Genomic DNA, 40764 nt, shown 5'->3' with positions numbered 1-40764 from the left:
CAAATCCGCTCATCCTAAGTGGCGCCGCTTGGCCCGGAACGGTGGCGCTGCTTGCCCGGAATATTCACCTGAAATTGATTTCTACTAAATCTTTATCATCTACTGTGTTATCAGAGGTATCAACGCTTTCATCTTTCTCTGCTTTTAAAACCTTTGACCATAGGTTATCTGGAATTATACATACAATGACGTTAGGCGTTTTATTTTCTGCCAAGAACTCGATGTGCTGTAAATAGATCTCGGCTACCTCTTTGATACCAGCCTGTCGATTTTTAGACTTGCCAACGTCCCTGATGATTTTATTTATATCTGTGTCGTTAATCTGTCTAAAGTATGATGGATTATAGACCATCTTTGCTTGAAAGCCACCATATTCGTTAAAACCACAAAACGAGGTGAAGAGATTAGGTTGTTTACTTGGTTTGGCATCGATGAAGTCGGAGCATAGGTGTAGCCACTCCTGGAACTTTTCGAAATTTTGGTGCGTGCCAATAATGCCTAAAACTATTTCTTTAGGCTTGGTGCTGAAAAGTAAAGGTTGACTATCGTAAGTCTCAAAATTGGATATGCCAAACCGAGGACATACATGGCTGTCATTAGCGAACTGTAGCAATGGCTCTTTTAAAAAATCAATCTTCATCTCTTATGTCAATAGGTGCTTCGATATCACGCAATAATTTACTCTCTTCTTCAGTCTCTGTATTTAACCACCCTTTCTCGTCCAGCATAATATCCGTTTTAAATGATGCTAACTGGTGAAACTGTAAGTATGGATAGTCACGGGTGAAAAAATCCCTGTATGTGAGCTTATAAGTAATGAATCTAAGGTGATTGTATACTGATGAGTTACGCTCTAACTTTTTGAGCTGAGACACTTTTTTGTAACCGACTTTGCTTTTACGCTGACCATTCACCGTTACTGCCCAAGTCGGGTTGATACATAAGTACCATCTATCACCGAAATCCTTTATATCTATGCTGAAGGCAAAATGTGTACAGTAGTGGAATTTTCCTTTATCCCAATATCTCGCTTTGAAGACAGTTCGTTTAGCTTGTTTAGTACCCACCCAACTCTCTTTCTTCTCAAAGTTACCCTCAATAGGATTGGGAGCGATATATCTGAATAGTTTATCTTCTACATCCCATTCAAACTTTTGCTTATATAGCACCTGTTGCATGCAATTGCGCAAAAGTGACTTGAATATGTTTTTATGGTCTTCGCTAATTGAACAAAAGTCTTCTGGTGTGAAACTTTCAACAAGTGAGGTATCTACGACTGATGAAATAGGTTTATTATGATCGCTAAGATCATGGAATGTTATGATTTGATTTTTAAAAACAACCCAATCAGTACCAAAATTTAACCCTTTCTGACGCATAGCGCTCCATACAACAGCACGTGGAGTAGCTGTGAATTTAAGCCGTTTATCTGTTTCCCACGATGCTTTTATGACCTCATCTCTTTCGAAGTTCATGGGCGCAATAAAAATGTTATCTGATGGGAATGATATCTTTAGCAGATTAGAAACCAGTTTTTCATTTCCCTCAGGTACAGGTTTAATAGTAGGGCTATGCGTATTGTATAAACGGGAAAACCGATGTAGGAAATCATGTTTTTCCGCTTCAAGTAGGTCTAATTCTTGGTGAAATTGTATCGGAACAGATTTCGTCCCAACGTTTTTTAAGTCGATATTTTCGACCTTCTTCGCATATAGCCTATTTTGATCATTTCGGTTGTCATAAATAATCAGTAGGATATCATTAGGGAGATTCTGCCAGTACTCTACATGAGACCTTTCAGCATAAAAGGTAAATGTCTTCGTATTCGGATTTTCATTTTTAATATACCCTTTGTCTTTTTCGGTAGACTTTAGCTGTACTTTTAGAATCTCAGCCATAGGCTCACCTTTATCGTTGTATAGCTCTAATTCTCCATCGATACCAATATCATCGTGGGTTATGGCTCTCCATGATATCTGTGGATTATGAAATGCGCAATACTCGGCAAGCTTAGCATTGCCCTTATTGTCGATTACCCTCGTGTCTGAATGTATCTTTGACATAAGACGTTTCCTTCTATTCTATTGTACAAGCTATTTATTGAGTATTGTAAGCTGTGTTAGTACCTCCATGAAGCTCGTCACAGCTCTTCCACAAGCTGTTGTACAGCTCTGATTTCTTAATCGCCATTAGTATTTTTTATTGGAAACTATAAGCTCTTTCACGTCAATGTCCAGCACCTCCGCTATTGACCACAGCACTTCCAGGCGAGGTTGCTGCCTGTTCTGCGCATAAGAGTTGACCATGTTGTAACTCTTGCCTATTTTCTCGGAAAGCCACGTCTGCGACACGCCCTTCTCGGCTAAAACTTCTTTGATGCGGTTCATGCTGTATTGACAGAGGTATAACCCGAAGATAATATATAAATATTTTGTATCTTATATTTTGAGATATTTTTAGATGTTTTATATCAAATACCTTCCATGATGGAATATGAATATTTTAAAAGGTTTGCACCTACCAGAAAAGAGAATGAGACAAACAAAGAAAAGTGTGCTGTGATCTATACACGTGTTTCTTCTAAAGAACAACTCACGAATGACAGCTTAGATACCCAATATAAAGAATGTACAAGCTTTGCGCTGAAAAATGGCTTCAAGGTCAAAAAGTATTTCGGAGGCGTGTTTGAGTCTGCCAAGTCAGACGAAGATCGGAAAGAGTTTCGGGCGATGTTAAATTACGTCACCAACGAAAAGAATAAGATTGGGGCTATCATATGCTTCAACTATGATCGTTTTTCACGAACAGGGTTGCAAGCAATTGAGATAATATCGCTCTTGCAACGCCACTCTATCAAAGTTTACTCAGCAATCAACACTTTCGACCCTGAATCTATAGAGGGGAAAGTTATGTTGACCATGACCTTGTTGCAAGCTAACATATCTAACGTGAATAAAAGTCTGGATACGAAGCGGAAGATGAGGGAGAAAATGAGTAATGGCATCTGGGTACACAATTGCCCTCGTGGGTATGCGAGAGATGAGAAAAAGAACATTTACATTACCAAAGAAGGCGAACATATCAGAGAAGGCTTTAAAATGCTTTTACAGGGTTTCTCGCCAACTGAAATACAGCGGTTTTTGCTTCTTAAGGGGTTGCGAATAAATACCAAAAGGTGGGCTGAGATTTTTCGAAATCCTTTTTATTGCGGTATAATGCTTTCTAACTCTTTAGATTATAAACCAGCGGAGGGGAAACACCCCAAGCTTGTCTCGGTGAAGGAATTTAAACGAGTGATGGAAATTTTAAATAGACATGAACATCCAAAAAACGCTGATTTCATAGTCAATCATGGAGTTCCACTCAAAGGGTACCTGAAGTGCGCAAACTGTGGTACCAAGTTTACTGGATATCTTAACAGAACGAAGAAAAAGCATTATTACATCTGTAACAACAAAGAGTGTCGTTCTAATGTCTCTGCTGTAAAGGCTAACCAAGAGTTTGTTGAACATCTCCAAAATATGGTTCCGAGGTCTATTGCGTCACCTTTGATAGCCAAAAGACTGGAAGAGTTATTTATCGAACTGGACAACATTAACTCGAAAGATATCCAAAGCAATGAGAACGAACTGGCTTCGGTAAAATCGAAAATAAATCTTCTGGCTGATAAATTGCTTGCTGGCGTTGTATCTAACGACTTGTTCAAAGAAAAACTCGGTGAACTTGAATTTGAAAAGGAGAGATTAGAGGCTCTGCTGGAAAAACAACGGATAAATTTATCGAACCCAAAAGAAATTGTGAGAAAATGTGTACGATACGTACGAGAATCGCCTTTTCTGTGGCAGAATGAGGGTTTTGCGGTTAAGCGAAGGGTGCAGCAAACAACTTTTAAAGGCGATATCTATTACGACAAGAAAAACAGCCGTTATCGAACCAAAGATGTTAACTATTTATTTCACATAATTAACTTGATAACAGCAAGTTACGGCAATAAAAAAGCGGACTTATCACTTAAAATAGTGAATAAGTCCGCTTCAGTACCTTGGGCCGGAGTCGAACCGGCACGAGTGTAACCTCACAGGTGTTTGAGACCAGCGCGTCTACCAATTCCGCCACCAAGGCAAAAGCGTCCCTCTTTCAGGAACGTGCTGCAAACTTAGATAATGTTTCTTTTATTCGCAACAGGTATTTTTTCTTCAGGTAATATGTTTTTACTTCCTCTAGTGCGGCATTTTTCGTAACTCCATGAAGATCAGGGAATCGCTGCAGGGTGGGCAGAATGTCAGCGTCTAAAGTTGCAGTTAAACCAGCCACATTTTCTCCTATTTCGTGCAGCTTGGCCGCATCAAAGTCAAATTCCAGCTCCATCAGCTCCTCGTTTATGTCCATCATCTCCATCAGGAAGTCGGGAGGGAGATCGTTTTTGCCACCTTCCTCTAATATGCCATGCTCCTTCAGGATGTACTGCATGCGCAGGTCCGGGTTGCTGAGGGTGCGGTAGGCGTTGGTGTTAACGGTAGAGAGTTGCAGGATCTCCTGCTGCTTCTCGGGCGTGTCGTTGGCAAAAAAATCGGGGTGGTAGGCGCGGCTAAGTTCATAGTATTTTGCCTTTACCGCTTTCTCGTCCGCCAAAAAGCTTTCTGGTAAATTATAAAACTCGAAGTAGTTTGTCATGTAGCTATTTTCGAAACATCAATTAAACAAGGTGCAGCCTAAACAGCCGCATCCGCTAATTTACTCGGTTTCTAAACAAGAAGTTCAGCATTTGCGAAAAGCCTTCATAAAAACAGTACCAGGAATAAAAATTGGAACGATGGTAACAGTAGCTTTCTAACATGAACCGAAGTTAAACTCAATTTTACAATAGCACAAAAAAGTCCCCCTTTGAAGGGGGCTAGGGGGATGACAAAGGTGCAGCACAAAATTACGCACAACAACTTTCCTGAAATGCCTTCTAAATAAATTTTTCACAGGTGTAAGTCATCCCCCAACCCACTTAAAAGGGGGACAAAAAAATAGCAGCGTAAGGTGAGTTAGATTTGCTGAATTATTCTAATGAAAAAGCCCTCCAGAAGGATTTTTGGCCTTTTTAGGTCAAGGGTACACCAAGGATTTAAAACAGCAAAGGCTGCCGGTAAGGGCAGCCTTTGCTAATATAGAAATATGTAGTTGCTTACGCGTTAATTTCAGCAAGTACTTGTTTTACTTTTTCAGCGGCTTCTTTCAGCACAACAGCAGAGTACACTTTCAGGCCAGATTCATCGATAATGCGGGCACCTTCAGCGGCGTTTGTTCCCTGCAAACGAACGATGATCGGCACACGAATGTCGCCAATGTTTTTGTAAGCCTCCACTACACCATTTGCCACACGGTCGCAACGTACGATACCACCGAAAATGTTGATCAGGATGGCTTTTACGTTCGGGTCTTTCAGGATAATTCTGAAACCAGCCTCTACCGTCTGGGCGTTGGCGCTACCACCTACGTCGAGGAAGTTAGCAGGTTCACCGCCAGAAAGCTTAATAATGTCCATAGTAGCCATGGCAAGACCAGCGCCGTTTACCATACAACCTACGTTGCCGTCCAGCTTCACGTAGTTCAGGTTGTGCTCGCCAGCCTCAACTTCCAACGGATCTTCTTCCGAAAGGTCGCGCAGGTCGGCCAGGTTCTTGTGGCGGTACAGGGCACTGTCATCAATATCAACTTTGGCATCTACGGCCAGAATTTTATCGTCAGATGTTTTTAAAACCGGGTTGATCTCGAACATAGAAGCGTCGATATCGATGTAGGCTTTGTACAGGTTGGTCACGAATTTCACCATCTCCTTAAAAGCATTGCCGGTAAGGCCAAAAGCGAAAGCCACTTTACGCGCCTGGAAACCCTGCAGACCAACAGCCGGGTCGATCCACTCTTTAATGATTTTCTCAGGAGTTTTCTCAGCAACTTCTTCAATGTCCATACCACCTTCAGTAGATGCCATGATCACGTTCTGGCCTTTTGCGCGGTCCAGCAGAATGCTCAGGTAAAACTCTTTTGTTTCTGATTCGCCAGGGTAATACACATCCTGCGCCACCAGCACCTTGTTCACGTGCTTGCCTTCCGGGCCTGTCTGGTGCGTCACCAGCGTCATGCCGATAATCTGGGAAGAGATGTCTTTTACCTGCTCCAGGTTTTTGGCCAGTTTCACACCGCCGCCTTTACCGCGACCACCCGCGTGGATCTGTGCTTTGATAACGTGCCAGCCAGTACCGGTTTCTTCAGTCAGTCTCTTGGCAGCTTCTACCGCCTGCTCTGGCGTTTCGGCCACGATACCTTCCTGAATCCGGACACCGTAGCTTTTCAGAATGTCTTTAGCCTGATATTCGTGTATGTTCATGCTTTCAGTTTTATTGGATGCACGAAAGTAAGCCATTATCCCTTGAAATTCAAGTAAAATGTTAGATCAAAAATATAGGGCGCGCAAGTTATAGGCTAAGCCTGCTTTTGGCTATCGTTTTCTAGGGCAGTAGTTACAGGCAACGATATGGGCCTAAATGGAGTAAATTTAAAACGTGTTGTAAAAGCTACAACCCTAATCGGACTAAATTTACAAGATGCTGGATTTCTACACCTACTCCAAGCGGGTGGCTATGGCTGTTTTTATTACACTGCTTATGGCTGGTTTCTTTTACCTGCTCCTGCATGCCACGCACTTCTTTTTACTTGTTTTTGGTGGTATTTTGCTTGCCGTTTTATACTCAGCGCTTGCCAACTGGCTTGTTTCTAAAACGAACATGAACCGTAGCCTGGCGCTGGCGCTAGTCATACTGGGGCTTTTCGGCTTTTTGGTGGGAGCTGGGTTTTTAGTGGCGCCTGCCATAAGTGAGCAGGTAGAGGAAATGAAGGAATCGGTTCCGGAGATGTGGCAAAGCCTGAAAGGATGGCTTGCACAGCAACCCTGGGGCCCACGCATGCTGGAGGAGCTGGAGAACAACAGAGAAGACCTGATGCCCGACCAGCAGGCAGCACTTTCGAGGTTAAGCGGTATTTTCTCGTCTACGCTTGGCTTTATAACCGATGTGGGTATTGTCCTGATCACGAGCTTTTTCCTGGCCCTGAACCCATCGCTCTACCTCAATGGCTTTATTAAATTAATTCCTGTTAAACACCGCGGCCGCTCTTACGAAATAATTGATAAACTGTACGTAACGCTGCAGCAATGGCTGTCTGGCATGCTCATCGCCATGACCATGATCGGTGTAAGCACCTGGATTGTGCTTGCCCTGATGGGGGTGAAGCTGGCCCTACTGCTCGGTTTTATGGCCTTTTTCCTGAACGCCATCCCCAATATCGGCCCTATTTTGTCTGGAATACCTGTAGTGTTGGTCGGCCTGCTCGATAGCCCTGAAACCGCCTTGAAATTGATAATTGTATACACGATTGTGCAGTGTATAGAAGGCTATATTATAACGCCGCTCATTTTTGAAAGAACTGTAGCCTTGCCACCTGCCATCCTGCTGTTTCTGCAAGTACTGCTGGGCATTTTAATAGGGCCGTTGGGAGTGCTCATGGCCGCACCGCTGCTGGCTGTAGCCATGGTGCTCACTCAGGAGATTTATGTGAAGGATATGCTGGAGAAAGATACCAGCCAGCTGAGCTTTAGTGAGCAGCGGGCGCAGAACCTGGGCCAGGCAAAAGCCGATGAATAGAAGTAATTTGCATTAATTTTGCGAATAGCTCTTAAATTTATGTTTGTTTTGTAGCTTTGGAAGCGGTCTTGCTTCTCATTTAATATCCATACCAATTATTTTTATATTGTGCTGCAGGTAATCAATATCCATAAAAAATACGGTGCGCTCGAGGTTCTCAAAGGCATCGATCTGTCCATCCGGAGCGGAGAAGTAGTGTCTATAGTAGGGGCATCTGGCGCTGGCAAAAGCACCCTGCTGCACATACTCGGCACCCTCGACACAGCAGACACAGGCGATGTAATGTTCGACGACCGCAATATTGCCAAACTCAACGCCACCGACCTGGCCCGTTTCCGGAACAAGCACATCGGGTTTATTTTCCAGTTCCACAACCTGCTGCCCGAGTTTACTGCCGTCGAGAACGTATGCCTGCCGGGTTACCTGGCTGGCCGGCCCGAGAAGGAGGTGGAGGAGCGTGCAAAGGAGTTGCTAACCATGCTGAACCTGTCGCACCGGTTGCACCACAAGCCTTCCGAAATGTCGGGGGGGGAGCAGCAGCGGACAGCGGTGGCACGGGCGCTCATCAATTCGCCCCGCATCATCTTCGCCGACGAACCGAGCGGTAACCTTGACTCGCAAAATGCACAGGAGCTGCACCAGATATTCTTTAAGCTGCGCGATGAGTTCAATCAAACTTTCGTAATCGTGACTCACAACCTCGAACTTGCCGAAATGGCCGACCGCACCCTCACCATGAAAGATGGCCTTATTGTGCAAGGTGACTCACTGGTATAAAAAGACATAAGACACAGCACATATAACGCAGGTCTATTCTTATGCCTTGCGTTCTGCCCACCCTTACATCCAGTTTCTCCTGCTTCAGCCAAACACGCCTTAGACCCTTGGCCCGATTTGGCTCATTTTCTTTTGGAAGGCCATTTTCATTAGAATAATCGAAGGCTGCGCCAAATTTAAAATAAGCAATCATAAACTATAGAAGGCTTTCCAGAAGATTGCTTTGTAAGGAAAGCCAAAGACTTAATTCTTCACTGATGCCTCTGGAAAGCCTTCCAGCGATGGGGGCGACAAAATCGGGATTCTTGCTATTTGCAGTGTTTTCAGCACCTGGATTGCTGCTCAGGCTCAACGTAAGCTTTGCTTACTGGTAATAACACCAGCAAGGGCAGGAAAGAAGGTCATCCTGAGTTTACCGAAGGAACTATTGCGTACAAAAAGGCTGATTATGGCATTTCTTGCTGCGCTCGCCATGCCATAATCTAAATTTAATAGTTCTTTCAATAATTGAGTGGCCCTGCCCCCAGCTCAGAATGACCTAAAAACTTGGCTTAGAAGATCTTATTACTATATTCCTATAAGCTCTCTCCCTTAGCTTGATCAAGGCAAAAAGAACAAGAACAAGAACTTAAGCTACTAAGCCAGTAGCCATTGCTCATGAATCTCGCGCACAAGATCCTTTGGATGACAGCGGGAATGGCTAAGGTATATTTCAAGGTTGAAGTAGACAATTATATATATTTGTTGACACAGATTGGAAAATATTAGTCTTCATTCTGTAAAACTCAGGCAATCTATCAAATCCTGAATTCAGAAGATCCTGAAAAACAATGAAGAAGTATTGTGGCGCAGCTGCACTACTGGTTCTATAAGTAGCTGACACTTAGAAAAAAGCAAACTCATCCTTTTCTCATTTAAATTCGTACTATATATCCCTCTTTTCCTTTTTTATTACCAATTTTCCGGTGCTGTGGGGAAGAGGCTTCAAGTAATGAAAAATAATTTTTAATTACTTGATAATCAGTTTAATAAATTGTGTGTTTTTTTACGATTCTGGCACTAATCGGGCACCTGCTGTGTTTATTAATTGTACTAAAAAGCTAAGAAGAAATGAGTCAAACACAAAAAGACACCTCTGTGCAGAGAAAGCCGAAAGTCGAGAGCTATGATATAGCGAAATCGGATGAAACGCTGCATCTGGCTGTTGATCTGGCTAAGTTCATAAAGGAAAACAAACTTTATCAAAATATACAAGGCAAAGAGTATGTTAACGTCGAAGGCTGGCAATATGCCGGTTCGCGGTTAGGTATTCTGCCGGTAGTAGAGCATGTAGTCAACATCAGCACCGACGATGAAATTAAATACCAGGCCAAAGTTAACCTGCTCGATCTGAGGAGCCAGCAGGTGGTAGGAGCTGGTTTTGCGATCTGCTCCAACCGTGAGCAAGGCAAGAAGTACTATCAGGAGTTTGCTATTGCGTCTATGGCGCAAACGCGTGCTATTGGTAAGGCTTACCGTAACATCCTGGCCTGGATTATCAGGGCAGCTGGTTATGAGCCTACACCTGTCGAGGAAATGGATTATGCTGGCAACGAATCGGCCAAAGTAGCTGTGCCAACCGAGAAAAAGGCCACTATGAAGGCAGCACCTGCCACAGCAGCTACTACCGAGCCAGCAGAAGCAGAAAAAACGCCGGGTGTACGTTATGCCTCTGCCAAGCAAAAAGAAGAAATCATCCGCCTGCTGAACAACCCGGTTATTACACGCCAGGAAAAAACGAAGATGTTACTCAACATTAATCGCTTGGACGAAGAACGTGCGGCGCAGGCTATCGAGAAACTTAAAAAAGTAATCGAAGACCGCGAAGATGGCCAGTCGGCTGCTGCCTAAGCGTTTTAGTTAACAATGTTTTTGCAGGCCCTGCTTCTGAAAAGAGGCAGGGCTTTTTTTGTCCAAACTTATGCGTTATGAGATGTGCCCTATTTCTGGAACACGCCCTTTCTCCGGCCTGCTTTCTCCTTAACAATTTTGTTAGGAAGAGACCAGGCCGGAAAAGCAATACCTATAGCTGGGAATAAGAAGCAGGAACCAGGAAATATTTAGTTATGTGCGACACCGTATGCGCATACTCCGGCATGGCGCTAAGCTTTTTCCATTCGGGGTCTGCACTAAACTTTTTCCAGCTTTGCTCCAGGTCTTCTTTGTTTTTGAAGGTAAGCATGTAAGTCAGGTTAGGCCGTTGTGGGCCGATCAGGGTTTCGCCGAAAAACACTGGAGTAAGGCCGGTGCGCCTGAAAATCGGAATTTCACCGCCTTCGTTAAACATGTGCACTTTCTTTTTGCCGCTGGCCTCGCTGTGGCTCTCGTAGGTGCGTAACTCAAACATGCGTTCCTGGTTCTGGCTTGCTGCCTTTGGCACTTCCAGCACAGGCATATCCTTAAAGGCCAGCAGCAGTGAGCTCTCTATGCGCAGGTAAGCAGGGTTTGTATGGGCAGCCTCCAGGTAAGGTTTGGCAGCCAGCTGGTAAGCGGCATCTTTCTCGAGCTGCTCTGTTACCTTGCTGTACTGCTGCAGCGAGGCAAACGGTATCAGGACAAACAGCACCGGCTGCTTGGCAACCTCCATCTCCTTAAATACTCCTACCGTTTTGCTTCCTAGCCGGTTTAGTGCCGGAATGGCGGCAGACTTTAAGTACTCTTCTGTTAGCTGCTGCTGCTGCTCCGACTGAAACGTGTATTTACGGAGTTCATAATACTCCTGCGCCCCTTTACGTTGCGCAGTGGCCGCAAAGGCAGCCACTAAGCAAAACAGGCATAGCGCTGTAGAAAAAAGAATCTGCCTGAAAGACTGAGTTCGTACGTGCATGAGAAATAAAATTAAAGTAGCGTTTGCTAACAAGTAGTAGTTTTCTCCTGAATGTAAGTTTTTTTCGCAAAAACTACCTTCTGTTTAGAAAATAATTTAAACCAAGCGTGTAAGAAGTTAACTTGAGCGAATAGACATTGTTATTAGATACAGAAGCAGGAGGCATATACGCCGCTAAAACTTCCAGTTTCCGGTTAATGGCTACACCACCCCGAACCGTAATAGAAACCCAGATAGGATGTATATCAAAATGATTTTTTTCTACTGTGGGTGCATAATCATAAGGTATGGTCGGGTTGTAGTACTGGCTGTTGTAGGTATTGTCAGAAAAGCTGGAGTAGTTCAGCTGCCCTCCAATGCTGAAAAAGCCTTTCAGGTTTTCTGTGTTGTATACATTGTAGATAACCTGTGGGTTCAGGCTGGCAGTTTTCTGGCTTAAAGAATAAGTGTGCTCCGTTACTCCGCTACCAGAGCGCTCTGTTTTTTCGAGGGTGTAAGTGGTAGCACTGGCAGCAAGTTCCAGCCTTAAAAGTAATCGTTGCACATGCTGGTTCACAAATAAGTCGGCTCCAACCAGGAGTTGTGGTGCCAGGTTAGCAGAAGCTTTATCGGCGTTCTGTAAACTATGCTTCCCCGTTACAGTAGCCTGGTTGCTGCTGAGCCCGATGCCTGCAAAAAATCTGAAATTACCAGATGTAAAGGGAGTAGCTGCAGGTGCATCTTTAGGTTTGTTAATTGCTTTTGCAATATCTATAAACGTGTAATCGCGGTAATTTGCCGCTTGGATAGCGCGCTCTAATTGGGGCGTTTTTACTTCGTAGGTGGCTGCCAGATGCAGCAACTGGCCGATATAACCTTTCTGAGTAACTACTTTTCGCTGGCTGTTTAAATATAGGTTATAATAAAGCTCCTGTGGCTGAGCGTTATGTTGCTCCTGCACAAAGAACCTCGTTTTCAGCATATCGGTGTAAGAGAGGAGTTTTACTATTTCTCCTTTCTCCAGCACTTTCAGAAAAACAGTGGCATTGGTAACCTCCAGCGACGTGTTATAGGTAAGGTTCTTCAGATCTGTAACGTTCGTAGTTATCGGGCCTTCGTAGCGTTGGTAAGCTTCAAGTCCGGTAATTTCGAAGTAGCTGGCAGCATGAACATCGAATTCGGTAACAGCCGGGTCGGTGGCAGATTTTTTAAAGGAGAAGGAGGTGGGCGAAAGTACCCACTCTTTGTAGTTGATAAAGCCTTGTACCGTATCGCCTGCAGTAGTAACCACATAGCCAGGTTTGAAATTAGATTGCGCATGCAAAAGAAAAGGGCACAGCAGGAGAAGGCACAGGAGGGAGATGAAATGCTTTTGAGCATTCATAAAGCTAAAACGTTGTAAGGGTGGTAGAGTTTATTTCGATAATAATCTGATAATTGTGCTTCAAGTTACTAAAATAGTTAAAACTTCACCTGAAAGTAAAATAAATTAAAGGTTTGGTAGCATCTAAAGGACTTATTCTCGCTCTTGTTTCTATTTTGTTCAGCCTGTTTGTAAGCAAATGCTTGAAACATTAAAGTGTGTGCACAGCATCAATAGAGAAGGTTCCCTGCAAAGCCTTGACCTTCCGGAGGTTATTTTTGCTCCGGAAGGCCATTTTCATTAGAATAATTTGACTTAGTATGGCTGGTGTTAACCAGCGCTAATGTACATGCTGCTGGCTTGTCGGTTTTTGCGGATTCTCTGCTGCAGGTAATTTAGTCGGCTGGTACGTTTTTTGGGTGTCGCCACAACCGAGCATCGACTTCCCGAAATAAGGGTTCCGGATTTCCTTTTGCTCACTTAACCAAAAGGCTCCGGCATCGTTGTCGGCCATGGGGCACGATTGTTTATAAGCTACATGCTCCTGCACCCCAAACAGCTCTACCGCCTCAATCAGGTAGTTCGATAGTGGCGAGAAAGCAATACGCTGTTTTTCCAGGTCCTGCAGTTTCTGTATGGCTTCCGCATTTTGGGTTAGTGCTGGCAGCAGTTTAATCCAGCGGGTATGTGTTTCCTCATCGAGCAAGGCCATGTCTACCTGCTCCAGCGCCAATAAAAAATTGCCTGCTGCCGTGCGTGCTGCTGGCATATTGGAGGCAACCAGGGCATTTTTCAATAAGAAATACCTTTCCACCAACTTGCTGAACTGGCTCTGAAATGCAGCCGGTACAGAGGCGGTTCTGGACGTTGGAGACGTCATCATGCTATAGTTGCCGCTAAGTTGTGCCGCGCCGTCTACGGCAAAAACACCATTGGTTACTACCTCTTCGCCTGCACTTAAACCTGCTTCTATGGCATAGCTTTCTCCACTCAGCGGCCCCAGCGTTACCTCACGCATCTCAAAGGAAGGGTGTTCCTGCTGACCGTTTTTTACATAAACCACTGAGCGTTTGCCAGTCCAGAGAACTGCAGTCCGGGGAATGTTAAGGCCAGTGCTTTCGGTGCTGGCGGCCGTCCGGATGGTGGCATTTACGAACATGCCGGGCCTGAACTGGTTGTTCGGGTTAAGAACCTCCGCCCGCACTTGTACGGCCCGGGTACCCGAGTTAAGGGTAGGCGTTATAAACTGTATTTTTCCCGAAAACTCTTTTCCCGGAATACCTGCCACTGTAAAAGTAAGCGGAGCGCCTTCCTGTACCTGTCCCAGGTTACTTTCATAAGCATCGAGTGTAACCCAAACTGTTCCAAGGTTGGAAACGGTAAACAAGGTAGAACCTGTGTTCACATAATCGCCGGTTGCCACCAGCCGCTCTGTTACAACCCCCGAGGCATTGGCATAAATATCAAAAGAAGTAATTAGCTCGTTTGTGCTTTCAATGCGCTGGATCTGGTTGTTGGTGAGCCCCAGTAAGCGGAGTTTCGTTTTAGAAGCTTCATAAAGCTCTGGCATCAGTTCTCTGGATCTGGCAGCCTCCTGTAGCTCGCGTTGCGCAGATATCAGCTCCGGCGAGTATAGCGAGGCGAGTCGCTCTCCTTTCCGCACCGGTTGCCCCAGCGAATTAACATACAGCCGCTCCACCCGCCCCGGGAACCTGGCCGTAATAGCCGACAGGTTCTGCTCGTTCTGCTGGATGGTGCCCGATAGCGCCAGTTCGTTCGCTGTGCTGCCCGTTCCTACCACAGTTGTCTGGATATTGGCCAATGCTACCGCTTCCGGCGTCATCTCCAGTACATAAGGGTTTGCCTGTGCCGCACTTCGGCCACCTGCCACAACCGGAATCAGGTCCATGCCGCAGATCGGGCATTTGCCTGGCCCTTCCTGCCTTATTTGTGGGTGCATAGAGCAGGTGTATTGGTGGTTGCCAGCTGCCTCAGCGGTATGGTCGTGCTTCGCCTCAGATCCTCCTCTGCCAAAGAGCAGCCAGCCCAGCCCCAGCCCAGCCAAGGCAATCAGTATGTAGGTGACATATGTTTTATTTCTTGCTGTCATGGTTTCTTATTTTTATTTCTGATGATGCTTCAGCATCAAACCAGATTTTTTACTCTTAATTTCTATATAAACTTATTTCATGGCGCGAGCGTCCTCGCTCGTGATGCTTATTCCGCGGCCTCTGGCCGCCTGGGAACAAAACATTAGTTCGGCCAGAGGCCTCAGAATAGTAGACACGAGCGAGGACGCTCGCGCTATAAATATTTTTCTTTCGTTCTATTATTTACTCTGGATAAGTAAAGTACGCGTTGCAAGCTCGCACCAGCAGAATACTTTCATATTTCCAAAGCTTCAAATTTTCAAATCAGCCATCTAACAATTAACAATCAAACCCCTCATTCATCGCTGCTCATTAACCTCCTGATCGCCGAAACTGCTATATGCTGGTCTACCACCGCCTGTAGTTGCTGCTGTTTGTAACTAAGCAGGTTCTGCCGCTGCCGCAACACTTCTTCCAGACCAGTGGCGGCTACGGTGTAGTTGGTGGTGAGTAAGCGGATAGCCTGCTCGTTTAGTGCCACCTGGTCCTGTAGCAGTTGCAGCGTGCTGTTGGTGCGCTGGTACTCATAAAGCAGGTTCTCCAGCTCTGTGAACAATTGCCTCTCCGTGTATTCCTTCTGATAGCTGGCTGCCTGCTGTGCGTATTCGGCTTCTTTTTGCTGCGCATTATATTTTTTACGATAAATCGGCAGCGAAATGCTTACCATCGGCATCAACATGTTGCCACCAGACATCTCACCCATCATCGCATCCTGCCGCGGCTGGAAAACCATGTAGTTTAGTCCTATCCCGATCATAGGCCGACCCATGAGTTGCGCCATCCGCAGCTGCGAAGCCCTTGCTTTTTCGTCCCAGGAGTACATCTGCAGCATCGGGTGGTGCTCCCGTATCGAGTCCTGCAGCAGGGCCAGCGAAGCGGGCAGTGCCGTAGCTCCTAAGGTATCGGTTACCGCTACTGGCAGGTCTGGCTGGCGGTGCAGCAGGTTGTTAAACTGTACCTCCAGCGGCCTCCTGGACTGCCTGAGCACGTGCAACCTGTTCTCCAGCTCCTTTACCTGCACCTTAATCAGAATAACATCTACCATAGTGCCGCCCGATGTGCCACCCATAGACGACATGGCCGAGCCACTGCTCATGCCGGGGCTGCTGCCTTGTGTGGCAGGAGCGGAGCTACTACTACCCATGCCTGCCATACCTGCTCCAGCCGAGCCTCCACCTGTAGTGCCCGTGGCAGCACCAGCACGTTGAGGCGTACCACCGGAGGCAGCACCAGCAGTGGGCGGAGATTTGTATTTGGCGAGCGAGATCCGTTCCAGCGCCTGCATTATCTCCAGTTCCTTTTCCACCAACTGCTCCTCCTTATCAATGCGGTAGAGGGTGTACCAGGTAGAGCGTACTTCGTGGTAAAGATTAATTTTGGCTTCAATAAAAGAGGAAAACTTCATCTGAGCCATAAACTTAGCCTCGTCTTTGGCGGCACCCAGCGAGCCGAACCAAGGGAACATCTGCATCACCGACACGTCGCCTAGCTGGTTGCCCATGTAACGCTCCATAGGCCGCAGGAAAAAACTGAAATTGGCTTCCGGGTCTGGCAAACTTCCCACCTGTGGCACCCGCTGTAGCGCTGCCTGGTACTCGGCGTAGTGCGCCTTCAGCAGTGGACTGTTCTCACCGGCCGTTGCCAGGTGCTCTTCCAACTGCTGTGCTTTCAGGGCTGGCAGCAGCGTCAGGAGCAGGAGGATAGAAATAAGTATTTTTTTCATACGGTATCCTTTTTAAGTTTAGATTCTTCGCGCCAGCTGTAAAGCACCGGCACAATGAAAAGTGTGATCAGGGCCACGGTCATGCCGCCAAAGGTTGGTATAGCCATCGGAATCATGATATCAGAACCTCGGCCAGAAGAGGTGAGCACAGGTAACAGCGCCAGCAAGGTAGTGGCTGTGGTCATGAGGCAGGGCCGCACGCGGCGCATACCGGCCTCCAGCACCGCCTGCCGCACCTCTTTCCGGGTGCCGGGCCTGTTGCTCTCAAAGCTTTGTTTCAGGTAAGTGCCGATTACCACGCCATCGTCGGTTGCTATACCGAACAGGGCTATAAAGCCGACCCACACGGCTACACTCAGGTTAAAGTCGCGCATCTGGAACAGCTGCCGCATGTTGGTGTCGCCCAGGGAGAAATTCAGGAACCAGTCTTGCCCGTAGAGCCACAGCATCAGGAAACCGCCTGCAAAAGCCATGGCAATAGCAGAAAATACAAACAGCGTAGTAGAAACGGACCGGAACTGGAAGTACAGGATCAGGAAAATAATAAGTAAACTGAGCGGAATAACCAGTGCCAGCCGCTGCTCTGCCCGCACCTGGTTCTCGTAGTTGCCCGAGAATTTGTAGCTCACACCGGCAGGCACCACCAGTTCGCCCAAGCTGATTTTCTGCTCAAGGTAACGCTGCGCATCCTCCACCACCGACACCTCTGCAAAACCATCCTGTTTATCGAGCAGCACATAACCTGTCAGAAAAGAGTTCTCTCCTCGGATCATCATCGGGCCAGGACGGTATACGACTTCTGCCACTTCGGCTAATGGTACCTGTGCGCCACTGGCGGTACTGATCAGTATATTGTTCACGGCAGTGGCATCGTTTCTGAATTCGCGGGCATAGCGGGCACGGATGGCGTAGCGTTCCCGGCCCTCCACTGTGGTGGTCATGGCCATGCCGCCCATGGCTACTTCTATGTACTCCTGCACATCCGTCACGTTCAGTCCGTAGCGGCCCATGGCCTGGCGGTTCAACTCTATTTCCATGTAAGGCTTGCCCAACGATCTATCAGCAAACACCGCCTCAGGTTTCACAGATGGTACTTCTTTCAGAAACCGCTCCAGCTGCAGGCTGAACTCCTCAATCGTTTTCAGGTCAGGGCCGTAAACTTTAATGCCCATGGGGGCACGCATGCCGGTTTGCAGCATAACAAGCCGCGTTTCGATAGGCTGCAGCTTGGGAGCAGACGTAACACCCGGTATGTTGGCGGTCGCTATAATTTCGTTCCAGATATCGTCGGGTGTCCGGATGTGGTCGCGCCACTGGCGGTAATACGCTCCTCGTTTGTCAGGAACCAGGTTGCCATCTGTATCACGTATAAAAGCACCTTCGTTGTTCGTTTTAAAGCGCAGCTTCTGGCCGTTTGCATCTGTCATGAACTCCGATTTGTACTGGATTACGTTTTCGTACATCGACATAGGCGCAGGGTCCAGGGCTGTTTCGGCGCGTCCGGCCTTGCCTACCACCATCTCCACCTCCGGGATGGCCGTAATGAGCATGTCGAGCTGCTGCACGATGCGGCGGTTCGCTTCTACGCCCGAGTGTGGCATGGAGGTGGGCATCAGGAGGAATGCGCCTTCATCCAGCGAAGGCATAAACTCCTTGCCCATTCCCGGAAAGGTATGTGTGAGGCTGCTCCAGGCGGAGCTGGTCCGGATGTTATAGCCTGTTTTATCTACGCTAGTTGCAAACCAGCCAAACACACTGCTAAACCCTAACCAGCTGAGCAGGCCCAGCATCATGATAAAAGACGGGATCAGCAGGAATGTAGCTTTGTTGTGCAGGCACCAGAGCAACAGGCGCGGGTAAAGTTTAATGAAAAGGGAGAAGAACCCCAGCAAAATTCCAATTACAAGCAGCACAAACAGGAAATTCCCCACCAGGCTAACCGATACCCCCAACGGCATCCACTGCGAGGCCAACAGCCACGAAACAGCCAAAGCGGCAATAGCTACAGTGGCAGTGCTATGGTATCTGCCAAACTGCTCCGGCCGATAATAGTTCAGCAGGTTGTTAGCAGCAAGTAATAGGAGCGTAATACCAGCCAGCGGAAGTATAAACAGGGCTATAAAACCAAGAGCCAGCAACACCCAGTTAAAAATCAAAGACCAGCGCACATTCTTCGCTCCCAGCCCCAGCACCAAATGCGAGAAGGCAGGCATGAACACTATAGTAAAAACAAGAGATGCCACCAGGGCAAAGGTCTTCGTAAAAGCGAGTGGCCCAAACAATTTCCCTTCTGCCGCCTCCAGCGTAAACACGGGCAAAAAGCTGACGATAGTTGTAGACACAGCCGTGATAATAGCGGTGGCGACTTCTGTAGTGGCATTATACACAGTAGTAAGCAGCGACTGCCCAGGCGGTGCCTCTTCCCGGTGCCGCAGAATATTCTCGTTGAGGATAATGCCCAGATCCACCATGGTACCGATAGCAATAGCGATACCCGACAAAGCCACAATGTTGGCATCCACACGGAAGTAGCGCATCATGATGAAGGTCATGAGCACCGCCAGCGGCAACAGCGCAGAAATAAGGAGCGAAGCCCGCAGGTTGTACACCATCACGATGATAACGATGATGGTGATGAGGATCTGCAGCACTATGGCCTCGTTGAGCGTGTTCAGTGTTTCGTTTATGAGCTGCGTTCTGTCGTAAAATGGCACCACGGTTACTTTAGAAGTCCGTCCGTCGGCCAGCTTTTTGGAAGGAAGTCCGGCTGCAATTTCGTCTAGCTTTGCTTTGGTGTTGTTGATAACGGCCAGCGGGTTGTCGCCATACCGGGCAATTACTACTCCACCCACGGCTTCGGCTCCGCTCTTATCCAGGATGCCAAGCATGGAGCGATCGGCCGGACCGATGTTGACCCGCGCAATATCTTTTATCCGGATTGGTACGTTGTCTGTTACGCTTACTACGGCTTCTTCTATGTCGGCCAGGTTCTGTACATAGCCCAGGCCGCGCACCAGGTACTCCACCTGGTTTATCTCTACGGTGTTGGCACCTACATCCTGGTTGCTGTTCTTGAGGGCGGTCATCACCTGCATCATCGACACTTTGTTAGCGCGCATGGCGTTCGGGTCGAGGTCTACCTGGTATTCTTTTATATACCCGCCAATAGAGGCCACTTCGGCTACGCCCTCGGCTCCGGCCAGGGCGTAGCGCACGTAGTAGTCCTGGATGGTGCGCAGCTCGTGCAGGTCCCAGCCACCGGCCGGTTTGCCCTGTTCGTCGCGGCCTTCGAGGGTGTACCAGTATACTTGTCCTAAAGCCGTGGCATCGGGGCCAAGTTTAGGGGTAACATCGGCAGGGAGCAGGCCGGAGGGCAGCGAATTTAACTTCTCAAGGATGCGGGAGCGGCTCCAGTAGTATTCCACATCTTCGCTGAAGATAACATAGATGCTGGAGAACCCGAACATGGAGGTGGAACGAATCGCCTTCACGCCCGGCATGCCCAGCAGTGAGGTGGTGAGCGGGTAAGTAATCTGATCTTCCACATCCTGTGGAGAGCGGCCCATCCACTCGGTGAATATGATCTGCTGGTTCTCGCCAATATCCGGAATGGCATCTACTGGTACTGGGTCGCTTGGCAGAAACGGCACGTTCCAGTTGAAAGGCGCCGTTACAATGCCCCAGCTTACGATGAGCAGCAGCAGCAAGGTGGTCACCAGCTTCTGCTCCAGAAAAAATTTTATGATACTGTTCAGCATGCTTTTTTAAGACACAAGTATCAAGACACAGGACACAAGACCTTTTAAAAGAGATGTGTTTTTGATGAACTTCCAGCGGTGAAGGCACGGCAGGAGATTCAGAAAAACTGGCTTGATGCTTTATTCGATTAATTTGAAATTGAGCTGCAGCCCGAAAGGCACAGCAAACCATACCAGCCGCAGCAGAGGCCGGTAGACATCGAAAAAGCAAATCTTATAGAAGGAAGGATTGCACCAGCACCGGCACATCGCGGACCAGTGGGGGAGAGGAATAGTGGGCAAAGGTAGGTTTAAGAGCCATCTGCTGCTCAAACAGCTGTAGCAGCACAACTCGTACAGTTGCAATAAATTTAATGTCGAGCTGCTTTTGGAGGAGCTGCGCTTTTGTATCGGCTACATCGCCAACTTGTTCAAAAACAAAGGTTTGGTCGTCGCAGCAATCATCGTTGTTTGTATCGGGGGCGTGGCAGGGAGGCAGCTTCTGCTTTTGCTGCTCCATGGGGCAAGCTGTTGCTCCGCCAAACAGGCTGATGTCGTGCAGTTCGCCTTCACACAAGTGCATACCCACCGAGATGCCCGTCGAGGAGACAAGCAGCAGCAGCGTAAGGGCCAGCACAAGGAGTTGACGAAACAGCTTCATTTTTTAATATACGAATTGAAAGACACAGGACATAGGCCTTTTTCTGAAGATTGATCCTGTAACTGCTACAAAGGTAACGTGCAACTCTCAAAAGTACTTATATAATTCTTTAAATCTTTTACAGATTTTCCGAAGCAACAGGAGCAGCACCCGCTGGAGGGCCATTTTTATTAGAATAATTTGTGTGTTGGTTGTTTAATGGTTAGAAAGTTGAATTGTTGTTTTTCTTTCGCACTTTCGGAGATTCAGAACATTCTTTTCATGCTGTAAATGCTGATTCAGACAAAAAATTACAGCAGCTTAATCTCCTGCTGCGTCAGGCGTTTGTAGATGCGTAGCAGTACTTCGCTTCTAGCTGCCTGGTCTTGCCTGATGTTGGTTACCCAGAAAAGGATTTTCAGCTCAAGAAAGGTAGAGGTAATGTTGTTGAGCAGAATGTCGGGTGCTATGCGTTTGAGCACATTGGGGCTTTTTTCAACTTCTTCTCTTATTAGTTTCTTAAGCTGTTCAAAATCTGTGTTAGGGTCAACTTTTATAAGGAGTTCTACCCGCACGTTCCGGTTGTTGAGTGTCCAGTTCGTTACCTGCCCCGACAGCAGGTCGCCGTTCGGTACTATTACCTCTGAGCCTTCAGTGGTGACCAGCCTGCTCGACCGGATGCCAATGTCTTTTACCCGGCCTTTTTTTGTCCCGATTTCGATGGAGTCGCCTAGTTCAAAAGGCCGTTCAAAAATAAGGATAATACCCGATACCAGGTTGTTAACAATATTCTGCAACCCCAGGCCAATACCAACTCCCAGCGCACCTAACACTACTGTTATGTTGGTGAGTGGCATTCCAGATGCAGAAATCGCGAGTAAAAAGCCTGCCACCATCAGTACCAGCCGCACGATTACCATGCGGGAGCCTTTTATGTTGCGACCCGTAATAAAGTCGTTATTTCTGACTCCGAAGAAATACCCGACATATTTCTGCAGGTTATTAGCCAAGTACAGAATGCCAAAAAAGAGCAGTACGTTGCCAATTGTGAAGGTGATGCTGCCAAGGGTTCTGGTTTTAGTCAGGAACTCTTCCAGAACAGAGTAGATCGGGGTGTAGATATTAAGGTTAGTGGTGAAAATGGCTAACCAGAAAACAACTACCAGAGAGGACAGAATTTTAGTAGCAGTGGCTTCCATTTTCTGATAATCGAAGTTAAAGCGAGACTCGGTATTGTCGGACAACTTGCTGGCCTCGATCTGCAGGAAAAATGCCTCCGTTATCAGCTCCACCAGAATTTGCAAACCTATAATTTGTGTAAGGCCGAATATGGCGGTGGTGCTGGTAATTTTAGCCAGTGTTAGCCGCCCAAAAATATTGAATAATATGGCTAGCACATTCAGGACGATGTAAATAACCGACACGTATTTTACAAAGCCGGCCAGCGAGAGCGCCTGCCGGATGTGCCAAGTAAAAAATAAACCGAAAACCACCGAAATGCAATTGAAAATCAGCAAACCTACACGCAAGGCCGGGCTTGGGTTGATAATGGAGCTGCTGACGGCGAAAATGATAAACAGAATAAAAATCGCGATCCAGTAGAAGAACAGGTGACGGGGCCAGTTTCGCCAGAATAGCACGGTTAGTGCCAGCATCAGGAAAAACTGCATGATCTCGACGTAGGCGGTCGGCGGGTGCAGGTCGAAGAACGGTGCTATGTTCAGTGCCAGCACCAATGCACTTAAAATGGGGACAGGCTTCAGGTATTTTATCTGTTTATAAGCTACCACCATGTTTCTATTGTTCTGCTTTATTTTGCGGTAGTTGGTGAATACCCACCAGATAAAAAGCAACGTGATGCCCAGCAGCCACAACCAGTTGTGCCAGTTCTCCAGGAAATAATAGGTAAGTAGCTGTTGCTGCCCTTCGTACGATTTGCGTAGCATATACGAAAGATGCTCTTCTTCTACAGCATGATCTGCGGCATTCCAGATGTAGGCATACTCTCTTGTGAAGTTGCGGGAGTTATAGGCGCGCAACAATTCATCTACACGGCTTTGCAGCTCGTTCGTCAGGAAATAAAGACCTGAGAGATCTGATTGTATTTTATTTATTTTTTCGAGGTTCTGCGAGGTTGCACCACTGGCGAGTTGCCATTGCTCCTTTAAAAGCCCTAACTCGTTGCGGTACAAGGTTGTAAACAGGCTGTCGGTAGAGAGTGCCAGTAACAAGGTATCGCTGGAGAAACTGTTGATCTCGGCGTTCATGCTGATCAGTTCCCGGTTAAAACCAGACAGGATAGTGCGCCGCTCGTTCAGCACCTGCTGCATGTTGTTGAGCAGCACCTTGTACATCTGCAGGTTCTTGATGTCGATTACCCTGCTGTAGAACAACAGGTTTTGCTGGATGGTGTGAAGGTTGGCTGCAATCTCCGGCAGGCTTTGCTCTACAGAGGAGGTGCTGAAGCCTCTTCTGTTAACAGCATTAATCCGGTCCAGTGATATACGCGCTTCTTCTACTCTTGCCAGCAGGCTATCTACCGCTTGTGCGGGCGTGCGTGCGTTTGTAGATGTATCCTGCCCCATTACCCATTGGGTGCAGGTTAAGAGGAATAACAGGAGCAGTAGTATCCGGGTTTTTTTCACCATAGTTGCTTTTGAGACACAAATTCATACGTTAAGTGTCAAAGACGTAAATCATCCTGTTTAAGATTCTTTTTTCTGTAGCTCTCTTGCCCCGGGCAATGCATCTTTCTAATTTAACAGGCTTTTGCTGCCGCTCTGCCCACTTCAAAGCCACTGTTAAGTTCTAATTTTAAGTTTTAATTTGGCAGGAGCCGTATCTTTGCTGCTACGTAAACTCAAACCGGAACAAAAACCCGTTGCACGACATCCACCAAATTCTTAAAACGTACTGGGGCTATGAGCAATTCAGGCCTTTGCAGGAAGATATTGTGCGGTCGGTGCTGGCGGGTACCGATACGCTGGCCTTGCTGCCAACAGGTGGTGGAAAGTCTATCTGCTTCCAGGTGCCGGCACTGGCACTGGAGGGGCTTTGCCTGGTTATAACACCGCTCATCGCCCTGATGAAAGACCAGGTGGAGCAACTGAACAAGCGCGGTGTGGCCGCAGTCGCCATTTATTCCGGCATGAACCGCCGCGAAATAGATATTGCCCTGGATAACTGTGTGTTCGGGAATACGAAGTTTCTGTACCTCTCGCCAGAGCGATTGCTCACGGAGCTGTTTCAGGAGCGGGTAAAGCGCATGAAAGTCAGCTTGCTGGCTGTAGACGAGGCGCACTGTATATCGCAGTGGGGCTACGATTTCCGGCCTCCCTACCTGCAGATTGCTGACTTACGCGAGCTATTGCCGGGTGTTCCTGTTATTGCGCTTACGGCCACTGCCACCGAGCAGGTAAAGCAGGATATTCAGGAGAAACTGCTTTTTAAACAACAGCAGGTGTTCCAGAAAAGCTTTGCCCGCGCCAACCTCTCTTACTCCTGCCTCTATACCGAAGACAAAGTTGGCCGCATGCTGGAGGTGCTGCAACGCATGCCGGGGCAGGCCATTGTGTATGTGCGCAGCCGCAAGCAAACTGTGGAGCTGGCGAAGTACCTGCAAAGTAAGCGCATTGCCGCGGCTGCCTATCATGCCGGGCTTAAGTTTGAGGAACGGAGTGCCGCCCAAAGTGCCTGGATTCAGAATAAAACACGCGTTATAGTGGCTACTAATGCTTTCGGCATGGGCATCGATAAGCCGGATGTGCGCCTGGTGGTGCACCTGGACCTGCCGGAGAGCCTGGAGGCCTATTACCAGGAGGCCGGACGTGCAGGGCGTGACGAAAAATATGCCTATGCAACGGTGCTGTACGGACCAAATGATGTGGCAGACCTGGAGCGTAAGGTTACGGAAGCGCATCCTCCGTTGGAATTTATAAGGCGGGTGTACCAGGCCCTGGCGAACTACTACCAGATGGCAGTAGGGAGCGGAGCCATGAGCAGCTTCGATTTCGACTTGCAGGACTTTGCCAAAAACTACAAACTGAAGCCGCTGGAGGTACATCATGCCATCAAACGCCTGGAAGGGGAAGGTTATATTCAGCTTAACGAAGCCTATTTTATGCCGTCACGGCTCATGCTGATCATGGACAGCATACAGTTGTATGAGTTTCAGGTGATTCACCCGGAGCATGAGGCGCTGGTGCGAATGATTTTGCGACTGAACGGAGGCGAGGCTTTCAGCAATTTTGTGCGGGTGTCGGAGCGGAAGCTGGCGCAACTGGTGCACCTGACCGAAGAAAATGTGCGGAAAAAACTGGAGTACCTGCACAAGCTACAGGTGCTGGTCTACGAACCGCAACACGATGCTTCGCAACTGTTGTTTACGCAGTCCCGCCAGGATGCCATGAACCTGCCGCTGGACCACGCTAAACTAAAACGTTTGCGGGAATTGGCGCTGCTAAAGGTAAGGGAAATGGGCCGCTACATCGAAACCAGCGACCGTTGCCGCACCCAACTGCTGCTGGAGTATTTCGGGGAGATCAGCGACAAAAGCTGCCGCATCTGCGACTACTGCTTAGCGCAGCGCAAAAAGGAGCGCACTTTGCAGGAGGAGGAAGCGCTGCGGAAGAAAGTGTTGGACCTGCTGCAGCAGAAGCCTTATTTGCCGAAAGAGCTGGTGCAGCAGTTTGAGGCCAAACACGCGGAGGTTGTAACAACCCTGCTGCGGGAGCTGGTGGACCTAGGCAGAATCAGGTATATAGAGAGCGGTAAGCTGGAAGTTAACTAGAGTGTTGTTTTCGAGTTTTAAATTCATGTAACTCACTTGAGTGGCATGCGCGAGCTGAAAGCTCGCGGTATTAGTAAGGGCAATTATTCTAATGAAATAAGCCTTCAGAAGGTTCTTTGCCAATTTTGATCTTAGGGTTAAGCGTTAGAGAAATTTACCTGCCTCCTTGCCGGGTAGTTATATTGTTGCCGCCAACATTAATTACCACACCAAGTGAGAAAACGGAGTAGGCTGCGGTCAGGTAATCGCGGTTTTTTAAGCCGATGGTGGTGCCGCTGGAGTATTGCAGCTGTACTGATGGGTTCAGGGTAAGGCGGGTGTAGAAAATCGGTTCTATAAAAATGTTGTCTTCTGTGAGAGCTGCCACGCCATTGCGTTTAAAATTGTGCATGTTGATGTAGCTGCCGCGCAAGGCAGTTCCGTAGTTTAAAGGAAACTCTCGGCTAAACATTTTAAGCGATTTTTTACGTTTAGAACTGAAGTTTACCTGCACAAAGTACTTGCTGAAGCTGGCTTCGAAACGATCTGTTATCAGGGCTCCGGCATCGTTCTCTTTTTTATCAACCCGATCGCTGCTGCCACCGCCAAAGCCGCCATATATTTCCAGCACCCGGTTATTGTCTTGCCCGAAGGTGGTAAAATACCCTCCGGCCGCCTCGATCAGGTTATGCCGGAAATCTCGCTTTCTGCGCTCTGTGTTGAGCATTGAGCCGTTAACCTGCACCGCAAAATGATCTGAAACGGCATAAGCCGTGTTAAAAGTTACATTTCCTTTCGGCGTAATATGACCTCCGGCACTTAGTTCTCCTTTTTCGGTAAACATGGGTACGTTCGGCACGTTGGGCATGTAAGTAGACACACAGCCGGAAACCGAAACAAGAAGCAAAGAGAATATAAAATACAGGTAACTAGGTCTTTTCATAAAGTAAAGCAGGCAAATTTATTTTTAAATGCAGCAGCGCCAGCTAAGCAGTGGCTTGTATACATTTTTCAGAACAAATGGTTCGGTTTAAATAAGCTTCAATATTACTATACAAAAACTTGCTTGTCCAGCTATTTCTAAATTATTCCGTTAAAGATCCTCCCGTACCAGTAAATTTCCATAAGGTGTTCCAGAGCTTTTTTTGTAACAACATCTGTACCCCTGTAGCTGCTTACTGCTGCTCTGCCTTGCATCAACAGAAAATCCCTGCTACTGCTGAGGCAGAAAAAGCAGGGATTTATAGAAATGCACCATTTTATCTGGCAGTTGTAAAATGTCCTTCTGGAGAAAGTGCTATTTTACGCTTACGTCTACTTTGGCATCGAGCTGTTGGGCCAGCTGCTTTACGTAGTTCCGGAAGTAGTCGAGGTTTTTAAAATGCTCATCGCTCAGCTCCCAGGTGCCAATGGCGTAATAGGTTACTTTTTCGGTTGGCTTTAGCTTAGCAAACCATGCCTGCGACACAGGACCTGTTTTTGGAGAGGCTGTGTAGCCCAGGTAGGCACTTTTTGGTACAAGCAGGGCCAGCGGCAGCAACCACTCTTTGTTGTAGGTTTCGCTGTCGTGGGTGAGGAGCGCTACCCAGTTATCGCCAACCTGCATTTCTTCCAGCGGAAACGTTTCGTCGAGGTTGTTCATGCCAATTAACAAAGTTTCGTCTCCTGTCAGGCCCGATGTAACTTCTACGGTGTTTTGGTAAGCATACATGCCAGGCGTAATGGCCGGATTTTCTGTTATGGTGTAGCTGCGGTCGGTGTTGGCAGGTTTCCAGTTGTTGTAGCTGATCTGCATTTTAGAATGCACAGGACCTCTGGCCAGAATCTGGAAGGAGGTGCTCTCCACATTACTCACTGTGTCGCCTGCTATTATGCCAATGCGCGGAAAGCTATCGCCAACCATCATGGCAACGCCGCCTATACCTACCGAGCTTCCAACGGCCATAATATCGCGGCCCCAGTCTCGCATTACATGGTAATTGTCTTCTACTGCACCGGTCTTGCTAATACCAACACTATCGGGCGACATAGCAGTTGTTTTTTTACCAAAAAGGTCTTTTGAATTGCGGCCGTCAAGGTAGTGCCTGAAGCCGACTTTATCGTTTTCCCAGCTTGGGCCATCAGTTTGGTAAGGTTGGTAACCAATCGATTTTTCCATCTGGTTGGCATAAATGGTGTCGCTGGTGGCAGGCCGCAAGGGTATGTCTTTGCCGCTGCGCTTGCCAAACCGGATATTTGTCCGGATGGTGTGGTTTAGCGGTGCATTTACCCAGGTAAGCTGCAGCACCTGTTCCCCGTTAGCCGGCAGGTTGGTTACCAGTAAAAGTTCGTCCCACTTGTTGTCGCCATCCAGGTCGTCGAGCTGGGCGGCTATGGTGTCGCCGTTCTGGGTGAGGAGGAGCGGGTACACTTCACCATCTGGGATGTTAGAGAATTCGCTTCGATTTACGGCAATCGCTTTGTCGGTGAGTGCTATGTCAGATCGGTTCTTCAGCGTAATTTCCTGTGCCTCGGAGGAGGTAGACGACTGGCAGGAGAAAAGCGTGCCCCAGAGGCAGGCAACAGAAAGAGCGGATATTCCTTTTTTAATCATGCAGCTAGCTGTTTTATAAGTTTATAACTGTTGGAACAAGTCACAATATAGCAAGAAACTGTTAAAGCACGGGAAATTGGTCCGTTACTATCTATCTGAATCAGCATTTTCAGGATTAGATGATTTAAAGGATGGCAATATGTATTTGATCTACTCACCCTTACTCTACATCGGCCATATAACCAGTAGCTATTAAACTCTCGAACAAGCAGCAAAGAACAACCAGCTACCAAATTATGCTAATGAAAATGGCCTTCAGAAGCAAAATACGGGTTTTGGTGCCAAGGGTAACAGTACTTGTGCAAGTGCTACAACTGTTCAACTATTTCTGCTCGGTTGGTGTTATAAAATTTAAACGGTATTGCGGTGTAAACTTTCTAAATTTGCACCGCAATACAATTTCAATGTTTTAATTATAAGGCAGCTGCAGCAGTGCAGACGCCGCTTTATATACTATGGAAGCTATCGAAAAAGAGGAAACGCCATCGTTCAGTACCATTGAAGAGGCGATAGAAGCTATCCGGCAAGGTGAAGTCGTGATTGCGGTTGATGATGATGACCGCGAGAATGAAGGCGATTTTATTTGTGCCGCAGAAAAAGTAACCCCCGAAATTATAAACTTTATGGCTACGCACGGGCGCGGCCTTATTTGCGCCCCCCTTACCGACGAACGTTGCGAGGAACTGGGGCTGGAACTGATGGTAGGCAAGAATACCGCCCTGCATGCTACGCCATTCACCGTGTCGGTAGACCTGATTGGGCATGGCTGTACCACCGGCATATCGGCCTCCGACCGCGCTAAAACCATACAGGCCCTTATCAACCCGGCCATCGACCCTAATTCGTTGGGCAAACCCGGCCATATTTTTCCGCTGAAGGCAAAAAAAGAAGGTGTGCTCCGGCGCCCCGGTCACACCGAAGCAGCTGTAGATCTTGCCCGTCTGGCAGGACTGGCTCCTGCCGGCGTACTGGTCGAGATCCTGAACGAAGACGGCTCTATGGCGCGCCTGCCCGACCTGGTAAAAGTGGCGAAAAAGTTTAACCTGAAACTCATCACGATAAAAGACCTGATCGTGTACCGCCTGAAGCAGGAGAGCCTGATTAACCGCGAAATTGCCATTCAGCTGCCAACCGATTTCGGCGATTTCGATTTGTATGCTTTTACACAGCGCAGCAACAATGCCCACCACCTCGCCCTGGTAAAAGGCACCTGGGAGGAGAATGAGCCGGTGCTGGTGCGGGTACATTCCTCCTGCGTAACAGGCGATATATTTGGCTCTTGCCGCTGCGACTGTGGCCCACAACTGCACGAAGCCATGCGCATGATCGAGCGCGAAGGCAAAGGTGTGGTAGTGTACATGAACCAGGAAGGCCGCGGCATCGGGTTGCTCAACAAGCTCAGGGCCTACAAACTGCAGGAGCAGGGCCGCGACACGGTAGAGGCCAATCTGGAACTAGGCTTCGGTATGGATGAACGCGATTACGGCGTTGGCGCCCAGATTCTCAGGGACTTAGGTGTTACCAAAATGAGGCTGATCTCTAATAATCCCAAAAAACGCATCGGCCTGATAGGCTATGGCCTGGAAGTAGTGGAGAATGTGCCTATAGAAGTGGTGCCTAACGTGCACAACCAGAAATATTTAACCACAAAGCGCGACAAGCTGGGCCATACTATTTTAAGTAATTTGTCGGTAAAATTCTAACAAGGTTTATTTATAATTGAAGCCTGGGTATTTGGATTGTAACTATTCTGATACTCAGGCTTTTTTATTTAATTATTAACAGTTACACAGCAACATTTTATTATTGTTAACAATATACTATACCAGATTGTTAGTTGAATACTCCGCCAGTGGATTGGCAGATACAGGTGGAGTTGAGTATTTAAGTGACTCTGGATTATGGAAAAAAGACTATTTATGCTACGCCTGCTCGTAGCCTTTACCCTGGCAGGTGTACTGCAACTTAAACTGATGGCGCAAAACAGGCTGGCACCCGATGTGCAGGAGTGGCCGGTAGGGGAAGTGGTGTTGCTCACCGGGGATACCTTACAGGGGCCTATTACCTATTACCGAACCGAGGATGTGGTGAACGTGCAGCAATCGGATGGCACACTACGGGCACTCTCGCCTGTAAACGTAGATTACTTTAAAGTGCAGGAATCGCCGGATGCCTATACCCGCTTTTTCGTAACCTATAACTGGAACCTGAACAAGTCTTACAGCGATTTCAGGAAACCTACTTTTTTTGAGCGCATGAACAAAGGGCCGGTTACTCTGATTACCCGCGAAACCTACGTGCACCGCGACATGTCGAACCGTGGGTTTTTAAGGCGCGGAGGCTACTACGACCCAACTTACGCCTCTAACCTGCCAAATTATGTACAGCAGGTGGTGCCGGTGTATTACATCCTGTTCCCTGATGGCGAAATAAAAATGCTGCGCAATACTAAAAAAGATCTGGAACGGATTTTCGGGAAAAAGGCATCAGAAGTAAACAAGTATGCCAAGAAGCACCGGCTATCCTACGAAAAATTACACGGGCTCATCGCCATTATAAATTACTATAATACACTGCTATAGAACTTCGGCAGCTTACCTTCTGATAGGTAAGAAGTATGCTCTCCCAACCTAAGATATACGCTATAGAAACAGAAATTTTACGAACCATGCCCTTGGCCTTCCGAATGCTGAAAAGCTTTGGAAGGCCATTTTCATTTGAATAATTAATGGTTGCTGATGCTTCTGCTGCTGTTAGGTCATTACTTTACCTTTCACCGCCGTGTGTGGTCCCCTTACAGCGCACATCATAAAAGATAAAGCAGCTTTATATAAAGTAAGAATTAAGATTCTGAATTAATTGGAGTGTATAACATATTTTGGGGTAGTTATATAGTAGTACTTCTATAAGGAAGGCTCCATCTAGCTTAACGTCCGCTCGACCCGGTGCCCTTCTGCTGTTTTGTTACATGGTGTTGGCTCCGAGCGCTCAAGGCCGCGAGGCCTCGTCCTTGGCCATCGGCGCTGCACATCTTTCCTGCCCTGCGGGCTGCCTGCGGCACCGGAAACCTGTGAGGCGCCTCAAGCCAAGGACTGGAATTGGTGAGATAGTTAGCGATGATGCCATGCCAAAACTCTGCATAACAAACAATTGCTATATAGATACCCCATAATATGTTATACACTCAATTAATTGCAACCAAAATCCTACATATCTCTTAGCTTCAGGAGCAGGTAAGAGCCTGCCAGAAAAAGGCCGATGTACAGGAGCGCTGGCAAAACAGCCCAGCCTGGCGTTAGCAGTTCTGTAGGGCTGGTGGCCTGGTCGAATAGCTGCTGCACCGGCATGGGGGTAAGGCTATGCAACACCTTCGTAGGAAAAAACTTATCTATTCTGTCAGGAATCTGCGACCTGATGATGGGCTCCAGCACCAGCACAAACGAGATAAAAGCAATAATAGCCAAACCACTTTTTTTAATGAAGAAGCCAATCAGCATGGCCAGCGACATAAACCCGACTGCCTGCAGGAAATAATAAAAAAGGGCATCGGCATGTTTTGCTATAGCGCCCATAGAGGTATCCAGGCTGTGCCGCAAGCCAAAGAATAGCCCCAGCAATAACAGAAACACCGTACAAATGGCAGCCAGGCCGAGTATGACATAAAACTTGGCCAGCACGAGTTCCAGGCGGCTAAGCCCATCAATCAGCTGTTGCCGGAAGGTACGGAATGTAAATTCATCTGAAACAAGCACTATTACCAAAATGCCAAGCAGGGTGTTAAAGAAACTCGACACATAGGTAAGTTTCAGCCATATTTCAGGAAACTGGTAATTAGCCGACCCAAGCTTAGTGTTGTTAATGGTGATGTCGTGCACCGAATAAAAGATGAGGAACACCAGCAGCATAAAAATGCCGAGTATAGCCCAGAACGTGCGGTAGGGTACTATTTTATATAATTCTAAACGAAGTAGGTGCATGGGGTGGTTAGTTTTTAATGATCTCCATAAATTGGGCTTCGAGGCTTTTGCGGCGCACGATCAGCTGCGACAACACAATGTCTTGCGCAAACATATCGCGGTTGATGTCCTGGCTGGTGTAGCCCTCGCTCAGTGTTAGCAGAACGCCTTCTTTTTCTGGCCTGAACTGGGCCACATAAGGTAGCCGCTCCAGCAGCGCAAGCACGGGCTCCAGTGCTGCAGCGCAAATAAACAACTGTTCCTGCGCCGCCAGCATATCGCCTACCGAACCGTTTGCCATCAGCTTTCCCGACCGCAGTACTGCCATGTGTGTGCATACTTTCTCCACCTCATCAAGCAGGTGGCTCGCCAGTATAATGGTTTTGCCCTGGGCGGCAATTCGCAGAATCAGGTCGCGAACTTCGGCAATGCCTTGCGGATCAAGGCCGTTGGTAGGTTCGTCGAGTACCAGCACCTCCGGGTCGTTGAGCATGGCGGCACCAATGGCGAGCCGTTGCTTCATACCCAGCGAAAAGCTTTTAAAGGGAGTGTTGCTCCGGGTGCCTAAACCCACCAGGTCGAGTACCCTGTTAATAGAGGCGCTGTCGGCTCCCTTTATGTGCGCCACCATTTGCAGGTTACGTTTTGCTGTTAGGTACGGATAAAAATTAGGCGTTTCGAGAAGGGCGCCTATGCGTTGCTTGGTGGTTTTGCTTACGCTGCTGCCAAACCAGCTAAAGCTGCCCCCGCCAGGCCTGATCACATCGAGTACCATGCCGAGGGTAGTGGTTTTGCCGCTGCCGTTTGGCCCGAGCAAACCGTAAATGCTGCCTTCCTCTACCTGCAGGGTCAGCGCATCGAGAGCCTGAATGTTGCCGTACCTTTTAGAAAGGCCGTTTATATCTAAAACTATTGCCACAGAGGTTTCTGGTTAAATGAAAAAGCCTGTTATAAGTGCTGCATGCCGGGTACCTGCTGTTTAAGCCTTCATCCAAAGCAGGTTGGCAGCTCACTTAATGCCAGCTTAGCAAATATAGAATTTTTAATTTTTTGAGGGGATCAAATGTCTTAAAAAACCACGTTGCTACCGGAATATCTCTTGCCGGTTTTGTTTTGATAAATTAAACTGGAGGCTGAAGTTCAGGACAAAAGGGTTATGGCGAATCTCCTGTTTTGTTAATCTGGCACTGTGCAGGAACTGCGTCTGTAGCTTTAGCCACTTAAAGCCAAAGCGTGCCGTAACGCAGGGCTCCAGGAACAGGTGCATGTGCTGATCCAGATTTGCCAGTTTATCGTATTGCAGTTGCTCCTGGGTATAAGTGGTTTGGATGTTCTGAAGCTGCAGGGCCACCAACCGGCTCGAGAACGACAGCTCTACCGTTTTATCGGCCAGGCCGATTGCTGGCTGTATAAACACTTTGCGGGTGTTAGCGGTATACTCCAGTTGTTCATCCGGGTAAGTATTTCCCCACCCAAAAATCAACGGGTGGTTGTGCAGGTGCACCTGTCCTAAACCGGCCCCTCCATATACCTCCCAGCTTACTTTGTCTACAATCGGCCTGAAGTATCCGACTGCACCTTCTACATTATACCTGTTCGATTTGTAGTCTTGCTCGCGTTGGCTGGGTGTGCTACCCATTGTCCAGCGGGCCTGGTGGTAACTGCCATTGGCCATAACCGCTACATGATCTGAAAGAGCGTAGGCAGTTTGCAGATTCTGAACATTTGCCACCAGTTGCAGGTCTCCCTTTTCGTGCAGCAAAGGCACGTTTTGCATGGTAGGCGTGTAAACCATACGGCAGCCAGCGCCACTAAACAGGCACAGGCACAAAAACGACAACAACTGTGTCAGGTGGGTGTAAGACCTGGTTTTCAATGCAAAAAGTAATTGGTGCTGATAAATATCTCTATTTTTTCTGAGAAGTTGCAAAGGATATTTTGTATTTTCTTTATGAATGTGCTGGTTATGAAAGTCAGGTAAGTATGTACCTCAATTATCCTAACTAAAATGCCCTCCAAAAAGGAAAAACAGATTTTTGAGTCAAGGGTAAAAAGCCAACGTGTAGGGTTATAAGTATAGTGCTATGGCACCTGGCGGAACATGTACCTGTTTGCTTCCATTGTTACTTTCTGGCAGTTGCACTTTACAGGTTGTTGCAACATTGCTGTTGGTGCGGCAGTAAAAGTGTAACTTGTGGCCGGATGCTTAACCTGTAGCCACCACTAATTTTTCATTCTTCCGGCCTGCCTTACTAGGGGCAGCAAAAGCCGGAGCTAAACCAGTTACTAACAAATGCTAAAAAATACCGACAGCATAATTTTTGATCTCGACGGCACCCTCTGGGATGCCACAGCCACCGTTGCCAAAGCCTGGCAGGCAGCCATTGACAAAGTAGATTATGTGCAGGATGAAATAACTGTACAGAAAGTACAGTCTATTACGGGCATGACCTACGATGCCATTTACGATAAGCTTTACGCTTACCTGAGCACCGAGCAACGCAACGAGCTTAAGGCTATTTGCGCCAAAGAGGAGCTGGAGCACATGAACAAACAAGGCGGAAACCTGTACGAAGGCCTTGAGAAAACGCTTCGGGCACTGAAGGAGCGGTATCGGTTATTTATTGTAAGTAATTGCCAGATGGGGTATATCGAGTCGTTTCTGGAGCATAGCAAACTGCACGATCTCATAGAAGGCCATCAGTGTTACGGCACTAAAAGCCTGCAAAAATCTGAGAACATAAAAGAAATTGTGGCGCGCCACCAACTTGCCAACCCTGTGTATGTGGGCGATACGCTCGGTGATTATGAAGCAAGTAAAAAAGCCGGTGTGCCTTTTATTTATGCCAGCTACGGCTTCGGCGATGTTCCTGGCTACGATGCCCGCATAGATAGTATTCCCGATCTGGAAAAGCTGTTTTTAAGTTAATTACGCCACTAAATAAGCCGGCCACACTTTTAACTGCGCCTTATGAGCTTGGTTTTTTTAGATGAAATGATTCTGAAAGCTATGGCTTGGCTACAGGAACTAGTTTATAGACGTGGCCGGTTTCTACGCCTATGTAGAGGTAGCCATCGGGGCTCATGCGTACTTCTCTTACGCGGCCAATGTTAGGCAACAGTTTTTCTTCGCGCACAATTTTGCCGTTCTCTATTTTGCACCTGCTCAGGAACTTAAAGCGCAACGAGCCCACCATTACATCGCCTTCCCAGCCTTTGTAACGGTTGCCGGTTACGAAGGCCATGCCAGAGGGAGCAATAGAGGGAGTCCAGTACCAGATCGGGTCTTCTACGCCTGCTTGCTGGGTTTTGTCGGTTATGGGTTGGCCATTGTAGTTAATGCCATACGACACCACAGGCCAGCCATAGTTCCTGGCGGGTTTTACGATGTTTACCTCATCGCCTCCGCGTGGACCATGCTCATGTGACCATAGTTCTCCTGTTGCCGGATGAAAAGCCAGGCCTTGCGGATTGCGGTGCCCGTAAGAGTAAATAGATGGTAAAGCGCCTTGCCTGTTCACAAATGGGTTATCGGCCGGAATGCTGCCATCGTCTTTAATGCGGTGAATTTTGCCCAGGTGCCGGTCCAGAGTTTGTGGGTTTTCTTTTTCGTTGCCACGTTCTCCTACCGAAAAGTAGAGGTAACCATCTTTGCCGAACACCATGCGGGAGCCGTAGTGGTGCCTGGTTTCGGAGTAGGGTTGGGCCTCAAAAATAACTTTCTGATCGGTGAGTTGGTTGCCATCCAGCCTGGCGCGCATAATGGCTGTAGTAGATAAGGTTTTGCCATCTTGCTGTTTAATGGCAGAATAAGAGAGGTAAATGATGTTATTCTTGCTGAAGTTCGGGTGAAGCGCCACATCCATTAACCCGCTCTGACCTTCGGCTCTGACAGCAGGAACACCCTGCACCGGCTGTAGCTCTCGGTTCTCAGATACTCTGTAAAACTTGCCAGATCGTTCTGTTACAAGCATACCACCGTCTGGTAAAAAAGCAAGGCCCCACGGCACACCGATACCGCTCACCACAGTCTCAAGCTTAATGGTTTGCCCTTCCGATTCATACGTCTCCTGTGCCGCTTGCTGCTCTTTAAAGGAATAGGCCTCTACCGACTGAATGCCTTCCTTTATATAAGTCACCAGGTTTTCGATTTCAGCATCGGAAAAAGTAGCGGCAAAGGCAGGCATGCCAGCAGCCGGAATTCCTTTTTTTATAGAGGTAAAGATTTCTTCGCGCGAGCTGCCGTACTTCCAGCGCCGGTCTGCAAAAGTAATGGCATTATCGCCGTGGCAGCCGGAGCAATAGGTGTTAAACTGGGTTTGTGCTTTATCAGCATCGAGTGCAGCCTGGGCTCCACCTGCCGTTGCCGAAGCAAGCTCTTGCGGCGGTGCTGCAGCAGTTGAGGCTGTGTTGTTGGCAGAGTTGGTGCAACTCCCTAAACTCAAAAGGGCTATTGCCAGCACAGGGAAAATCTGGTTTGCTAGGTGCATAATAGGTAGTGTAGATTTGTAGGTTTGGTTAAAGCAAGGTAACAATATGCTGTTGATGATGTTGCGTTAGCTGATATAATTATTCTAATGAAAATGCCCTTCCATAAGATTTTAGTTATTTTTTAGCCAAGGGTACGCCATTTCAGATCAGACCATACCCAAGCTTCTATGATCACGAAGTATTGTAGGAGTCTTACAATGCTAGAGCACCTAAGGTCTTGTGTCCTGCGTCTTGATACTTGTGTCTTTCATTATTGAAGCCAGTGCTGGCACAGGGGGCCTTCCTTACCGCTAACAGGGTCGGTGGAGGGGAGCTTAACGTTCGCAATATTTTTTTGCTTTTCGGCCATATTGTCGGTTGCAGTGCAAATGTCGTAGTCCTGCTGGCCGGGTGGGTAAGCGCCAACTACCTTAAAATCTGCGGAGGCATGTTTTCGGCAATGACCTGTTCCGGCTGGAAGTACCACCATATCGCCGGCTTTTACTTCTATTTCTTCGCCGCCTGGTCCGCCAAAAATCAGGGTGGCAGTGCCAGCCGCCACACCCAGCACCTCGTGCGCCACGCTATGGTAGTGGTGGTAATCGAACACACCATTTACCCAGGTGCCCACCCAGTGGTTTTGTGCAAAAGCTTTTTTGAAGGCGCTAACCAGGTCTTCCTGTTGCTGTAACACCTGTTGGTAGAGGAGCAGCGGCAGCCCGGCGTTGTTCGGAATGCCCTGGTTGGGAGCGAGTAAAATAGGCTTTACATTTGTTGTTTTCATGTAGGTGCTATGCTCTTTATGCTTACAACGATTAAACGAGCAGCTTAGCAAAAGGATCATCAAATTATGCTAATGAAAACAGCCTTCCGAAGGAAAATAATCAAAAACCTGCCAAGGGTCTGACTTAAAAAGTACGGTGTCAGGCACTGCTGTACCTGTTTCGCACGTTATGGTTGTAGGCCTCGTTTGGTAGATTTGCTCTGCGCAATTTCCATCTGCCATATTTTAAAGTATCTTTATAGCCTGAGTTTTTTACCATCTACTTGTATCTGTTATGTTTACGTTCCGCTACTGGAAACCCGCTTTACTTGGTCTCTGCCTTGTTGGTACGGTTAACTTATGCAGCCAGAAAGCTGCAGAACCCGATTTTGTATTGAAGCAGTACCGGTCTTACCCGGTGCCGGAGCAGATGACATTTGCCGGAGAAGCCGTGCCCCTGAATATTCCGGATGTGGCCGAACGCCTCGACAGGGAGCTACAGTCAAATGCCTATTTCCATTCTAACACTATTCTGGGACTGAAAAGAATGAGCCGGCACCTGCCCGAAATTGAGGCATCGCTGCGGGAGCAGGGGCTGCCCGACGACATTAAGTACGTAGCCCTGGCCGAAAGTCTGCTGGGCAACGTGGTATCGCCGGCAGGTGCTGCAGGTGTCTGGCAACTGATGCCCGATACCTCGCGTGGGTACGGCATTATTATAAACGATGAGATTGATGAGCGGTATCACCTGGCTAAAGCAACCGTGGCAGCTGCAGCTTATTTTAAAACGGCAAAAGCCAAGTTCGGCTCCTGGACCAATGCTGCCGCTTCGTATAACCGCGGCATGAGTGGCTTACAGCGTGCGCTGGCTGCCCAGCACGTTAGCTCCTACTACGACCTTTACTTAAACGATGAAACATCGCGTTACCTTTTCCGGATTCTGGCCCTGAAGGAAGTGCTCTCCAACCCGGATAAATATGGCTTTGATACCAGCAGAATTAAAGGCTATGCTCCCATAAAAAGCCGTACAGTTACCGTAACCGAATCTATAAAAGACCTGCCGCAGTTTGCCCTCGACAATGGCACCAATTACAAAACACTGCGCCTGTACAACCCCTGGCTCAAAGACTATAAATTAACTGTTACTACAGCACGGCCAAGTTATGAGCTGCTGCTGCCGGCGCTGTAGGTTCTTTATAAGAGCCATATAAAGTTTAACACAAACTTTTAGAACAAGCACTTGCAGAGGTCTTATGATTTTTGCGGGTGTTTGTTTTATAATTGCTGAACTTGAACAAGCGACATAAACATGGCGAGGTACGAATAAAATCGAAATAAAACATGCAGAAACTGACACTCTACCAAATCGACGCTTTTACAGATAAAGTTTTTGGCGGCAATCCTGCTGCCGTTTGTGTGCTGGACCAATGGCTCGAAGAGGAGAAAATGCAACAAATTGCCGCAGAAAACAACCTGGCCGAAACGGCTTTTGTCGTAAAAACTGGCAGCGATTACAGCATTAGGTGGTTTACACCGACCGTAGAAGTAGACCTTTGCGGACATGCCACACTGGCAGCTGCCTTTGTGCTCTTTAGCTATCACCACCTCACCGTAAATGCCATTACGTTCCATTCGCACCGTAGCGGTCTGTTAACTGTGGAGCAGCAAGGAGAGGAACTGACTTTGAATTTTCCGACAGATGTGTTGGAGCAGGTCGAGGTGCCAGAGACTTTAACTCAGGCTTTTGGAGTTGCCCCCGAGGCTGCTTTTAAAGGCAAAACCGATTACCTGTTACTTTTTGCTTCTGAAGAGGATATAGTGGCCTTGCACCCGGACCTTCGGGTATTGGCAGGTGTGGCGGCACGTGGTGTTATTGTATCTGCTCCAGGTAAAGAGGTAGATTTTGTGTCGCGGTTTTTTGCTCCCCAAGTTGGCGTTGATGAAGACCCGGTAACAGGCTCCGCCCACACCACCCTTATCCCATACTGGAGCCAGCGACTTGGCAAACAAAAGCTAACGGCCAGGCAGCTTTCGAAACGCCAGGGCGAGCTAACCTGCGAGTTCCTGGGCGACAGAGTCGCCATAACCGGAAATGCAGTTGCTTACCTGAAAGGTGAGATTTATGTATAAGAAGCAGGAGAGGAGTAGCGTTTACAAGTTCAATATCTAAAGTGCACATATTATGTTAAGTAATATGTGCTTAGCTTGATTTATGAAAATTCGATCTGAAAGTAGCTCTGCAGCAGAAAATTCAGGTGCAGTTATTTTACATTTTAGGCTGGTTATCTTTAGAGGTACATATTAGAAACATTTAATACCTCTGCTTTTCCTTTTCTCTGCTTACCTTGTCCCGGCAATTAGTACATGCCAAAGCTGTTACTCCTGAAATAGAGGGCTTTTTTATTTCATTGCATAAGTAGCTGTTGGTTTCAAGATTAACTAATGTTAGTTTTGAAAAGTGTGCTGATTAGTTTGTTCACGTTGTGTTTGTCACAGTCGTTTCAACTGGTTTTGTCTGGCTTTATAACTTCTTCATGCTGCATGTTCTGTTTTATTAAACTGAGAAAAGTTTACTGTACGTTAGCTGGTGCTAACTCAGTAATGGTGGCCATTGCCACGGTTGCTATATTTGCTTTGGTGCAGCCGCTACAAGGCCAGCCTGCAACAGTACCACTCACCGATTTAGCCTTTTTCAGAAACCCTGGCAAAAGCTGGCAAATTGCTGGCGATGTTACGGCGGACCTGCAACAGCAAAATGCCTTACGGGTAAGTCAGGGCCAGGGCGTGTTAGTAAATGCACCCGCCAGAAAGAAACCGGGGCAGGATCTGCTGACAGTTGCCGAATACGGAGATCAGGATGTGGAGCTGGACTTTATGATGGCACGCGGATCTAACTCGGGTATTTACCTGCAAGGCCTTTACGAAGTGCAACTCGCCGATAGCTGGGGCGAAACCAAAATAACAGCAGCCTCTGTGGGCGGTATTTACGAGCGCTGGGACGAGAAGCGCCCCAGTGGCAGACAAGGCTACGAAGGCTATGTGGCCCGGCAAAACGCAGGGCGTGCCCCTGGGCTGTGGCAGCATCTGAAAATTTCTTTCCAGGCTCCGCGCTTCGATGCTTCCGGGAAAAAAGTGGAGAATGCCAAGATGCTCTGGGTAGAACTTAACGGCACCGTAATTCACGAAAACGTGGAGCTGAGCGGCCCAACCAGGGGCGCCATCAGTAGCGATGAAAAAGCTACCGGCCCCTTACGTTTTCAGGGAGACCACGGAGCTGTTGCCTTCCGGAAT

At 47.7% G+C, this 40764-nt stretch carries 30 protein-coding genes and 1 tRNA gene; 11 read left to right on the top strand and 20 right to left on the bottom strand.

The features are described 5' to 3' along the window. Positions 1-64: 64 nt before the first annotated feature. From FVR03_RS14660 to FVR03_RS14645, 3 genes are all read right to left on the bottom strand, one after another. A complete protein-coding gene (locus tag FVR03_RS14660; protein ID WP_147922512.1) occupies positions 65-640 on the bottom strand; it encodes a hypothetical protein in 576 nt (191 codons plus the stop codon). Beyond that, a complete protein-coding gene (locus tag FVR03_RS14655; protein WP_147922511.1) occupies positions 630-2063 on the bottom strand; it encodes a DUF4365 domain-containing protein in 1434 nt (477 codons plus the stop codon). The genes FVR03_RS14660 and FVR03_RS14655 overlap by 11 nt, the downstream gene beginning before the upstream one ends. 126 nt (positions 2064-2189) lie before the next feature. Continuing rightward, entirely contained in the window at positions 2190-2387 is a 198-nt protein-coding gene (locus FVR03_RS14645; RefSeq protein WP_147922510.1) for a helix-turn-helix domain-containing protein, read from the bottom strand. A 96-nt stretch (positions 2388-2483) separates the two neighbouring features. Between FVR03_RS14645 and FVR03_RS14640 the strand changes: the two genes are divergently transcribed. After that, positions 2484-4073: a recombinase family protein gene (locus FVR03_RS14640; protein ID WP_147922509.1), complete on the top strand. Its 1590-nt coding sequence runs from the start codon at positions 2484-2486 to the stop codon at positions 4071-4073. Here the strand turns inward: FVR03_RS14640 and FVR03_RS14635 are convergent. From FVR03_RS14635 to sucC, 3 genes are all read right to left on the bottom strand, one after another. After that, a tRNA-Leu gene (locus tag FVR03_RS14635) sits at positions 4039-4122 on the bottom strand. The genes FVR03_RS14640 and FVR03_RS14635 overlap by 35 nt on opposite strands. 15 nt (positions 4123-4137) lie before the next feature. Further along, positions 4138-4674 carry a Fe-S protein assembly co-chaperone HscB gene (gene hscB, locus FVR03_RS14630; protein ID WP_147922508.1) on the bottom strand — a complete coding sequence of 179 codons (537 nt, stop codon included), beginning with the start codon at positions 4672-4674 and terminating at the stop codon, positions 4138-4140. Between the two features lie 499 nt (positions 4675-5173). Further along, positions 5174-6376, bottom strand: coding sequence for an ADP-forming succinate--CoA ligase subunit beta (sucC, locus tag FVR03_RS14625; protein WP_147922507.1), 1203 nt, complete (start codon positions 6374-6376; stop codon positions 5174-5176). 217 nt (positions 6377-6593) lie between these two features. On the opposite strand from sucC, the gene FVR03_RS14620 reads away from it, so the two are divergent. The 3 genes from FVR03_RS14620 (at position 6594) to FVR03_RS14610 (ending at position 10355) form a co-directional block, all read left to right on the top strand. Next, positions 6594-7688 carry an AI-2E family transporter gene (locus FVR03_RS14620; RefSeq protein ID WP_147922506.1) on the top strand — a complete coding sequence of 365 codons (1095 nt, stop codon included), beginning with the start codon at positions 6594-6596 and terminating at the stop codon, positions 7686-7688. Between the two features lie 108 nt (positions 7689-7796). Then, on the top strand, positions 7797-8465 hold the full coding sequence (locus FVR03_RS14615) for an ABC transporter ATP-binding protein (protein WP_147922505.1): 669 nt from the start codon (positions 7797-7799) through the stop codon (positions 8463-8465). A gap of 1110 nt (positions 8466-9575) precedes the next feature. Beyond that, positions 9576-10355, top strand: a complete 780-nt coding sequence (locus FVR03_RS14610; RefSeq protein WP_147922504.1) for a hypothetical protein — start codon at positions 9576-9578, stop codon at positions 10353-10355. A gap of 172 nt (positions 10356-10527) precedes the next feature. Here the strand turns inward: FVR03_RS14610 and FVR03_RS14605 are convergent, their stop codons facing one another. From FVR03_RS14605 to FVR03_RS14575, 7 genes are all read right to left on the bottom strand, one after another. Then, positions 10528-11331, bottom strand: a complete 804-nt coding sequence (locus FVR03_RS14605) for an NIPSNAP family protein (protein WP_147922503.1) — start codon at positions 11329-11331, stop codon at positions 10528-10530. Positions 11332-11404: 73 nt separating this feature from the next. Then, complete coding sequence (locus FVR03_RS14600; protein WP_187270174.1) at positions 11405-12601, bottom strand: outer membrane beta-barrel protein; 1197 nt, start codon at positions 12599-12601, stop codon at positions 11405-11407. Between the two features lie 412 nt (positions 12602-13013). After that, positions 13014-14783, bottom strand: a complete 1770-nt coding sequence (locus FVR03_RS14595) for an efflux RND transporter periplasmic adaptor subunit (protein ID WP_147922501.1) — start codon at positions 14781-14783, stop codon at positions 13014-13016. A 335-nt stretch (positions 14784-15118) separates the two neighbouring features. Then, on the bottom strand, positions 15119-16546 hold the full coding sequence (locus FVR03_RS14590) for a TolC family protein (protein ID WP_147922500.1): 1428 nt from the start codon (positions 16544-16546) through the stop codon (positions 15119-15121). Further along, complete coding sequence (locus FVR03_RS14585) at positions 16543-20304, bottom strand: efflux RND transporter permease subunit (RefSeq protein WP_147922499.1); 3762 nt, start codon at positions 20302-20304, stop codon at positions 16543-16545. The genes FVR03_RS14590 and FVR03_RS14585 overlap by 4 nt, the downstream gene beginning before the upstream one ends. Positions 20305-20518: 214 nt before the next feature. Then, the gene (locus FVR03_RS14580; RefSeq protein ID WP_147922498.1) at positions 20519-20944 is read right to left on the bottom strand and encodes an HYC_CC_PP family protein; all 426 of its coding nucleotides are present in this window, start codon (positions 20942-20944) and stop codon (positions 20519-20521) included. A 290-nt stretch (positions 20945-21234) separates the two neighbouring features. Then, entirely contained in the window at positions 21235-23571 is a 2337-nt protein-coding gene (locus FVR03_RS14575; protein WP_147922497.1) for a mechanosensitive ion channel family protein, read from the bottom strand. Positions 23572-23804: 233 nt separating this feature from the next. Between FVR03_RS14575 and FVR03_RS14570 the strand changes: the two genes are divergently transcribed. Beyond that, positions 23805-25712: a RecQ family ATP-dependent DNA helicase gene (locus tag FVR03_RS14570; protein WP_147922496.1), complete on the top strand. Its 1908-nt coding sequence runs from the start codon at positions 23805-23807 to the stop codon at positions 25710-25712. Between the two features lie 154 nt (positions 25713-25866). On the opposite strand, the gene FVR03_RS14565 is transcribed toward FVR03_RS14570, so the two are convergent. Together FVR03_RS14565 and FVR03_RS14560 are read right to left on the bottom strand one after the other, a co-directional pair. Continuing rightward, positions 25867-26634, bottom strand: coding sequence for a hypothetical protein (locus FVR03_RS14565; RefSeq protein WP_147922495.1), 768 nt, complete (start codon positions 26632-26634; stop codon positions 25867-25869). A gap of 354 nt (positions 26635-26988) precedes the next feature. Next, positions 26989-28284: a DUF4861 family protein gene (locus tag FVR03_RS14560; RefSeq protein ID WP_147922494.1), complete on the bottom strand. Its 1296-nt coding sequence runs from the start codon at positions 28282-28284 to the stop codon at positions 26989-26991. Between the two features lie 455 nt (positions 28285-28739). Here FVR03_RS14560 and FVR03_RS14555 point away from each other — a divergent pair, with 455 nt between their 5' ends. After that, on the top strand, positions 28740-29987 hold the full coding sequence (locus tag FVR03_RS14555; RefSeq protein WP_147922493.1) for a bifunctional 3,4-dihydroxy-2-butanone-4-phosphate synthase/GTP cyclohydrolase II: 1248 nt from the start codon (positions 28740-28742) through the stop codon (positions 29985-29987). A 198-nt stretch (positions 29988-30185) separates the two neighbouring features. Continuing rightward, the gene (locus FVR03_RS14550) at positions 30186-30866 is read left to right on the top strand and encodes a hypothetical protein (protein ID WP_147922492.1); all 681 of its coding nucleotides are present in this window, start codon (positions 30186-30188) and stop codon (positions 30864-30866) included. Positions 30867-31490: 624 nt separating this feature from the next. Here FVR03_RS14550 and FVR03_RS14545 read toward each other — a convergent pair. The 3 genes from FVR03_RS14545 to FVR03_RS14535 form a co-directional block, all read right to left on the bottom strand. Continuing rightward, the gene (locus FVR03_RS14545; protein WP_147922491.1) at positions 31491-32261 is read right to left on the bottom strand and encodes a DUF2705 family protein; all 771 of its coding nucleotides are present in this window, start codon (positions 32259-32261) and stop codon (positions 31491-31493) included. A gap of 7 nt (positions 32262-32268) precedes the next feature. Next, positions 32269-33159, bottom strand: a complete 891-nt coding sequence (locus tag FVR03_RS14540; RefSeq protein WP_147922490.1) for an ABC transporter ATP-binding protein — start codon at positions 33157-33159, stop codon at positions 32269-32271. Between the two features lie 165 nt (positions 33160-33324). Continuing rightward, positions 33325-34116: an outer membrane beta-barrel protein gene (locus tag FVR03_RS14535; RefSeq protein ID WP_147922489.1), complete on the bottom strand. Its 792-nt coding sequence runs from the start codon at positions 34114-34116 to the stop codon at positions 33325-33327. Positions 34117-34533: 417 nt separating this feature from the next. Here FVR03_RS14535 and FVR03_RS14530 point away from each other — a divergent pair, with 417 nt between their 5' ends. Beyond that, positions 34534-35169 (top strand): HAD family hydrolase, encoded by a 636-nt coding sequence (locus FVR03_RS14530; RefSeq protein ID WP_147922488.1) that lies wholly within the window; start codon positions 34534-34536, stop codon positions 35167-35169. Positions 35170-35248: 79 nt separating this feature from the next. Here FVR03_RS14530 and FVR03_RS14525 read toward each other — a convergent pair whose 3' ends face one another. Together FVR03_RS14525 and FVR03_RS14520 are read right to left on the bottom strand one after the other, a co-directional pair. Continuing rightward, entirely contained in the window at positions 35249-36730 is a 1482-nt protein-coding gene (locus tag FVR03_RS14525) for a PQQ-dependent sugar dehydrogenase (protein WP_147922487.1), read from the bottom strand. Between the two features lie 251 nt (positions 36731-36981). Continuing rightward, positions 36982-37494 (bottom strand): cupin domain-containing protein, encoded by a 513-nt coding sequence (locus tag FVR03_RS14520; RefSeq protein ID WP_147922486.1) that lies wholly within the window; start codon positions 37492-37494, stop codon positions 36982-36984. Positions 37495-37768: 274 nt separating this feature from the next. Between FVR03_RS14520 and FVR03_RS14515 the strand changes: the two genes are divergently transcribed. The 3 genes from FVR03_RS14515 to FVR03_RS14505 form a co-directional block, all read left to right on the top strand. After that, entirely contained in the window at positions 37769-38662 is an 894-nt protein-coding gene (locus FVR03_RS14515) for a lytic transglycosylase domain-containing protein (RefSeq protein WP_147922485.1), read from the top strand. Between the two features lie 152 nt (positions 38663-38814). Beyond that, positions 38815-39603 carry a PhzF family phenazine biosynthesis protein gene (locus tag FVR03_RS14510; RefSeq protein ID WP_147922484.1) on the top strand — a complete coding sequence of 263 codons (789 nt, stop codon included), beginning with the start codon at positions 38815-38817 and terminating at the stop codon, positions 39601-39603. Between the two features lie 411 nt (positions 39604-40014). Further along, positions 40015-40764, top strand: a 750-nt coding sequence (locus FVR03_RS14505) for a 3-keto-disaccharide hydrolase (RefSeq protein WP_255474226.1), incomplete at its 3' end; no start/stop codon positions are given.

It is taken from the genome of Pontibacter qinzhouensis (assembly GCF_008017455.1).
GTDB classification, from domain to species: domain Bacteria; phylum Bacteroidota; class Bacteroidia; order Cytophagales; family Hymenobacteraceae; genus Pontibacter; species Pontibacter qinzhouensis.
Note: the sequence above shows the minus strand (reverse complement) of the source record. Positions and strands in the feature narration are given on the sequence as shown.

Excerpts from the sequence above, each read along its gene's own strand:
- FVR03_RS14575 (WP_147922497.1), bottom strand. The coding sequence starts at position 23,571 with ATGGTGAAAAAAACCCGGATACTACTGCTCCTGTTATTCCTCTTAACC.
- FVR03_RS14640 (WP_147922509.1), top strand. The coding sequence starts at position 2,484 with ATGATGGAATATGAATATTTTAAAAGGTTTGCACCTACCAGAAAAGAG.
- FVR03_RS14555 (WP_147922493.1), top strand. The coding sequence starts at position 28,740 with ATGGAAGCTATCGAAAAAGAGGAAACGCCATCGTTCAGTACCATTGAA.
- FVR03_RS14620 (WP_147922506.1), top strand. The coding sequence starts at position 6,594 with ATGCTGGATTTCTACACCTACTCCAAGCGGGTGGCTATGGCTGTTTTT.
- FVR03_RS14510 (WP_147922484.1), top strand. The coding sequence starts at position 38,815 with ATGCAGAAACTGACACTCTACCAAATCGACGCTTTTACAGATAAAGTT.
- FVR03_RS14610 (WP_147922504.1), top strand. The coding sequence starts at position 9,576 with ATGAGTCAAACACAAAAAGACACCTCTGTGCAGAGAAAGCCGAAAGTC.
- FVR03_RS14645 (WP_147922510.1), bottom strand. The coding sequence starts at position 2,387 with ATGAACCGCATCAAAGAAGTTTTAGCCGAGAAGGGCGTGTCGCAGACG.
- FVR03_RS14655 (WP_147922511.1), bottom strand. The coding sequence starts at position 2,063 with ATGTCAAAGATACATTCAGACACGAGGGTAATCGACAATAAGGGCAAT.
- FVR03_RS14515 (WP_147922485.1), top strand. The coding sequence starts at position 37,769 with ATGTTTACGTTCCGCTACTGGAAACCCGCTTTACTTGGTCTCTGCCTT.
- FVR03_RS14590 (WP_147922500.1), bottom strand. The coding sequence starts at position 16,546 with ATGAAAAAAATACTTATTTCTATCCTCCTGCTCCTGACGCTGCTGCCA.
- FVR03_RS14585 (WP_147922499.1), bottom strand. The coding sequence starts at position 20,304 with ATGCTGAACAGTATCATAAAATTTTTTCTGGAGCAGAAGCTGGTGACC.
- FVR03_RS14530 (WP_147922488.1), top strand. The coding sequence starts at position 34,534 with ATGCTAAAAAATACCGACAGCATAATTTTTGATCTCGACGGCACCCTC.
- hscB (WP_147922508.1), bottom strand. The coding sequence starts at position 4,674 with ATGACAAACTACTTCGAGTTTTATAATTTACCAGAAAGCTTTTTGGCG.
- FVR03_RS14580 (WP_147922498.1), bottom strand. The coding sequence starts at position 20,944 with ATGAAGCTGTTTCGTCAACTCCTTGTGCTGGCCCTTACGCTGCTGCTG.
- FVR03_RS14660 (WP_147922512.1), bottom strand. The coding sequence starts at position 640 with ATGAAGATTGATTTTTTAAAAGAGCCATTGCTACAGTTCGCTAATGAC.
- FVR03_RS14545 (WP_147922491.1), bottom strand. The coding sequence starts at position 32,261 with ATGCACCTACTTCGTTTAGAATTATATAAAATAGTACCCTACCGCACG.
- FVR03_RS14560 (WP_147922494.1), bottom strand. The coding sequence starts at position 28,284 with ATGATTAAAAAAGGAATATCCGCTCTTTCTGTTGCCTGCCTCTGGGGC.
- FVR03_RS14565 (WP_147922495.1), bottom strand. The coding sequence starts at position 26,634 with ATGAAAAGACCTAGTTACCTGTATTTTATATTCTCTTTGCTTCTTGTT.
- FVR03_RS14520 (WP_147922486.1), bottom strand. The coding sequence starts at position 37,494 with ATGAAAACAACAAATGTAAAGCCTATTTTACTCGCTCCCAACCAGGGC.
- FVR03_RS14550 (WP_147922492.1), top strand. The coding sequence starts at position 30,186 with ATGGAAAAAAGACTATTTATGCTACGCCTGCTCGTAGCCTTTACCCTG.
- sucC (WP_147922507.1), bottom strand. The coding sequence starts at position 6,376 with ATGAACATACACGAATATCAGGCTAAAGACATTCTGAAAAGCTACGGT.
- FVR03_RS14525 (WP_147922487.1), bottom strand. The coding sequence starts at position 36,730 with ATGCACCTAGCAAACCAGATTTTCCCTGTGCTGGCAATAGCCCTTTTG.
- FVR03_RS14605 (WP_147922503.1), bottom strand. The coding sequence starts at position 11,331 with ATGCACGTACGAACTCAGTCTTTCAGGCAGATTCTTTTTTCTACAGCG.
- FVR03_RS14595 (WP_147922501.1), bottom strand. The coding sequence starts at position 14,783 with ATGACAGCAAGAAATAAAACATATGTCACCTACATACTGATTGCCTTG.